Source organism: Flavobacterium sp. NPDC079362 (assembly GCF_050267765.1).
Taxonomy (GTDB): Bacteria; Bacteroidota; Bacteroidia; order Flavobacteriales; family Flavobacteriaceae; genus Flavobacterium; species Flavobacterium azizsancarii.
Genome location: NZ_JBNNFM010000004.1, coordinates 1 through 57,671, shown reverse-complemented (window position 1 = coordinate 57,671; position 57,671 = coordinate 1). Strand labels below are relative to the sequence as shown.

At 35.3% G+C, this 57,671-nt stretch carries 47 protein-coding genes and 1 riboswitch (1 of these 48 running past the window's edge); of the genes, 34 read left to right on the top strand and 13 right to left on the bottom strand.

Going from position 1 to position 57,671, the window contains the following annotated elements; genetic code table 11:
• Both ACQKCJ_RS05765 and ACQKCJ_RS05760 read right to left on the bottom strand, forming a co-directional pair.
• A protein-coding gene (locus ACQKCJ_RS05765; RefSeq protein ID WP_427401576.1) for a TQO small subunit DoxD crosses the window boundary here: on the bottom strand, positions 1 to 630 show its 5' portion. Its footprint begins 375 nt before the window's first position; 630 of the gene's 1,005 nt are visible here — the first part of the coding sequence; its start codon is at positions 628 to 630; its stop codon lies beyond the left edge, outside the window.
• 30 nt (positions 631 to 660) lie between these two features.
• On the bottom strand, positions 661 to 1,077 hold the full coding sequence (locus tag ACQKCJ_RS05760) for a hypothetical protein (protein ID WP_271334240.1): 417 nt from the start codon (positions 1,075 to 1,077) through the stop codon (positions 661 to 663).
• Between the two features lie 384 nt (positions 1,078 to 1,461).
• On the opposite strand from ACQKCJ_RS05760, the gene ACQKCJ_RS05755 reads away from it, so the two are divergent.
• The 9 genes from ACQKCJ_RS05755 to ACQKCJ_RS05715 all read left to right on the top strand — a co-directional run bounded on the left by ACQKCJ_RS05755 (position 1,462) and on the right by ACQKCJ_RS05715 (position 15,374).
• A complete protein-coding gene (locus tag ACQKCJ_RS05755; RefSeq protein WP_427401575.1) occupies positions 1,462 to 2,565 on the top strand; it encodes a lipase family protein in 1,104 nt (367 codons plus the stop codon).
• 756 nt (positions 2,566 to 3,321) lie between these two features.
• Positions 3,322 to 6,393 (top strand): SusC/RagA family TonB-linked outer membrane protein, encoded by a 3,072-nt coding sequence (locus ACQKCJ_RS05750; RefSeq protein ID WP_427401574.1) that lies wholly within the window; start codon positions 3,322 to 3,324, stop codon positions 6,391 to 6,393.
• Positions 6,394 to 6,404: 11 nt separating this feature from the next.
• The gene (locus ACQKCJ_RS05745) at positions 6,405 to 8,327 is read left to right on the top strand and encodes a RagB/SusD family nutrient uptake outer membrane protein (RefSeq protein ID WP_271334243.1); all 1,923 of its coding nucleotides are present in this window, start codon (positions 6,405 to 6,407) and stop codon (positions 8,325 to 8,327) included.
• A gap of 479 nt (positions 8,328 to 8,806) precedes the next feature.
• Positions 8,807 to 9,328, top strand: a complete 522-nt coding sequence (locus ACQKCJ_RS05740) for an RNA polymerase sigma factor (protein ID WP_427401573.1) — start codon at positions 8,807 to 8,809, stop codon at positions 9,326 to 9,328.
• A gap of 46 nt (positions 9,329 to 9,374) precedes the next feature.
• Positions 9,375 to 9,584: a hypothetical protein gene (locus ACQKCJ_RS05735; protein ID WP_271334245.1), complete on the top strand. Its 210-nt coding sequence runs from the start codon at positions 9,375 to 9,377 to the stop codon at positions 9,582 to 9,584.
• Positions 9,585 to 9,596: 12 nt separating this feature from the next.
• Positions 9,597 to 10,436, top strand: a complete 840-nt coding sequence (locus tag ACQKCJ_RS05730; RefSeq protein WP_427401572.1) for a FecR family protein — start codon at positions 9,597 to 9,599, stop codon at positions 10,434 to 10,436.
• 101 nt (positions 10,437 to 10,537) lie between these two features.
• Positions 10,538 to 13,156 (top strand): TonB-dependent receptor, encoded by a 2,619-nt coding sequence (locus ACQKCJ_RS05725; RefSeq protein ID WP_427401571.1) that lies wholly within the window; start codon positions 10,538 to 10,540, stop codon positions 13,154 to 13,156.
• Positions 13,157 to 13,160: 4 nt separating this feature from the next.
• Positions 13,161 to 14,000, top strand: coding sequence for a DUF4249 domain-containing protein (locus ACQKCJ_RS05720; RefSeq protein ID WP_271334248.1), 840 nt, complete (start codon positions 13,161 to 13,163; stop codon positions 13,998 to 14,000).
• 339 nt (positions 14,001 to 14,339) lie between these two features.
• Positions 14,340 to 15,374: a sulfite exporter TauE/SafE family protein gene (locus tag ACQKCJ_RS05715; protein WP_271334249.1), complete on the top strand. Its 1,035-nt coding sequence runs from the start codon at positions 14,340 to 14,342 to the stop codon at positions 15,372 to 15,374.
• Positions 15,375 to 15,413: 39 nt separating this feature from the next.
• Here ACQKCJ_RS05715 and ACQKCJ_RS05710 read toward each other — a convergent pair whose 3' ends face one another.
• Positions 15,414 to 16,373: a CorA family divalent cation transporter gene (locus tag ACQKCJ_RS05710; RefSeq protein ID WP_427401570.1), complete on the bottom strand. Its 960-nt coding sequence runs from the start codon at positions 16,371 to 16,373 to the stop codon at positions 15,414 to 15,416.
• A 275-nt stretch (positions 16,374 to 16,648) separates the two neighbouring features.
• On the opposite strand from ACQKCJ_RS05710, the gene ACQKCJ_RS05705 reads away from it, so the two are divergent.
• The 6 genes from ACQKCJ_RS05705 to ACQKCJ_RS05680 all read left to right on the top strand — a co-directional run bounded on the left by ACQKCJ_RS05705 (position 16,649) and on the right by ACQKCJ_RS05680 (position 22,338).
• Positions 16,649 to 17,212: a helix-turn-helix domain-containing protein gene (locus ACQKCJ_RS05705; protein WP_427401659.1), complete on the top strand. Its 564-nt coding sequence runs from the start codon at positions 16,649 to 16,651 to the stop codon at positions 17,210 to 17,212.
• A gap of 87 nt (positions 17,213 to 17,299) precedes the next feature.
• On the top strand, positions 17,300 to 19,717 hold the full coding sequence (locus ACQKCJ_RS05700) for a heavy metal translocating P-type ATPase (RefSeq protein ID WP_427401569.1): 2,418 nt from the start codon (positions 17,300 to 17,302) through the stop codon (positions 19,715 to 19,717).
• Between the two features lie 36 nt (positions 19,718 to 19,753).
• Positions 19,754 to 20,125: a hypothetical protein gene (locus ACQKCJ_RS05695; protein ID WP_271334252.1), complete on the top strand. Its 372-nt coding sequence runs from the start codon at positions 19,754 to 19,756 to the stop codon at positions 20,123 to 20,125.
• Positions 20,126 to 20,307: 182 nt separating this feature from the next.
• Positions 20,308 to 20,886 carry a helix-turn-helix domain-containing protein gene (locus ACQKCJ_RS05690; protein WP_271334253.1) on the top strand — a complete coding sequence of 193 codons (579 nt, stop codon included), beginning with the start codon at positions 20,308 to 20,310 and terminating at the stop codon, positions 20,884 to 20,886.
• Positions 20,887 to 20,989: 103 nt separating this feature from the next.
• Positions 20,990 to 21,211 (top strand): heavy-metal-associated domain-containing protein, encoded by a 222-nt coding sequence (locus ACQKCJ_RS05685; RefSeq protein ID WP_271334254.1) that lies wholly within the window; start codon positions 20,990 to 20,992, stop codon positions 21,209 to 21,211.
• Positions 21,212 to 21,366: 155 nt separating this feature from the next.
• Positions 21,367 to 22,338 carry a hydrogen peroxide-inducible genes activator gene (locus tag ACQKCJ_RS05680; RefSeq protein WP_271334255.1) on the top strand — a complete coding sequence of 324 codons (972 nt, stop codon included), beginning with the start codon at positions 21,367 to 21,369 and terminating at the stop codon, positions 22,336 to 22,338.
• A 67-nt stretch (positions 22,339 to 22,405) separates the two neighbouring features.
• On the opposite strand, the gene ACQKCJ_RS05675 is transcribed toward ACQKCJ_RS05680, so the two are convergent.
• Positions 22,406 to 22,825 carry an OsmC family protein gene (locus tag ACQKCJ_RS05675; RefSeq protein ID WP_271334256.1) on the bottom strand — a complete coding sequence of 140 codons (420 nt, stop codon included), beginning with the start codon at positions 22,823 to 22,825 and terminating at the stop codon, positions 22,406 to 22,408.
• Between the two features lie 282 nt (positions 22,826 to 23,107).
• Between ACQKCJ_RS05675 and ACQKCJ_RS05670 the strand changes: the two genes are divergently transcribed.
• The 4 genes from ACQKCJ_RS05670 to ACQKCJ_RS05655 all read left to right on the top strand — a co-directional run bounded on the left by ACQKCJ_RS05670 (position 23,108) and on the right by ACQKCJ_RS05655 (position 26,460).
• Positions 23,108 to 23,605, top strand: coding sequence for a hypothetical protein (locus tag ACQKCJ_RS05670; protein ID WP_427401568.1), 498 nt, complete (start codon positions 23,108 to 23,110; stop codon positions 23,603 to 23,605).
• Positions 23,602 to 24,417, top strand: coding sequence for a helix-turn-helix domain-containing protein (locus tag ACQKCJ_RS05665; RefSeq protein WP_271334258.1), 816 nt, complete (start codon positions 23,602 to 23,604; stop codon positions 24,415 to 24,417). Before ACQKCJ_RS05670 ends, ACQKCJ_RS05665 begins: the two co-directional genes overlap by 4 nt.
• A gap of 20 nt (positions 24,418 to 24,437) precedes the next feature.
• On the top strand, positions 24,438 to 24,884 hold the full coding sequence (locus ACQKCJ_RS05660; RefSeq protein WP_427401567.1) for a nuclear transport factor 2 family protein: 447 nt from the start codon (positions 24,438 to 24,440) through the stop codon (positions 24,882 to 24,884).
• Positions 24,885 to 25,044: 160 nt separating this feature from the next.
• The gene (locus tag ACQKCJ_RS05655; RefSeq protein ID WP_427401566.1) at positions 25,045 to 26,460 is read left to right on the top strand and encodes an aldehyde dehydrogenase family protein; all 1,416 of its coding nucleotides are present in this window, start codon (positions 25,045 to 25,047) and stop codon (positions 26,458 to 26,460) included.
• Positions 26,461 to 26,656: 196 nt separating this feature from the next.
• Here ACQKCJ_RS05655 and ACQKCJ_RS05650 read toward each other — a convergent pair whose 3' ends face one another.
• Positions 26,657 to 27,175, bottom strand: coding sequence for a 5' nucleotidase, NT5C type (locus tag ACQKCJ_RS05650; RefSeq protein WP_271334261.1), 519 nt, complete (start codon positions 27,173 to 27,175; stop codon positions 26,657 to 26,659).
• Between the two features lie 147 nt (positions 27,176 to 27,322).
• On the opposite strand from ACQKCJ_RS05650, the gene ACQKCJ_RS05645 reads away from it, so the two are divergent.
• The 3 genes from ACQKCJ_RS05645 to ACQKCJ_RS05635 all read left to right on the top strand — a co-directional run bounded on the left by ACQKCJ_RS05645 (position 27,323) and on the right by ACQKCJ_RS05635 (position 30,084).
• Positions 27,323 to 28,489, top strand: a complete 1,167-nt coding sequence (locus tag ACQKCJ_RS05645; RefSeq protein WP_271334262.1) for an MFS transporter — start codon at positions 27,323 to 27,325, stop codon at positions 28,487 to 28,489.
• A 25-nt stretch (positions 28,490 to 28,514) separates the two neighbouring features.
• A complete protein-coding gene (locus ACQKCJ_RS05640) occupies positions 28,515 to 29,180 on the top strand; it encodes an HAD hydrolase-like protein (RefSeq protein ID WP_271334263.1) in 666 nt (221 codons plus the stop codon).
• Between the two features lie 154 nt (positions 29,181 to 29,334).
• The gene (locus ACQKCJ_RS05635) at positions 29,335 to 30,084 is read left to right on the top strand and encodes a DeoR/GlpR family DNA-binding transcription regulator (RefSeq protein WP_271334264.1); all 750 of its coding nucleotides are present in this window, start codon (positions 29,335 to 29,337) and stop codon (positions 30,082 to 30,084) included.
• Between the two features lie 101 nt (positions 30,085 to 30,185).
• On the opposite strand, the gene ACQKCJ_RS05630 is transcribed toward ACQKCJ_RS05635, so the two are convergent.
• Positions 30,186 to 31,058: a cupin-like domain-containing protein gene (locus ACQKCJ_RS05630; protein WP_427401565.1), complete on the bottom strand. Its 873-nt coding sequence runs from the start codon at positions 31,056 to 31,058 to the stop codon at positions 30,186 to 30,188.
• Between the two features lie 428 nt (positions 31,059 to 31,486).
• Positions 31,487 to 31,687: riboswitch (cobalamin riboswitch) on the top strand.
• Positions 31,688 to 32,196: 509 nt separating this feature from the next.
• Here ACQKCJ_RS05630 and ACQKCJ_RS05625 point away from each other — a divergent pair.
• The 4 genes from ACQKCJ_RS05625 to ACQKCJ_RS05610 are packed head-to-tail and all read left to right on the top strand — an operon-like array spanning position 32,197 to position 37,001.
• Positions 32,197 to 33,486, top strand: coding sequence for a cell surface protein (locus tag ACQKCJ_RS05625; protein WP_427401564.1), 1,290 nt, complete (start codon positions 32,197 to 32,199; stop codon positions 33,484 to 33,486).
• Between the two features lie 44 nt (positions 33,487 to 33,530).
• Positions 33,531 to 34,760, top strand: a complete 1,230-nt coding sequence (locus ACQKCJ_RS05620; protein ID WP_271334267.1) for a hypothetical protein — start codon at positions 33,531 to 33,533, stop codon at positions 34,758 to 34,760.
• Between the two features lie 7 nt (positions 34,761 to 34,767).
• Positions 34,768 to 35,994, top strand: coding sequence for a hypothetical protein (locus ACQKCJ_RS05615; RefSeq protein WP_271334268.1), 1,227 nt, complete (start codon positions 34,768 to 34,770; stop codon positions 35,992 to 35,994).
• Positions 35,995 to 36,053: 59 nt separating this feature from the next.
• Complete coding sequence (locus tag ACQKCJ_RS05610) at positions 36,054 to 37,001, top strand: DUF4465 domain-containing protein (RefSeq protein WP_427401563.1); 948 nt, start codon at positions 36,054 to 36,056, stop codon at positions 36,999 to 37,001.
• Positions 37,002 to 37,071: 70 nt separating this feature from the next.
• On the opposite strand, the gene ACQKCJ_RS05605 is transcribed toward ACQKCJ_RS05610, so the two are convergent.
• Together ACQKCJ_RS05605 and ACQKCJ_RS05600 are read right to left on the bottom strand one after the other, a co-directional pair.
• Positions 37,072 to 38,520: an FAD-dependent oxidoreductase gene (locus ACQKCJ_RS05605; RefSeq protein WP_427401658.1), complete on the bottom strand. Its 1,449-nt coding sequence runs from the start codon at positions 38,518 to 38,520 to the stop codon at positions 37,072 to 37,074.
• An 89-nt stretch (positions 38,521 to 38,609) separates the two neighbouring features.
• Complete coding sequence (locus ACQKCJ_RS05600; RefSeq protein ID WP_427401562.1) at positions 38,610 to 39,632, bottom strand: LacI family DNA-binding transcriptional regulator; 1,023 nt, start codon at positions 39,630 to 39,632, stop codon at positions 38,610 to 38,612.
• A gap of 324 nt (positions 39,633 to 39,956) precedes the next feature.
• Here ACQKCJ_RS05600 and ACQKCJ_RS05595 point away from each other — a divergent pair, with 324 nt between their 5' ends.
• From ACQKCJ_RS05595 to ACQKCJ_RS05580, 4 genes are all read left to right on the top strand, one after another.
• On the top strand, positions 39,957 to 41,393 hold the full coding sequence (locus tag ACQKCJ_RS05595; RefSeq protein ID WP_271334272.1) for a mannitol dehydrogenase family protein: 1,437 nt from the start codon (positions 39,957 to 39,959) through the stop codon (positions 41,391 to 41,393).
• A 25-nt stretch (positions 41,394 to 41,418) separates the two neighbouring features.
• The gene (locus ACQKCJ_RS05590; protein WP_271334273.1) at positions 41,419 to 42,735 is read left to right on the top strand and encodes an MFS transporter; all 1,317 of its coding nucleotides are present in this window, start codon (positions 41,419 to 41,421) and stop codon (positions 42,733 to 42,735) included.
• A 99-nt stretch (positions 42,736 to 42,834) separates the two neighbouring features.
• A complete protein-coding gene (locus tag ACQKCJ_RS05585; protein ID WP_271334274.1) occupies positions 42,835 to 43,788 on the top strand; it encodes a carbohydrate kinase family protein in 954 nt (317 codons plus the stop codon).
• Positions 43,789 to 43,947: 159 nt separating this feature from the next.
• Positions 43,948 to 45,141 carry an MFS transporter gene (locus ACQKCJ_RS05580; RefSeq protein WP_271334275.1) on the top strand — a complete coding sequence of 398 codons (1,194 nt, stop codon included), beginning with the start codon at positions 43,948 to 43,950 and terminating at the stop codon, positions 45,139 to 45,141.
• A gap of 31 nt (positions 45,142 to 45,172) precedes the next feature.
• Here ACQKCJ_RS05580 and ACQKCJ_RS05575 read toward each other — a convergent pair whose 3' ends face one another.
• Positions 45,173 to 45,853 carry a cysteine hydrolase family protein gene (locus ACQKCJ_RS05575; RefSeq protein WP_427401561.1) on the bottom strand — a complete coding sequence of 227 codons (681 nt, stop codon included), beginning with the start codon at positions 45,851 to 45,853 and terminating at the stop codon, positions 45,173 to 45,175.
• Between the two features lie 529 nt (positions 45,854 to 46,382).
• Here ACQKCJ_RS05575 and ACQKCJ_RS05570 point away from each other — a divergent pair.
• The gene (locus ACQKCJ_RS05570; RefSeq protein WP_427401560.1) at positions 46,383 to 46,961 is read left to right on the top strand and encodes a Crp/Fnr family transcriptional regulator; all 579 of its coding nucleotides are present in this window, start codon (positions 46,383 to 46,385) and stop codon (positions 46,959 to 46,961) included.
• A 326-nt stretch (positions 46,962 to 47,287) separates the two neighbouring features.
• Here ACQKCJ_RS05570 and ACQKCJ_RS05565 read toward each other — a convergent pair whose 3' ends face one another.
• Together ACQKCJ_RS05565 and ACQKCJ_RS05560 are read right to left on the bottom strand one after the other, a co-directional pair.
• Entirely contained in the window at positions 47,288 to 47,521 is a 234-nt protein-coding gene (locus ACQKCJ_RS05565) for a hypothetical protein (protein WP_271334278.1), read from the bottom strand.
• Positions 47,522 to 47,649: 128 nt separating this feature from the next.
• A complete protein-coding gene (locus ACQKCJ_RS05560; protein WP_271334279.1) occupies positions 47,650 to 48,285 on the bottom strand; it encodes a LysE family translocator in 636 nt (211 codons plus the stop codon).
• A gap of 918 nt (positions 48,286 to 49,203) precedes the next feature.
• Between ACQKCJ_RS05560 and ACQKCJ_RS05555 the strand changes: the two genes are divergently transcribed.
• Together ACQKCJ_RS05555 and ACQKCJ_RS05550 are read left to right on the top strand one after the other, a co-directional pair.
• Positions 49,204 to 52,389, top strand: a complete 3,186-nt coding sequence (locus ACQKCJ_RS05555; protein ID WP_427401559.1) for a SusC/RagA family TonB-linked outer membrane protein — start codon at positions 49,204 to 49,206, stop codon at positions 52,387 to 52,389.
• A 12-nt stretch (positions 52,390 to 52,401) separates the two neighbouring features.
• A complete protein-coding gene (locus ACQKCJ_RS05550) occupies positions 52,402 to 53,826 on the top strand; it encodes a SusD/RagB family nutrient-binding outer membrane lipoprotein (protein WP_271334281.1) in 1,425 nt (474 codons plus the stop codon).
• A 446-nt stretch (positions 53,827 to 54,272) separates the two neighbouring features.
• Here the strand turns inward: ACQKCJ_RS05550 and ACQKCJ_RS05545 are convergent, their stop codons facing one another.
• Complete coding sequence (locus ACQKCJ_RS05545) at positions 54,273 to 56,447, bottom strand: TonB-dependent receptor (protein ID WP_427401558.1); 2,175 nt, start codon at positions 56,445 to 56,447, stop codon at positions 54,273 to 54,275.
• 314 nt (positions 56,448 to 56,761) lie between these two features.
• On the opposite strand from ACQKCJ_RS05545, the gene ACQKCJ_RS05540 reads away from it, so the two are divergent.
• Positions 56,762 to 56,953 (top strand): cold-shock protein, encoded by a 192-nt coding sequence (locus ACQKCJ_RS05540; RefSeq protein ID WP_072958530.1) that lies wholly within the window; start codon positions 56,762 to 56,764, stop codon positions 56,951 to 56,953.
• A 71-nt stretch (positions 56,954 to 57,024) separates the two neighbouring features.
• On the opposite strand, the gene ACQKCJ_RS05535 is transcribed toward ACQKCJ_RS05540, so the two are convergent.
• Positions 57,025 to 57,671 (bottom strand): transposase (locus tag ACQKCJ_RS05535; RefSeq protein ID WP_427401557.1); only part of this gene is annotated, 647 nt, incomplete at its 5' end.

Here is a 57,671-nt window from a genome sequence, read left to right as displayed (position 1 = left end):
AGTGCCAAAAACACCACCATGAAAATATTGGTTGGTAAATAAAGTAAGCCCTATAATAAAAACAACTACCGCCAGAAGAATTCGTTTATAAGGAAATAAATTCAATTCTCCCGAACCCAATATTTTAAACCATTTTGTTTGTGTAAAACGAAGATTCTTTTGCATAAAATAAGCATCCAGAGAAAGGTAACTGCTGCCCGTTAAGAACAAAGTAAATCCTGAAGCCAGTCCTAAAATCCCAATTTGCCATTCGTCCAGACAGGTAGTTCCGATCCAGCCCGAAGCCAGTAAAATACCAAATGCCAATAAGAAAATTCCAATACTCATAAGTCGGGTAAAAAGCCCCAGAATCATTGCCAGACCAACAATCCCTTCAATAATAGTAAAAGCTACCATATTGATCCATAAAGCATCAGGATGTGTGACTAAATATTCTATGACTGGTTTTATTCCAAGAGCATTAGGTAAAAAATGATTGAATTTTTCTCCAATATAACCAGCTTCGTCCTGAATTAATTTATTTTCGAGAACAAGTCGCCTCCAAAAGGCAGAAAAATAAGTCCAGCCCACAACCAGACGCAAGGCTAAAGCAGCTATAGAAGCGGCATTAAAAGTTTTTTGATGTTGCATTTTATAAAATTTTAAAAAATAATAATTGTTTTAAGCAAGGCATGAAGCAACCGGCGGGGCAATTTTTAGATTTTTAAAGACTATAAAAAGAGCAGGATAATGAATAGAACTCTTTTCGAATTCGAATCCAGGATGAATTTGTAATGAATAGGAAAGTAAGTTTTCCTGTATTTGAAAACGAAATACTTGCAATCCCGGAATTACTGGTGACTGAGGTATCGAAAAGGATTTTTTGTAAACAGTGCTTTTCTGAATTATATGAACGCTACAAGATCCCTGAACAGGCAAGGAGGTAAGACTTTTTTGAGAAATTTCTACAGATTCGATTCCCGCAAGATGCAGGACAGATTTTTTGACATGGCAATGAGAAAAAGCGTAGATCAAACCCACAACCAGCAAAAGCTGCTTGAAATAACCAAGGAAAAGAGTTGGGGTTTTTAATTTCATTTTATAAAAATAGTATTTAAAAAACACTTACGCCACTTTTTTTATAATGTTAACACCATCAAAGTTCCGGTTATGCTTCCGAATTAGAAAGAGAGAAACGGAATCTGCGGATTTACGAAGCAATATAGAAAACTGTTTTTTTAGTAGAATAAAGTCAGTTATCCTTTATTTTGATTCAATATATTTTTTGTCGAATTATAGCGATTATGCCATTAGGAAAATGTACCATTTCAGAAATTACGCGGTTGTACTATAATAATGATTATATTTATTGTAGGATTAATTTACCTATAACCAGTACTAATCCAGGGGATATCTAGTATAAATATCGTTTAAAGTTATATTTTAAGTAGCCAGTAATAATCAATTAACAACTTAGTAGTTATGAAATTTTTTAAATTATTATTAGTAATCGTATGTTTTTTATTTTCTGTGGCCTATAGTAATGCGCAGGATTTAAAACCCGGGTTTGATAAAGAAGAATATAGGGAGTTGATTTATATCGCTACGCAATCGACGGAATCTCCGGAAAAAGCTAAGACAATCCCTCAACCTGAACACTCAAAACTAATATACAGAAGCAAACCAATTGGCTTAGACAATCTATGGGAATTATGGCTCAAAGATGGTAATACAGCTGTGTTATGCACCAGAGGAACTACTGAAAAAAGCGAAAGCTGGCTTGCGAATCTTTATGCGGCAATGACTCCGGCAAAAGGAGAATTGAAAATATCTAATACCGATACTTTTAAATATGAATTGTCAGACAATAAAAATGCGGCCGTTCATACGGGATATCTTTTAAGTACCGCTTTTATTTCTAAAGAAATGGTTCCAAAAATTGATTCCTGTTACAAAGCAGGAATTAAGAATTTCATAATTATGGGACATAGTCAGGGTGGAGGCATAAGTTATTTGCTGACGGCTCATTTTTATAATTTGCAAAGCAAAGGAGTTTTACCGGCTGATATTCGTTTTAAAACCTATTGTAGTGCAGCTCCTAAACCCGGAAATTTATATTTTGCCTATGATTACGAAAACAAGACCCAAAATGGCTGGGCATACAATGTTGTGAGTGCTGTAGATTGGGTTCCTCAAACTCCTTTTTCAGTCGAAATGCCGGACGATTTACCCGTTGTAAGTCCAGTGGCAATACTGGAAGAAACAATAAAAAAACAATCTTTTTTTAAAAGAATGTTCTTAAATATGGTATACGGCAAACTCACTAATCCATCACTTAAAACGGTTAAGACATATCAAAAATTATTAGGGCAGGAAATGGCAAAAAGAGTACAAAAAATTCTACCGGAATTTGTTCCTCCTAAATTTTATAATAGCAATAATTATGTTCGAACAGGTACTACTATTGTACTTTATCCAAATGACAATGACGAGAATTATTATAAAAAATTCCCTAATGACAGTAAAGATTTAATGATACATCATTCTTTTCCTCCATACTTGTATCTTTTAGACCAACTTAAATAGCGATATTAAGCATTGCAAAATTAGAAAACAGAACGATTAAGTATAATTGTTCTGTTTTTTTTGTGCCTTATTGTTTCAGAAATGTGCAATGCCTAATTCTTTTCAATTTATCAGAACAGATTAAATCCTATAGTAATAACTTCAATACTAACAGGTCCTTAAATCCCGTACAACAAGCCTGTTTGCAATAACTATTTCCAAAGTTAGAATTGTGTTTTAACTACATTAAGATACAAAGCTAAAAAGCGAATAAGCCCTGTAAAACGTCTTGTTTTGGACAACCGATTGTTTTTTTTAAGCGTTCTCCTGACTATTGTTTTATTCTTTATAAATGGGGAATAAATTTGTTATATATAATGTTTTTCAAACTCTTATTGTATTTTTAGCACGTTTTTCTTCTCATTTTTAATTTTTTAAGAGCTGTAAATTTAAAATAATTATGAAATGCTTTCTTTTATGTTTTTTTTACTGTTTTTCTAAATTGCCTGTTAAATCAAAAAAATAATTATCTTATTTGTTTAATTTTTAGAATAATACTTATTTTTTTAACTTTAAAAATAAGTATAGTGTATTATTATGGGTCGATTTTTTTGTAATATGTAAAAATAAATAACACAACCGATTGCGTATTATTTAAATTTATTTACTTTTGTTTCATTCGTTAGAATTTTAGTAGGAACTGACTATCGAAAAAAGATGTTCTTATTGTTTAATGAAACTTACTAACCAAAGTATTAACCAACTAAATTAATTTCTATGATTAACTTTTTTATTATTAAAAAAACAAAACTCTTAAATTGTTTTGGGTTTTTATGCCTGATGTTTTTGTTTTCGCAAAACACCTCGGCACAAACCACAGTAACTGGAATCGTTTCTGACAGCAACGGTCCTATACCGGGAGCTAATGTGAGTATTAAAGGCACTAAAACGGGTGTCATTACAGGTTTTGACGGGAATTATTCTATTGCAAATGTGCCTAATAATGCTGTTTTAATTTTTAGTTTTTTAGGTTTAACGAATAAAGAAATTGCTGTTCAGGGCAAAAATAATATCAATGTGGTGCTCGAAGAAAACTTAAGCAATCTTCAGGAAGTGGTTGTGATAGGGTACGGTGCACAGCGCAAAGAAGCTGTAACGGGTTCTGTTGCTTCTATAACCGGAGATGATTTGAGGGAAGTTCCGGGAGCCAATATTACGCAGGCTTTGCAAGGGAGAATTGCGGGGGTCGAAATGACACAAACCTCATCAAAACCGGGTGCTTCAATGCAAATCAGAATTCGTGGTACGCGCTCACTTAATGCGAGCAATGATCCGCTGGTAGTTCTTGACGGTATTCCTTTTGCGGGATCAATTGGTGATATTAATCCAACGGATATTAAAAGCGTTGACATCCTTAAGGATGCTTCGGCAACAGCTATTTACGGATCTCGTGGGGCAAATGGGGTTATATTAGTAACCACCAATAAAGGTAAAAAAGGACAAAAGGCAAGATTTACTTTTGATAATTATTACGGTTTGAAAAGTGTATTTGCCCGCTACCCAATGATGGACGGCGAGAAATTTGTAAAGCTTCGTACAGCCGCAGGAATTTATACCAATGGTTTAGACGAATCTAATACTACAAATACAGACTGGCAGGATTTATTTTACGGAACGGGTATGGTTACAAGTAATGATTTTGGAGTGTCCGGCGGAACAGAAAACGGTTCTTATAATTTTGGTATCGGACATTATAAAGACGAAGCAGTTATTCCGGGTCAGGATTACGAGCGTATTTCGCTGCGTGCTTCTGTAGATCAGGAAATAGGCAGGTCTTTTCGCTTTGGTATTACTACAAATAATAATTATTCGATTACCAACGGAAGTAATTTGTCAATGTATGGTGTACTGAACAGTTCGCCAATAGCGAATCCTTACAATCCGGATGGCTCTTTAAAAAGAGTAATTGAGATGCCGTTGGACCAGCAATGGGTTTATACCAGAGAAAGTGTAGAGAATCTGGGAGATAAATGGATCAACCAGACCAGAGCGTTCGGTTCTTATAATAATATCTATGGCGAGGTGAAGATTCCCGGAGTAGAAGGTTTAAAATACCGTGCCAATGTAGGTCTTAATTTCCGCATGACGGATTCGGGAAGTTACACGGGCGAAGGTGTTTTTAGTGCAACGCCAACTACGCCTTCAACTGCTAATATAGGACATTCACTAACTACTAACTGGGTGCTTGAAAATCTATTGACATATGATCGTACTTTCTCAGAAAAACACAAAATAAATGTGGTTGGATTGTATTCTGCAGAACAAACTTCTTTCAACAGTTCGTCTGTATCGGCAAGAGATATTCCTTCAGATGCTTTTCAATTTTATAACTTAGGACATGCAGCAGGTGAAATCACAATTAACCCCAACGATCAAAATTATTACAAAAGTGGCTTGATGTCCTGGATGGCGCGCGCGATGTATTCGTATGACAACCGCTATATGATAACGGCTACGGTACGTTCTGATGCTTCTTCGAGGTTGGCAGACGGGCATAAATGGAATACTTATCCGGCAGTATCGGTGGGATGGAATGTTAAAAACGAATCGTTCTTAAAGGATGTTGGATTTCTGGACGCCTTAAAACTTCGTGTGGGTTATGGAGAAACGTCAAACCAATCGATTAATCCTTATGCAACACTTGGACGTTTGAGCACTAGACCATACAATTTTGGTACTGATTACGCTGTTGGATATTATGTGTCTGAATTGCCTAACCCGAATTTAGGTTGGGAATATTCTTCGACATGGAACTACGGACTGGATTTTTCTATCTTAAAAAATCGTTTGTCAGCGACTGTAGAGTATTATGTAACAGATACAAAAGATATTTTGCTGGGTGTTAATCTTCCAAGTACATCCGGGGTAACAAGTTATACAGGAAATATAGGACAGTCTCAGAATAAAGGTATCGAATTTTCATTAAACGGTGTCATATTAGACAATGCCGGTGGCTGGACTTGGGAAGCGGGAGTTAATTTCTATTCTAATAAAAACAAATTAGTAGCATTGGCTTCAGGACAAGACAGGGACGAAAGCAACTGGTGGTTTGTGGGCAAGCCAATCAATGTAATTTATGATTATGAAAAAATTGGACTTTGGCAGCAAGGAGATGCTAACTTAACAAAATACGAACCGGGAGGAAATGCGGGAATGATTAAAGTAAAATATACGGGAGATTTTAATGCAGATGGAAGTCCAACAAGACAAATAGGACCAGAGGACAGACAGGTAATGAAAGTTGATCCTGATTTTCAGGGCGGTTTTAATACTCGTGTAGCGTACAAAGGATTCGATTTAACAGCAGTTGGAGCTTTCCAGAGCGGAGGTATTTTAATCAGTACACTTTATTCTTCGTCTGGTTATCTTAATATGTTGAGTGGGCGCAGAGGAAATGTTGATGTAGATTACTGGACACCGGAAAATACAGATGCCAAATATCCAAAACCGGGTGGTATTGCAAGCGGTGATAATCCGAAATACGGTTCTACTTTAGGATATTTTGATGCGTCGTATTTAAAAATTCGTACCATTTCGTTGGGTTATAATTTCAAACAGAAATTTATTGAAGATGCAGGATTGCAAAAATTCCGTATTTACTGTACCATACAAAATCCATTTGTTATGTTTTCGCCTTACCACAAAGAGTCAGGAATGGATCCTGAAACAAACTCATACGGTGATGAGAATGCTGCGGTAACCACTGAGTATAAAAAACGTTTACTGACTTTAGGAACGAATACTCCGGCAACACGTAACTTCTTGATTGGTTTTAATTTAACATTTTAAAAAAGAAAAAAATGAAACGTATACAAATAAGAACTTTTATAGCAACAACGATTATGATGTTGTTTTTAGGGTCGTGCAACGAAATTTTAGATGAACAGCCAAGAAGCATTTACGAGCCCGGATTTTTTAAGACGGAAAAAGGGGTTTACGGAGGATTAACTTCCATGTATGCTCACTTGCGTTATATTTACGGACCAGCTTATTATTACAATACATTGGTAACAGGTACAGACGAAGCAACCTACGGACAAAGTGCTGACAATAACTTTAAGGATATGGATTTGTCCGGAGTAGGTTCTGTCACATCAACAAGCAGTCGTACAGATGGTTTATGGACTTCTACATTTCCTAATATTAATACGGCAAGTGGTATTATAGAAAATGCGGCAGCCGTAGGAACGATATCTGAGGGTTTGATTGCGGAAGCAAGGTTTTTTCGCGCTTTCGATTATTTTCTTTTAGTGCAGACTTTTGGCGGTGTGCCTTTAGATTTGGGTGCAGGAGAGTTAAAATTCAATACAAACCCTGTGAGGACTTCAACTCGTAATACGGTTCCTGAGGTGTATACCAAAGGGATATTTCCTGATTTATTAACGGCAATAAATGATTTGCCTGCACTGGGTAGAGTAAAGGGGGGAGTGACTAAAACAGTTGCAAGATTGTATTTGTCTAAAGCATATTTAACTTATGCATGGTGGCTTCAAAATCCTAATAATATCCCAACTTATCCTGCTGCTGACAGAACAGATCCTGATGGACATGATGCGCAGTGGTATTTTCAAAAAGCATATGATATAGCAACAGAAGGTATTGACAATCCCGGACCTTTTAATTTACAAAATACATATTATGATGTTAATGTAGGCGTAAATGATCGTAATAGCGAAATACTATTATATGCAGATCATACAGAAACAAGTGAATTTTATAACGCGAGCAGTCTTACGTATTCTAATGGTGCCGCACCCGAGAATTTTTCAGGATGGATGATGACTTGGAATTACACAAATATCAGAAGTGCAGGTGTCAGTTCTATTCAGCGTGAAGCCTCACAACCATTAGGGCGTCCCTGGGTACGTATGTGTCCAACAATTGGTGTAATAACAAACACTTTTGCTGACAAAACAAATGACTCACGCTACGATGGTACTTTTACGACGGTATATCGTGGTAACTGGAATAAAGCAGGAAATACTGCTGCAACACTTATCAATGCAAATGGTTTACCGGTTAGTCCTGGTGGTGCAATTCTAACTTTCCTGAACACGGATAATCCGGGTGTTGTATATGCAACAGCTACAGCAAACATTGGCGCAGGATTATTGGCAGGAAGATCAGATTTTGTTATTAACCCAAGTGGAATTAGCAGAATTGTATATCCGGGTCTATGGAAATTAGGCGTTTATCGCACGGATAACGGAACGGGATTAGGACAGCCCAATGCAGCAAGTACACGCCCTTTTAATATCGCCAAGTTCTCTGAGTTGTATTTTGTTGCAGCTGAAGCAGCTGTAAAAGGAGCATCACCAAAAGGAGGAAAAAGTGCCAGAGAATTAATTAATGTGATTCGTGCACGTGCCGGAAAATGGAGATGGGATAATAACGGAAATACTGCAAAAGTAGCAGACAACAGTACTGCTCTAACAGCGGCTACTCCAGCAATTATTGATCTTAATTATATTTTGGCAGAGCGTTCACGAGAATATTATGCTGAAGGATACCGTTGGTTTGATTTAGTGCGTACCCAAAAATGGGAAGAATTAGCAGGCTCTTATCAAATTTGCGGAAGTAATTACGGCGATCACACTCCTGTAACTGTAACGAGAACAATAGACAAACATCATTATTTGCGCCCTATTCCGCAGGCTCAACTCGACGGAATGGTCATGACGCCTTCAGAGAAAGCAGCGTATCAGAATCCGGGTTATGAATAAAGATTGTTATTTCGATTCCGAAACTTAGGGAGAGAAATCGTACTGAAAATTCAGCAAAGATTGGTGTTTTTAGGAATGAAGTTACGATTGCGATTTCTCATTCTTCGAAATGACAAGATTGCGATGATTTATCGAGAAGGAAATTTTAAATAAAGCATTATTACGGCATTTTATATAAGTGGTTATCGTTAGTTTTTGTAAAAAGCCGGGAGTTTATTCTTCCGGCTTTTGTTTTTTATTTGAGGTTTATAATCTGATATATTTTGAACAATCAAAAACGACCAGGTTTTCTTAATGAAAAGTTAAGTTTACGTTTTTTGATACTATATTTTTTTTGTCAGAAAATTTTAGAATAAATTTTCTGTTCTTTGTAGATTAAATTTTACTAAAAAAGTAACAAAGTATAAGTCTTAGCGACCAATTTAAAGTACAATATTATTAGGTAATTTAAGTTAAGACTAATCATCGTATTTGCGTTTATGGACAACAAGAAGTTTATATTAAGTTTAAAAAAAGGTAATGAGGCTTCCTTCAAAGAAGCTTACCTTAATTACTATGATAAACTGATAAGTATTGCCAGACGTTTTGATTTTACCGTTCTGACCCCACAGGATTTTGTTCAGGAAACTTTCTTACGATTATACAATAAAAGAGAATTGCTTAATGAAGAGGTTTTATTCGACAAACAATTGTTTACGATCTGCAAGAATATCATTCTCAATCACGTTAATAGAGAAAATAAGATAATTCAGCTTGATCCGGAGTTCGAAAAAATGGAACCCGAAGATACAGAAACAATAATTTTTGAAGAAAGAAGAGAAAAACTGTATAATTTTATTAATCTTCTTCCGGAGCAGCAACAAAAAATATTTACTTTACACAAACTGGAAAACCTTAGCTATAAGGAGATTGCAGCAATGACAGATCTTTCTGAAAAGACAATTGCCAATCATATTTATCTTGCCAGTAAATTTATTCGAAAAAAAATCGAAGAGCATTAGGAACTTTTGTGTTCTCGTTTGTTATATCTATAAACGGAAACATAAAATGTATATTGAATCTTATAAAACGGATGTAAAAACAAAGGAAGACGCAAAATTTATTGTCGTGCTTCTGCAGTTTATTATTTCTGATTGCATAATGAATTTTGACAAAGAGAATCACGATCTTATTCTAAGAATCGAAACCAACAGGGATATAAAAGAAATGGTTTATGGTGTTTTTAATAAACAGGGATTTTACTGTCAAAAAATATAAAGCTTCAAAGACATGGATGAAAAAAAAATAGAAGAAGAATTGAAAAAAGTGTGGGACGAAACTCCTGTTTCACATTCTGATAATGAAAAAGAGATTTCCTGGGAACAGTTTCAGGCAAAGGCATTTGCTTCAGAAAAGAAGAAATCTAAGGCTTGGTTTTATTATGCAGCGGCAGCAGCAGTTTTAATTTTTGTTGGTACCGGAATTTACTTTAATAGTAATCCTGCAGAAAAGGCAATTCAATTTGCTTCGAATGTAATTGAAAACCGGACTTCAAAAGTAAAAACTATTTTCTTGCCGGATAGTTCGAAAGTAGAATTAAGCCCAAATTCTAAAATTGCTTATGCCAATAATTTTGAGATCAATAGAAAAATTGAAATGGAGGGTGAGGCTTATTTTAAAGTAAAAAAAGATAAAAAGCATCCTTTTCAGGTTTTTTGCAATGAAACTACAACTACGGTTTTAGGAACTTCTTTTACTGTATTAGGGCAAGATGGAAAAGGTGTAGTAGTGCAACTTTTTGAAGGAAGTGTGCAGATGAGTGTAAAAGATCAGGATAAAAAATGGATACTGAAACCGGGTGATAAGTTTACTTATGCAAACTCAATTGTATCGGTCGTAGAATTTAACAGGTTTACGGATTTTGAGAATGAAAAACTGATGGTTGTGAGTGCCTATATTGAAGCGCATTACGGTTATAAAGTAATTATACCACAAGAATATTACAACCAGCGAATTACAGTAAGAATAAATAAAAAAGAAGATTTAAAAACAATTGTCGAATTAATATCAGAAATGTATAACCTAAACTTTGAAATAAATGAAGATTTAAAACAGATTACTTTTCAATAGAAAAGAAAAGGATGCACTAGCCGCGAAACTAAACATCCTTCCTTATAGTCAGGGTAGTATAAAACTATCCCATTTAATAATATTCAAAAATACAAAATTTCATGAAGCATATAATTTCAGCATGCTTTTTTTTATTCAGTTTGTCTGTGTTCTCCCAGAACATTACCGTTACGGTAGATCAAACGGTTACATTAAAAGAATTTTTTAAGGAAATTGAGAATCAAACCGACTTTAAATTTGCTTTTACAGATCAGATTAATACAGAACAAAAATACTTTACAAAAAAGCACAGCTATAAAAATATCAAAATAGAAAATCTTTTAAACGACTTGAATACAAGTGCATCTATTCAGTTTTCGATAGTAGGGAATAATATTTTTGTGAAGAAAAAAACGTCTAAATCAACTACAGCTAAAAAAAAAAACAAGCTGACAGGACAGGTTCTTAATGATGGTAACGAACCTATTATTGGTGCGAATGTCTATGTCAAAGAAGTAGAAACCGGTGTGATAACGGACAAAAACGGAATGTTTTCTATAGAGCTTGATAACGGAACTTATACTGTTGCGGTTAGTTATATAGGGCTAACCAATAAGGAAAGAAAGGTTGAAATAACTGATGATGCAAGAATGAAATTTATAATGGATTCTGACAGTCAGCAATTAGAGCAGGTGATTATCACGACAAGCAAGGCCGTTGACGTAAAGAATACTCAAATGAGTGTAAACAAGCTTTCGATGGCTGAGATTAAAAGACTGCCGACTGCTATGGGGGAACCGGATCCCTTAAAATCATTACTAACTTTGCCTGGGGTTACAAGTGCCGGAGAAGCTTCGTCAGGTTTTAATGTACGTGGGGGTGCTGCTGACCAGAATTTGATTCTTTTAGATGGTGCTCCGGTATACGGGGATTCTCATATGTTTGGTTTATTTTCTATTTTTAATGCAGATATTGTTAGCGGATTAGATTTATACAAAGGAGGGATTCCGTCTAAATTTGGAGGACGCGTTTCTTCAGTTCTTGACGTAAGTCAGCAAACTGGAGATCTTAATGAATATAAAGTAAACGGAGGTATCGGTCTTATATCAAGCCGACTTTTGGTACAGGGTCCTATAAAGAAAGATGTTGGGTCATTTATTATTGCAGGACGTGCTTCTTACGCGCATTTATTTTTAAAACTTACTGATATCAAGAGTTCGCTCATGTTTTATGATATTAATGCTAAGTTTAATTATCGTTTGGGAGCCAATAATACAATAGCTTTTTCCGGTTATACGGGAAATGATTTATTTAATATCAACAATTTTTTCAACACTACTTATGGTAATACTATGGGAACGTTTAGCTGGAAACATAAATTTTCAGACAATTTAAATACGAATCTTTCTGTTTTTTACAGTGATTATAAGTTTAATCTGGAAATACCATTTCAAAAATTTGAATGGGATAGTAAAATTACCAACTACGGGCTTAAATACAATTGGAATCACACCATATCAGACAATTTTAAACTGAACTATGGTATTGATGGTTTGTATTATGATTTTAATCCTGGAACTATACAGCCTCAAGGTATTGGTTCACAGTTTAATTACAATCAGTTAGATAAAAAATATGCTTTAGAAACGTCTGCTTATCTTGATGTTGAAAATCAGGTGACAGAAAAACTGAACCTTCGTTATGGTCTTCGTTATAGTACATTTTTACGTTTAGGTGATGAAAATATAAGTACCTATGAAAATGGACAAGCAGTAGTTTACAATCCGTTATATCATATTTATGAAGAAGGAACGCCAACTGGAAGTACTTATTACGGAAAAGGAAAAACCATCAGCAAGTTTGATAATCTTGAACCGCGATTGGCATTATCATATGCTTTTAATGATGAAACTTCGGTAAAGGCGAGTTATAACAGAATGGCGCAATACATTCATATGTTGTCGAATACCCGTGCACCGTTGCCTATGACGATCTGGACACCAAGCGGACCTTTTACAAAACCGCAAATGCTGGACCAATATGCAGTAGGATATTTTAAAAATTTGAAAGAACGTGAATATTCATTTGAAGGAGAATTGTTTTATAAAAAAATTAAAAACCGTATCGATTACATCGATGGTGCAAATCTATTAGGGAACAATAATATCGAACAAGATATCCTGAACGGGGAAGCAAGATCATATGGTATGGAGTTATTGTTCAGAAAAAACACAGGGCGTTTTACAGGATGGGTTGCTTATACTTTGTCCAGGGCAGAACAAAGAACACCCGGAAGAACACCAAGCGAACCGGGTATCGCCAACGGAGATTGGTATTTGTCCGGATACGATAAACTGCATAATTTGAATGTTACTGCAAATTACGAATTCAATCGTAAATGGTCGTTTAATGCTAATTTTAGTTTACAATCAGGTCAGCCGGTAACATATCCAAACGGTTATTATGAATTTGGCGGTATAAATGTAGCCAACTATACATTGAGAAATGCCAACAGACTTCCTGCCTATCATCACTTGGATATTGGTGCGACCTACACTCCTAAACCGGATAAAAAGAAAGGATGGCAAAGCTATTGGGTATTTAGTATCTACAATCTTTACAACAGGCAAAATGCTGCATCGATGACTTTTTCACAAAATGATAATACAGGAACGAATGAGTCCAGACAGTTATCTATTTACGGATTAATACCTGGTGTTACATATAATTTTAAATTTTAATAGCATGCTAAGATTAAAAAAATACAATTTAAAAAGTAAAGCATTTACTTTATTTAGCCTTCTTTTTGTTTTACTTTTTTTGTCCTGTGACAAAGTGGTTGAACTTGATCTGGAAACAGGAGATCCCAAAATAGTGATCGACGCCGAAATAATTTGGGAGAAAGGAACCAGCGGAAGTGAACAGACCATAAAAATAAGCAGAATGGCACCTTATTACAGTCCAACGACACCAAAAGTTTCAGGAGCACAGGTAAGAGTTGAAAATAGTGATGGAGTTATTTTTACGTTTAATGAATCTGAACCTGGCTTATATAAGTGTACTAATTTTGTGCCTGCAATTGATATGGAATATAAATTATTTGTACAAGTAGACGGACAGACTTTAACGGCTACAGAAAAATTAGTTGCTGTGCCGCCAATAGAAAGAGTAGATCAGGAGTTTATGGCAGATATAACTGGTCCTGATCTTATTGTAGTATCATTTTATTATAAAGACCCGGCTGATCAGGTCAATTATTATCTAACGGATTATAAAACTGATTTTCTTGCTTATCCGGATTATTCACCATCAAGTGATGAATTTGTTAATGGGAATGAAATAGTTGAAAAATATGCAGATACGGATCTAAAACCGGGAAAAGTTCTTGATATCACACATCGTGGTATTTCTAAAAACTTTTTTAATTACATGAATTTAATTTTACAGGCTTCAAGTTCGAATCCTTTTGGTTCGGTACCGGCTAATATCAGAGGAAATATAATCAATACAACTGATACTAATAATTTTGCACTAGGCTATTTCAGACTTTGTGAAGCAAACCATATTATTTATACAGTAAAATAAGAATTTAATTGGAGGTTGATTTGTAAATACATCTGGCATTAAAACAACAAGTGTCAGATGTATAACCTTATTACCTTGTTGGGTTTTAATCATCGCTTAGTTTCAATCAAAAATGCAGACCTATTTCATAACGGAATAGGTTTTTTTGTGTCTTTTTTATAATAGTTTACTAAAAAATAAGATTTTAGGAGTTCTATTTTTCAAGCGATCAGAGCGTATTTTAAGGATATCTTAATTTAATTGGTTACGCTCAAAAAATTAAATAGAATTATTTTTGCACTTACTTTCAATTGGTTCATAATAAGCACCATCAACTATAACAATAATTAGAAAACGGCAATGATTACAACACTTTTAATAATTTTTATTTGCAGTTTTCTTGCCTTTTCAATAAGTGCTATTTGTGGTGGCGGAGCAGGATTATTATTAATTCCGGTTTTAGGCAGGCTTTTGCCAATAAGCCAGGTTCCCGCAGCATTATCTATAGGAACTTTTACGAGTTCTGCCTCACGGTTAATCGTTTTCAGGAAACATATTTGCTGGCATATCGTAAAATATTTTGTGCCGGCAGCATTACCCGCAGTTTGGTTAGGAGCATGGTTACTGAAATTTGTAAATCCCGTTTACTTAGAAATCGCAATGGGATTATTCTTAGTAGGAAACATTCCGTTTTTGTTCAAAAAATCAAAACAGATCAATACAGTAGATAAACCAAGTAATCTGGCATTGGGAGCAATTGGTTTTACGGCAGGTTTTTTATCCGGACTTACAGGCGCCGTGGGATTACTTTTTAATAAGTTTTATTTGCGTTACGGGTTAACAAAAGAAGGCATTATAGCCACACGAGCTGCCAATGAAATAATCCTGCATTTAGTAAAAATTGTTCTCTACACGCTTTTTGGGCTAATTTCCCTAAAGGTTATTTATGTTGGTATTGTAGTCGCTGTTGCCGCCGTATTGTCGACCTGGTCTATGAAGTTTTTATTGCCAAGGATCAGCGAACTTGTGTTTAAGAAAATAGGTTACTTTGCTATGGTTATTTCAGGTCTTATGATGTTGACACAATCAGGTTCAGAGTTGCTGACAACTCAAAATATTGGTTTTACCATTAATGAAAAAACCAAAGGATTAGAGACTAAAATGAGATGGGAAAACGCCAGATACGCCCTTGAATTTAGTTATGATGAAGGATTTGAATTTGAACAAATGATCCCAATTACAGATCTAACAACAGAGCAGCAAAAGTTAGTAATGGATAAAAAAGAAAACGCTGACGAAATAATCATTGAAGCTGTTTACGGAATCCGTTCAAAATCTTATGAAGCCTATTATTTTAAAAACGATGAATTAATCAACAAAATTGACTTTAAGTAGCCGGGTTGATTGGGATTAAATTAAAAAAAAGCAAATCAATTACAGCCATTTTTTTCGTTTGAACCACAATAATGGGACAACAAAACAAAGCAGTAATAGTATTGCAGCATACACATAGCCGTATTTCCATTCGAGTTCAGGCATGTATTTAAAATTCATACCATAAATTCCGGCAATAAGCATAGGCAATGAAATACAAGTGGTGATAATCGTTAATGTTTTAAAGATTCGGTTTTGTTCCAGGTCTATTTTATTGCTTACATAATCTTTAAGATCTTCGAGTCGTTCAAAATTGTTCACTACATATTCGTTGATAACCGTTAGATCCTCAAGTTCAAAAATAATTGCTTCCTTTATTTCAGGACTTAATTTGTTGCTCTTTTTCAAAAGCAGTAAAATTCTTCTAAATTCATTCAGCGATTCCCTAATAAGATAATTATCGAATTTCAGGGCCGTTAATTCATCCAGTTCTTTTTCTGAAAAAGCTTTTCGCTTCTGGGAATTGTAATAAGTGTTTTTAATGTTTTTTGAAATTACTTCAGTTAAATCTGCAAAATAATCCGGAACGATCCCAATCAGCTTTCGAAGAAATGAATCTAAAGTGAGCGGGAAATTTTTCATGTTTTCAAAATATTCATGTTTTTTAGTTTCGGAGATAAATTGCTCAAAATTTACTGCCATAAACGAAAACATTATATTTTCCTTTAATATAAAAGACACAATCATCTCTTCGATCTTATTCTGATCAGAATAGTAAGGAAATGAAAAATTAAAAGCCAGCTGGTTTTCATTTTCCGCATAGTGAGAACTTATTTCAATATCGTCACTGTTGCTCAATATCGAAGTATCGATATCAAAAAGCTTTTCAATTTCTATAACATCATCTTTCGAATAATCAATAAGCTGTAAACTGGATATAGAACTCAAGTCTTTCGGCATTTCACCAATGCTTTTTATCGTGATAATATGGTTATGTTTATCTAAATATTCAATAATCATTATTACTTTTTATTTATTAATATATAAGATTAAAAGACAGCTGTATTCTAACAAATGTAGGGAAATATTCAGGAGTAATTTAAATTTTAATAAGTGCCTTATTTAAAGATCATAACAATTAAATCTTGTTTTAAAACCCCAATAAAAACAACGATTGTTTATAATGCGTTTAAGAATACAGATCAGAGAGAGTCATTTTAAAAATAATCTATAATAGAATTTTAATAGTAAGTTTGCCTATTATATAAAATATAAAAATGGGATTGAATAAGGATATGAGCATACTATTTATTAAAAATATGGTCTGCAACCGTTGTATAATGGTAGTTGAGAATGAGCTTGAAAAACTTGATTTAGACTTTACAAATATCACGTTAGGCGAAGTCACCCTGGCAAAAGAACTCAATCCTGAAAAGCGTAATGCACTCGAAGCAGCATTGATTCCCTTAGGTTTTGAAGTGATAGATGATAAAAAAAGCAGAATCATCGAGAAAATAAAAAATAGCATCATCGATCTTGTACACCATCAGGATAATGATACAAAAAGCAATTTATCTGACCTGCTGAGTGAAAAGCTCAACCACGATTATAATTATCTTTCTAATCTTTTTTCTGATGTGGAAGGCACCACGATAGAAAAATATTTTATCGCCCAAAAGGTCGAAAAAGTAAAAGAACTTTTGGTTTATGATGAGTTATCGTTAAGCGAGATTGCGCTGCGCCTTAATTATTCAAGTGTTGCTTACCTCAGCAATCAGTTCAAAAAAGTAACGGGATTAACGCCAAGTCATTTCAAACAAATTCGAGAAGAAAAAAGAAAACCACTGGATAAGGTTTAAGTAAATGTTACAAATCAAATCCATAATTGCGCAATAGAATTCATGTGTATAGTTGCCAACTTTGCATGTAAATACAACAAGCGAATTATGGCGACAAATACAATAAAGGAAACAATTTATATCCCTCTTGAAGACGTAGAGAGCGAGCACTGTGCATTAATCGTAGAAAAAGGATTAGCACAGGTTGCAGGTGTTGAAACCCACAAAGTAGAAATAAACAACCGCAGAGCGGCCATTACTGTCAAAGGAAATGAGACCGTTGCTAATGCCGTAAAGGCAATTAAGGATCTTGGTTATGGTGTGCCAACAGTCAGAAATACCTTTCCGGTTCTGGGCATGACTTGTGCTTCATGTGCGGGAAGTGCAGAAAGCATCGTAACGTATGAGTTAGGAGTAGTGGGAGCTTCGGTAAACTTTGCAACCGGAAATCTAACGGTAGAATATCTTCCTAATCTAACAGATGCTGTTAAACTACAAAAAGCAGTTCAGGCTGTTGGTTACGACTTGCTTATTGTTGACGAAACAAAACAGCAGGAATCTCTTGAAGCGATTCATGAAGAAAAATTTAAAAAATTAAAAGCCAAAACCATTTGGGCCGTTATTTTGTCGTTGCCGGTAGTAACTATTGGTATGTTCTTTATGGATATGCCTTATGGTAACGAAATCATGTGGTTCTTTTCGACACCGGTAGTGCTTTGGCTCGGTAAAGATTTCTTTATCAATGCATGGAAACAGACGAAACACCGTTCTGCCAATATGGATACTCTGGTAGCTTTAAGTACGGGAATTGCTTATTTGTTCAGTGTTTTCAATATGCTTTTCATGGATTTCTGGCACCAACGCGGATTACACGCCCATGTTTATTTTGAAGCAGCAGCTGTAGTTATCGCATTTATACTTCTTGGTAAATTATTAGAAGAAAAAGCAAAAGGCAATACCTCATCAGCTATTAAAAAGTTAATGGGATTACAGCCAAAAACCGTAATAGTCATTCAACCTGACGGAACAGAAAAACAAGTAGCTATTGAAGACGTAAGTGTTGATGCGATTATTCTTGTAAAACCCGGTGAGAAAATTGCAGTTGACGGCATGGTTACTTCCGGTCATTCCTATGTAGATGAAAGCATGCTGAGCGGTGAACCTGTGCCTGTATTAAAAACAGAAAACGAAAAGGTATTTGCCGGAACTATAAATCAAAAAGGAAGTTTCAGGTTCAAAGCTGTCAAGGTAGGAAAGGAAACCATGCTTGCCCAAATTATAAAAATGGTGCAGGATGCTCAGGGAAGCAAAGCCCCCGTGCAAAAATTGGTAGATAAAATTGCGGGTATTTTTGTCCCAATTGTTATTGGTATCGCTATTATTACATTCCTTCTTTGGTTCTTTCTGGGAGGAGAAAATGCAGTTGCACAAGCATTGCTGGCAGCAGTTACCGTATTGGTTATTGCTTGTCCGTGTGCTTTAGGACTTGCTACACCTACGGCAATTATGGTAGGAGTGGGTAAAGGTGCTGAAAATGGAATCTTAATCAAAGATGCCGAAAGCCTGGAACTGGCAAGAAAAGTTACGGCTATCGTCCTGGATAAAACTGGAACGATTACAGAAGGAAGACCAGAAGTTACCGGTATAAAATGGTTAGATAATCAAGACGCGACAAAAGACATCTTAATCAGTATCGAAAAGCAATCGGAACATCCTTTGGCGGAAGCCGTAGTAAAAAATTTGAAAGGCGCACAAAGTGTGGTTTTATCCAATTTTGATAGTATCACAGGTAAAGGCGCAAAAGCAGATTATCAGGCTGAAACTTATTTTGTAGGGAACAGGAAATTATTGACAGAGAATAACATTGTTATTGCCGATTCATTATTGAAACAAGCAGAAGAATGGGGCAGAGAATCAAAAACCGTAATTTGGTTTGCCAATAGTAAGCAGGCACTTTCTGTTATTGCTATTTCTGATAAGATAAAAGAAACATCTGTAGAAGCCATTAGACAAATGCAGGAAATGGGCATTGAATTGTATATGCTTACCGGAGATAATGAAGCTACTGCAAAAGCCATTGCCGGACAAACAGGAATCAAACATTACAAAGCAGAAGTAATGCCACAGCACAAAGCAGATTTTGTAAAAGAATTACAAAAACAAGGCAAAGTTGTTGCCATGGTAGGCGATGGTATTAATGACAGTACTGCTTTGGCAACCGCTGATGTAAGTATCGCCATGGGTAAAGGAAGCGACATTGCAATGGATGTAGCGAAGATGACTATTATTTCATCAGATCTTACCAAGATTCCTCAGGCCATCCGCTTGTCGAAGCAAACCGTCGCCACTATCAAACAAAACTTATTCTGGGCATTTATATACAATCTTATCGGTATTCCGCTTGCGGCGGGTATATTATATCCAATAAACGGATTCTTGCTCAACCCAATGATAGCTGGAGCCGCAATGGCTTTGAGCAGTGTTAGTGTGGTAAGCAACAGCCTGCGTTTGAAATGGAAAAAATAAACTCAGATTCTCAAAGAACAATAAATAGTGATCAAGATGAAACTAAATAAATTTGTGATAATAATATTGGCTTCAATAACAGTATTTGCTTCGTCGTGCGGAAGTGATACTAAGAAAATAAACGATACTGATAATACCGATAATCTCCACAATAATGCTGAAGATGCAGAAAAAAAAGACACGGTAGAAAAAACAAACAAGTACGAAAATGAATTGGGTCAGGCACTTGATAAAAACGGAAAATTTATAACAGGTTGCCCGTCACACAAAGAAATGATAGGCTCAAAAGGAGACAAATGCCCTAAGTGCAATTACATGACAATGATGCCTATAACCTGGTCTTTACAAGGAATAGACACCGTAAGAGTAACAAGTTTATCAGACTATAATCCTCCTGTCATCAAATAAAGCAATCTATTGGGTCTAACAGAAGTTTTATATGTTAAACCCAATAGATTAAAGAAATAATTTTAGTTGTAGAAAACTCCTTGATGCGTTTGCCAAACGGCGGTTTCATATTTTTTGGCCGCCGTTTTTTATTTTCTTTCATTTTCAAAGAGTCTTACAGCTAAGATTTCAAAAGCAATTTTATGATATTATTAATTAAAGGGATGGTGTGTAACAGATGCATTTATGTACTTGAACAGGAATTTTTAAAATTAAGGTTCGAAATCATTGATATTGAATTAGGGCGCATCGTACTAAAAGATACAGAAGATCTTACCATGCATTTGAGCACAATTAAATCCATGTTGGAAAAGTATGGATTTGAATTGCTTTTTAGTAAAACCCAGGAAACTGTAGAAAAGATCAAAGAGCTCGTAGAAACCGGGATTACGATGCAATTAGATTCCGGAATACCAGTTAGGTTCTCTTTATTAATAAGCAATAAACTGAATAAGAGTTACGATGCGCTCAGTGCTTTGTTTTCTTCTATAGAAGGAGAAACACTTGAAAAATATATCATTTTAAGAAAAATTGAAAAAATAAAAGAACTTCTGGTTTATACTAATCAGTCAATGTCTCAAATCACACATACTTTAGGCTATAGCAGTCCCGCACATTTATCGAATCAATTAAAGAAATATACCGGATTTACTTCTTCCTACTATAAACAAATAAGACGCGATAAGTTGGCTATTATTGAGGAACAATCAGATAAAATATAAATCAGTAAATGTCACAAATCAAATAAGGAATAGTGCAAAGAAATTGAAGCATAAATGGCGGAAATTTGCTTTATAAAAATAACAATAATAAGCATTAAATAATATGGAAAAGAAAGATCTTCAATTCAAAACAACCCTTAATTGCGGTGGATGTGTAGCCAAAGTAAAATCTGATTTAGATAGTGCCGAAGGTATCGGCGATTGGAGTGTAGACACCAACAATAATGATAAAATCCTTACCGTTGCATCAGAAGGAGCTACAGAGGACGAAATAATTGCCATCATCAAAAGCAAAGGTTTTAAGGCTGAGCCTTTAACTGTTTAATATCAGAAACACTTCTTTAATTTTAAAACTCCAAAATTTTATGATTTTGGAGTTTTTTTATGATGAGACAATATAAAACAGTAGTAATTTTTATTCTGATTTTGTTATATCAAAAATTGTATTATTTTTTATCTTTATAAAATAAATTTATAATCATGACCATACAGCAATTAAAGTATATTGTAGCATTAGATGATGAACGTCATTTTGCAAGAGCAGCAGAGGCGTGTATGGTTTCACAACCCGGACTTACAATTCAGTTAAAAAATCTTGAGGAAGAAATAGGCATTAAAATCTTTGATCGCAATAAAGTTCCACTGACACCTACAACACTGGGAAAGGAAATTATAAACAGGGCAAGAAAGATCCTGAAAGAAGCAGATGAGATTCGCGATTTTGTAGTAAACGAAAAAAACGTGTTAGAAGGCGAAATCCGATTAGGAATAATTTCAACCTTGTCTCCATATCTCATTCCATTGTTTATTAAGGCAATGAAAGAAGCTACTCCCAAAGTACATTTTATTATAAAAGAAGCCAATACAGGACAGTTAATGAAGGATCTTGAATCAGGCGCGCTGGATGTGGTAATTATGGCTACACCAACAGGAAATTCAAATTTAATAGAACATCCAATCTTCAAAGAACCTTTTGTAGCCTATTTAAATGAGCTTCACCCAATGGCAAATGACGAATTTTATGAGATTCAGCCGGGAGATAAAACAGAATTATTACTGCTTCATAGTGAGTTTTGTTACAATGCACAATTGCTTGATATCTGCGGTATCAAAACACCCGGAAAAATAAAAGAGCAGTTTACTTATGATATCAGTTCTATCGAAACTTTAAAGAATTTAGTTCGTGCGCAATTAGGATTCGCAATTATACCGGAACTTTCTGTTCTTAACGAAAAGGATATGAAACTTTTTAAACCCTTTAAAGAACCTAAGCCGGTACGAGAAATCAGCTTAGTAGTTTCTGATTCTTTTTCGAAAAAACTACTGCTTGAAAAAATGAATGAAGCGATCTGGAATTGTCTTCCGGAATCACTTCAAAAAGACTTTGTTTATCGCAAAATACGATGGAACGATTCTCCTTATTTTGTAAAATCAGTAAGTAAATTCATGTAATAATAAGAAAGCCTGACGAAGAGACGTCAGGCTTTGTGATATATCAATTATAAAAAGCTGTTTTGCATTATGCAATTAGTGTCGCTGACAAAGTAATTTCAGTATTCAATAATTTTGAAATAGGGCAAATCTCTTTTGCTTTTTGCGCTGCCTTCTGGAAATCATCTTCAGAAATTCCGGGAACTTTCCCATTCAGGATTAATTGAATCAATGTAATGGTGCCATCTTCAAAAGTAACTTTGGCTTCAGTATTCAAATCTTCCGGAGTAAAACCGGCTTCAGTAAGTAAAAAGCTTAATTGCATGGTAAAACAACCGGAATGGGCTGCTGCAATTAATTCTTCAGGATTAGTACCTACACCTTCTTCAAAACGGGTTTTAAAAGATAATTGTGCCTCATTCAAGGTTGTACTTTGTGTAGTAATAGTTCCTTTTCCTTCCATTCCTGTACCTTTCCAGTTTGCGTTTGCTCTTCTTGTAAATTTCATGATCTTAAATTTTAATAGTTATTTTTTGTTACTACAAATCATTTGTTCTGATTTGACAGGACAAATTTAGGACAGGTCTTGTTATTAATCAAATTAATAATTTTTTGCAGTTATAAATATTATTTATAATCATGTTCAGGAGTGTATAATCTTCCATAAGATGAAAAACATCTCTGCCATAATAAAATAAAAATGAGCCATATACCAAATAATAATTGAACCATATAGAAAATACTTCATTCAATAAAACGCTGTAAATTTGTAATATAAAATTATAACAAGATGGATATTTTAAAAGTAAGTACAGATTGGGCTAAAGCGGAGGTTTTTTCTTCTAAAATAACTTTGCTATTTGGTTTATTGTTTTTTATAATAGCCTTTGGATTTTGGCAGCTTGGTAAAACGCCTATGGCAAAAGCATTTGTGTGGCCTATATTAGTATCAGGCGTTTTGATCCTCGTAATTTCGGCAGGTTTGTATTTTACCAATAAACCCAGAATTGCACAATTCGAAACTGCTTATAGAACAGATGCAAAAGCCTTTATTACTATAGAAACAGCACGTACTGCAAAATCGCAAAGTGAACTTGCAATGGTTTTCAAGGTACTTCCGCTGATTATTATTGCAGCAGCATTGTTGATTGTGTTTCTCAATACGCCTTTATGGCGGGCCATTGGTATTACCACTATAGCATTGATGACCTTGCTGATGTTTATCGACAGCAATACTGATGCAAGAAATACAGTATATAATCAATACCTCTTATCTCAGCAACAATGAACGAAGAAGTACAACCCAAAACCAAAGTTTTAGAAGACAGCTTTGTGTATTCGTGTTTGTTTAAGGACGAACGTGGTTATGATCAATTTGTACCGCATCATGTATTGGCATTTCAGTTTTCCGGAGAAACACGTGTTCAGTATCAAAGTGAAAAATTGGTTCTAAAAAAGAACCAAATGCTGTTGGTGCAGAAAAATCAATTGGCAAAATCGATGAAGTTTCCTGTTGGAGATGAGGTTTATAAAAGCATTTCTATAATTATTACAGATGATGTCCTGCGTGAATACGCAATAAACAATGGCATTTATGAAAGTAAACCATATAGGGGAGACAAAGTGATGTTACTGAAACCGGATGCGTTGATGAAAGGCTATTTTCAATCCTTATTGGCTTATATAGAACAGTCAGAAGATGTAAGCAAAAAATTAGCCATGATCAAAACAAATGAAGCCCTGGCATTATTGTTACATCTAAATCCCTCTTTGAAGTCCTTTTTATTTGATTTTTCAGAACCTTATAAAATTGATCTCGAAAAATTTATGCTTCAAAACTATCATTATAATGTATCAGTTGAGCAATTTGCTAAACTTACAGGAAGAAGTCTGGCCTCTTTTAAAAGAGATTTTAGTCAAATTTTCAAAACCTCGCCACGCAAATGGTTACAGGAAAAACGATTGACAGTAGCCTATCAGCTTATTCAGGAAAAAAAGCAAAAGCCTATTGAGATTTATTTAGAATTAGGTTTCGAAAACCTCTCTCATTTTTACACCGCTTTCAAGCAGAAGTTTGGCGTGACACCTGCCAGTATTTAATAACATAAAATTAAAAAACAATGAATACCGAAGAACAATTACAGCAAACTGCAGATCGATTGGCCATTAGCGAATTAATAGACAAATATGCATTTTGCGCTGATACCCGTGATGCAAAAGGGCAAATGGCGTTATTTACAGAAGATACTAATTTTGTGGTATTTATGGATGCAAAGGCTCCTGAACCAACAATGGTTATCAGCAAGCGAAATGACCTTTTTCCTGTGTTTGATAATCTAAATTCTTATAATGCCACAATGCACTTTAACGGGCAAAAAAGTATACAATTAGATGGAGATTCCGCAACTGGCCTTGCGTATTGCATCGCGCATCATCAGACGATCGAAGATGGAGTTCAGAAATTAATGATCGCTTATATTAAATACCATGACAAATTTGTGAAACAAAATAATCAATGGTTTTTTGCTGAACGTAAATTGATGGTAGACTGGATCGAAAACAGATAAGAAATTGAATTATCATAAAAAGTAACCACCTGAGCTTTCAGGTGGTTTTTTTATACAAAATCAGTACAAATGAGCCCTATAGCAAATTATCTTTGAGCTTTAGAGAAAGTCTTTTCGCAGTATGATTACTGACCTTTACAGTAACAAAAAAAGACTTATTATGACGACAATTGATAAAGTTTATATCAACGGAGAATTTGTAACACCACATGGTACACAAAGATTTGACCTTATTAGCCCTGTTACAAATCAAAAAACAGGTGAGGCAGTTTTAGGAGATGAGGTCGATACCCAAAATGCTATTGCTGCAGCAAAAGATGCTTATAAAACATTCTCGAAAACCACCAAAGAAGAGCGTATTAGCTATCTTGAAAAGTTGCGTGCTATCGTAAGCAGACGTGAAAAAGACCTGACGAATGTAATGGTAGAAGAATATGGTGGAACATTTCAGTTTTGCTCGATGGTTTCGCAAAATATGGTAAGTGATTTTAGCGCGATCATTGATGTATTGAAGAATTTCGATTTCGAACAAACTGTAGGGAATTCAAAAGTTTATTTACAGCCGGTAGGAGTTGTAGGGATTATTATCCCCTGGAATATGAGTAACGGATTCATTGTTACCAAACTTTCTACTGCTATTGCCGCAGGTTGTACAGTTGTTGTAAAACCAAGTGAAATGAGTACACAGCAAACACAAATTATTGCTGAATGTTTTCATGAGGCTGGTTTACCAAAAGGCGTTATAAATTTTGTAAATGGTCTGGGTGATGTAGTTGGTGCAGAACTTACCGGTAATATAAATGTTTCGAAAATTGCTTTTACAGGTTCAACAGCAGTAGGGAAAATAATTGCAAAAGGCGCCGTTGATTCAATGAAAAGAGTTACCCTCGAACTGGGAGGAAAATCTCCTAATGTTATCTTAGACGATGCTAATTTACAGGAAGCGATTCCAACTGCAATTTTTGCGGCATACTTAAATAGCGGTCAGGCTTGTGCAGCGGCGACCCGTTTACTCGTTCCTGAAAGCAAACTAGAAGAAGTAAATGCAATAGCAAAAGCTGTGATTCAAAATATAAAAGTGGGTAATCCTAAAGATGTCGATACTGTTGTGGGACCAATGGTAAATAAAAAACAATACGAACGTGTGCAGGACTATATCAGGATTGGTCAGCAGGAAGGAGCAACATTATTAGTTGGCGGCGAAGGAAAACCAGAAGGATTAGAAGACGGAAACTATGTAAAAGCAACCATTTTTACTAATGTAAAAAATGATATGCGTATTGCTCAGGAAGAAATTTTTGGTCCGGTATTATCAATTATCCCGTACAAAGACGAAGAAGATGCTATTGCAATAGCAAATGACACCAGTTACGGATTAGCTGCTTATGTAAGTTCTGCCAGTAAAGAGAGAGCTTATCACGTAGCTTCTCAAATTGATGCAGGCAGAATTTGTATCAATGGTATTTCGCACGATTCAAAAGCTCCTTTTGGCGGATTTAAACAATCAGGAATTGGCAGGGAATACGGCATTTTTGGTTTAGAAGAATACTTAGAGCCAAAAGCTATTTTAGAATAATCTAAGTATACGCAACAGCAATAATTGATATGCTGATCAAATTAATATTGTTTAAAGTATAGCTTTTAGTAAGTGAATCGTAATAGATAAATTTCAATACTTTATTAGATATAAAAAACTCCTCATTTTAATTATTGAGGAGTTTTCTATTTCAGCCTGATTTGCAATTTTTTTAGATCGGGCTGAATTCCAAAATCTATAAAAGCAATTGGCTAATTTCGTCCCAGTTGGCAACCCTGTTATGACCATTTTCGACACGGTTAAGATTGTGAGGCTGGCTAAACAATATTGTCTGACCATAGAATTTATCCAGATTTTTAAAATGATCATCAATCATTATATCACCTTTCACAATCTCTTTTGTTCCGCAAAATACAATCTGCTGCCATGTTATAAACGGAAAGTTTTCCAGAAGCCATTCCTGTTTTTCTGCCATACTATTAGGGAATTTTGTAGCAGCAGAAACAATAAACAAATCATGAGTCTTATTTAATTTTTTTAATGCCTCGACGCTGCCTGGAATAACAGAAGCATTTCTAAAAAATCCCTTGGTCGCCATATAGATTTCCCCATTCACAAAAGCCTCTTCTTCCAGTTTTCCGGTAATTTCAGAGTAATCCTGATTAGTACCAAAATCCTCCAATTCAAATTTTCTAAACTGTCCGTAAATGTCAGCAATGACACCATCGATATCTACAATTAGTCTTTTTTTCATTTTAATTATTTTTAATAGTTCATTTTTTGAGAGAATTTTCGATAAGAAGATCTCATTATTTTGACTTCTAAATTTTAATTCTATAATATTATTTGCAAATTAATGCAAATTTGCATTAATTTGCAAATAATATTTAAATGATGAAATATGATTAATAAAGTGGTTAAGGCTAAAACTGCAACAAAAACAATGTTTTTAGTATGCGGATTAGGAATAGCAAGTTGGGCGCCAATGGTTCCTTATGCAAAACAACGATTGAACCTTGATGACGCCAATTTGGGTTTGTTACTATTAATGTTGGGTTGTGGCGCAATCACCATGATGCCTGTTAGCGGTTATCTGGGACATAAATATGGTAACAGGATTGTTATTCTTTGCGCTACATTATTGATGGCGTTCACGTTGCCGTTGCTTTTAATTTTGAACACTGCAGTAGCAATGGGTATTGCATTATTTGTCTTTGGCGCAGCAGTAGGAACGGTAGATGTCGCCATGAATTCTCACGGTGTTCAGGTTCAGAATTTATTTGGTAAACCTATAATGTCATCCCTTCACGGTCTTTTTAGCGTAGGCGGACTTTTTGGTTCTCTGGGCTTGGGCTTTTTAATGAAATTTGGCTTAGAACCTATAACAGCAGCAGTAAGTATAGCAATATTGCTTATTTTAATTGTAACCTCCCAATACCGTTTTCTATTTGATGCAGGCACAGAAAAAGCTGCAATAGAGAGTTTTTCTCCAGATAAGGAAGTTGGACAAAAATCTTTCTCCTGGCTTAAGAGAAGCGTGATTTTCCTCGGAATTATGTGTTTTATAGTATTTCTTTCTGAAGGAGCAATGTTAGATTGGAGCGCATTATTCCTGCACGAAAACCGAGGTGTCAATGAAGCGTTTACCGGAATAGGATATGCCATGTTTTCAATTGCTATGGCTACAATGCGACTTGTTGGCGATAAAATAGTGTCACGTTTTAATAGTAAAAAAGTTGTTGTAGCAGGAAGTCTTATCGCTGCTTCAGGATTGTTTCTGGCAGTATTGACTCCGTGGACCATAACAGCATTGATTGGGTTTATTCTTTTAGGATTAGGCGCTGCTAATATTGTTCCTGTTTTTTTAAGCGAAGCCGGACGACTAAAGAACATATCAGCATCAATTGCTATTCCGGCAGTTACCACAATGGGATATGCGGGACAATTGGCAGGACCTGCTTTACTTGGATTGCTTGCACAAGCATTCTCTTTGCCAATAGCCTTAGGCAGCTGTGGGATTTTGTTGGTAGTAGTAGCAACAGTTTATAAGGTAAGAAAACAGGAATAAAATATTTTACAGATTAACAAAAGGAATGAAACAAGAAAAGGCCGCTCCCGTAATTGCATGTATTATATTTAATAGTGATACAATTTTACTCAATGCAGAAACAATAATAATTTCGATCCTGTTAGATAAAGCCGAGGAGTACGGATTAAACATAGAGCTTGATGATGCCTTGAGTCTTTTTAGCGAAAAAGGAATCGAAGAGAATATAAAACAACTTAAAGATCTTATAGTGATCAATGTTGCAAATGATTTTGAAGAAGAAGTAAGAAAAAAAATCTATGAAGAATTAAGGAGTGGACTTGATGTTAAAGAAGGAGTAAGAAGAATACTGGAAATACCTGAAATGCCATTTTTCGTATTGTCCAATGTTCCCCAGGAAGAAATTGAATTCAATCTAAAGTTGACTAATCTACTTAATCTTTTTACGCCAGAGAAAATATTGACCACTTCTGAAATAGAGAAGCAAAATCCAGACACTGCGTTATATTCGAATGTTGCAACAACTATAGGATATCAACCAGAGGAATGCTTTGTGATTGCCGACAGCATTGTTGGACTGAAAAATGCGGTAGAGGAAGGTTTTAATGTGTATGGACTTTCTAATGGATTCAATGAAAACGAAATGAGAGAGACAGGCGCAATTGTTTTCGAAGAAATTAAAGAATTATCAAACTTTTTAAAAATTCTTTAAGCTATAATATTTAATATTTTGTATTGGGTAATGCATAAAATACAGTTTTCTGCAGGATTGATTTCTGCATTATTTATTAAATGAAATGACTTTTCGAAAGGGAAACAGTATGTTTTATAACTAATTATACCCAAAGGATTAATAATAAAATTTGATGATAAAAGAAGAACGTTTTGACCATATACTTAGATTATTAAAACAAAAAGACAAAGTAACCTATGATATGCTGGCAGTTGATCTTGAAGTTTCTGAAGATACAATTAGACGGGATATCGAACTTCTTCACAATAACGGATTATTATCTAAAGTCAGGGGAGGCGCAATCCCGATATCAAAGAATCCTTTGAATTTTCAGGATCGCGCGTCTTATCTTTCAGATGGTAAAAAGACAATTGCGTTAAAAGCCCGGCAATTTATTAAAAACGGACAAACAGTTTTTATGGATGGCGGTACGACTGTATGCGCAATTGCAGCTCATCTTCCGCTTAATTCAAGTTTAAGGATTGTAACTAATAATGTGGCCTTAGTACCAATTCTTTCAAAATTTAAAAACATTGAAATTATTGTTTTAGGAGGTGTTTACAACAGACATACAGAAACGAATTTAGGAGCAAAAAGCCGTGAGGAGATCAGAAATTATATTGCTGATGTTTATTTTATGGGTGCATGTGCCATACAGAGTAAATTTGGGATAACGTCAACTTTTAATGATGAAGCAGAAATAAAACGCATTATGCTAGCCAATGCTAAACAAATAATTGTTTTAGGAAATATCGAAAAAATAAATAATACAGAATCCTTTAAGGTTTGTGATCTTAAAGATATAAACGCACTTATTACAGATTTATCAAGCGATGACAGTAAACTTGATGCTTACAGAAGTTTAGGAATTAAATTGATTTGACGTGATTTTTTAGCCAATTGATTTTAAGTCTCATAGAATTAAAAAAGCCCCAAAGTCAATTGATTTTGGAGCTTTTTTTATGTTTTAACTCATTTATTGTATTATTTGGCAGCTTCTAAAGTAGCATTAGTCCTGCGTATAGATTCTGCATCCTTATAATCCAGCCATTCCTGACCCTTTCTTTTGCGCATCCAGTTATCATAATAACGAATGATTGCAACGTTAGCAAAACCCTTCCATAAGTTAGATGGGCGTCCGGCAAGAGAACGCAGGCTAAGCGAGAATCCCGGTGAAAGGTATTTCATATAATGCCACCAGCCTTCCGGCATATAAAGCATTTCTCCGTGGTTCAGCTCCGTAATATAAGGCCTTACTTTTCTAAGTGCCGGAAATCGTTCATAATCAGGATTATCAAAATCAATATCCTCATTACACAACCACGAATAGGGTAGGCGGTACATATATTTTGTTTCTTTGGGATCAACCAGGACACATTGTTTTTTACCTTCAAAATGAACATGAAAAATATTGGGAAAATCAATATCATAATGCATGAAAACCTTCGCATCCTGACCGCCAAAGAAAACAAGAGGCAGGTTTTTAAGCAGGCGGATTCCCAGACGCGGCCAATGCATATCAGCCTTCATTACAGGAACCTCTTTCATAAGATTGTACAAGAATATCCGAAGATCTGTTGGACCCTTTTCAAGAATATCGATATACTCAGACATAGTCATTGTAAAATCCGGCTCATTCACTTTTTTGGTATAATCGGTTTTACGGCTGTCATATAAAGGAACCATTTTCTCACCGGCAACTTCCCTTATAAAATTAAAATCCCATTTGCTAAACGCAGGCCAGTCTTCTATTTGATTGGTAATTACAACAGGTTTCTGAGGTTTGTAATAATTTTCTATAAACTCTTTTTTTGTAAGCTTTTCAACCCTTTCTATCGGTATATAATCAAATGACATATGTAATAGTTTTTTTAAGTTATATAAATTCAGTGCACATTTGCTAGTTGCATAAAAGCCCAATAGCTCAACCAGTTTTATTAAAGTAATATTTGACAGTTGCCAAGAATGTGATTAAGAACAAAATTTGTAATTTTTACTGCCTGTATTACTACATCGCCCAGTATGCTAAAAAAAGTATTGTAAGCTTTTTTATAGTAAAGATACACATTCTTCATTAAAATAAAGTTGCTGATTTATTGATACAGACCACATTGGTTTATATTAAAATCTTTAAAAGCATTCATTAAAAAATCAAAAAAGCTTTTTCTTAAGGAAATGATATTTTATTCAAATATTTAGAAGTTTAACCATTACATTTTTTATATAAATTGTGATAAATTTAATTTAATGATAAAAAGTAGTGGATTTTTATAAAGATAATTATATATTTACCCTCAGATTTTGGTCTGTTTTTTCTTAAGAAAAAACAGTTAAAAGGGAATCAGGTGCAAATCCTGAACAGACCCGCTACTGTAAGTTCTATATAAGTCTTTAAACGTTACTAATGCCATTGTCCCGCTTTGCGGATGAGAAGGCTGTTTAAAGATGGAACAAGTCAGGAGACCTGCCACAATCACATAGTGTAAAACTTTCGTGGAATAAAGTTGGACAACAAGAATTGACCTGTTATTGTATAACGGGATTCTCTCTTATTGCTTTTCATTCATACATTCCGGAGTTTATTTAATTAAATGAGTGATGTACAATACCGGAAAAAAACTTTTATTTCATTTTATAATTTCTGCTTCCCTGGTTTATTTCAAGGAGCCTGAAACTCGTTTTTGTTTTTTAAATCCCGAGATATTAAAGTCTAAACTTCATCTGTATTTAGTTCCCAAAAAAAACCTTTCCAAAAAAATATTACAAATTCTCAAGAAGCATAATACCTATTATGTTTCAAACCCAAATTTAGAAAAATTCTTATTTACCTCTTTTGTTAAATTTCAAAATCAAAGGATTCTGCATGACCTCACACCAAATTTTCATTAGTCATTTTAGCTCTTGTATTTTATATATAAACAAATCAATAAGTACAGTTAATTAAATAAAAACTTTAATAAATATCACTTTTAATCAGAATCAAAAAATAATAGATATGTATAAAAAATCCTTGTCCTATTTCAGATCAGTACTTCTTTTGGCTGCAGCACTTTTGCTGACCAATTGTTCAGATAATGGCGGAACGAACGATGAAAATATTCCTCCCATAGCCGGTCAGGATATCCCTTATAATGTACCAAGATTTACCATACTTGCCATAAGTCCCAATATTGTTGTGAGCGCAGATGCAACCTACAGCTGGACGGTCACGAATGCTCCAACACAGAATTATTCGTTGGTCAATACAACGACAAAAGAAGCCCTGTTTGCAGCAACAGAAGTTGGCACTTATAACCTGACAGTGACTATAAACGATAAGGGCGCCATTCAGAACCAGAAAATTGTGATAACGGTTAGTAAAGAAACAAAAGAGTTTAAAACTTTTATAGCTAAAGTTTTTGAATTCAAACCTGCCCCGGGACAATTCATAAACGATTTGCCGGCAGCCAATGATGGCGATACAACAGAAAGAATTTTGACGAGAACCAATACTTACCTCGCCAAGAAAAACGGGGACTTGATTTCTCTTGGCGCTTTTGGAGGTTATGTTGTTTTTGGTTTTGACCACACTATTGTAAATATCAAAGGCAAACGTGATTTCAGGGTATTGGGTAATGCATTTTGGGCAGAAGCCAATCCTAACCCTAACAGCACTATGCGTGGCGGTAGCAGTGAAGCAGGAGTAATAATGGTGTCTTATGATAAAAATAAAAACGGACTTCCGGATGATGAATGGTATGAAATTGAAGGTGCCGGACATAAAATGGAAAAAACGATTCATAATTATGAGATAACGTATTACAGACCTGATCCTAATAAAAAACCCGTTCCCGGTGGCGGCACAGGAACAGTAAATTTTACAGATACGGAATATATCTATTGGAAAGACAATCAGGGCAAAGACGGTTATCTGGTACAAAACAATGCCTATAATCATTCTCTTGAATACTGGCCAAAATGGCTAAAAGACCAGCCAAGTATCACTTTTAAAGGAACAAGATTACCGGATAATGCAGTCGATGAAAGCGGAACGGGAAGTTATTTTGTACAGTATGCCTTTTTATACGGATACGCAGATAATGCACCTAATAATGACGATGATTCTGCGATTGATATTGATTGGGCAATTGACAAAAGCGGAAATAAAATTAAGCTTCCCGGAATCGATTTTGTCAAAGTCTACAATGGTCTTAATCAGCAGGCAGGATGGCTGGGTGAAACTTCGACGGAGGTTATGGGAGCAACAGATTTGCATCTTTTAGGAGAAAATATCCCAACCCGATAATCAATTGAATAACGTATTAAATTAAAATTATTATATCAAAAACTATGAAAAAAAACTTTACCCATTTATTATTAATTGCCTTTGCAGCCGTCTTTACAGGATGCAGCAGTAATGATGATAACCCTGAACAAAAATTGATCGCAATTACACTTCAGGAAAAATATGAAGCTCCAACATTTAGCATTTTAAACATAACGTCTTCTGCCGAAATAACCAGTCCTGTTTATGAATGGATTTTGACAAAAAATCCTGTGAACCAAACGACTGATTCTATCGTAGGAAATACAAAAGACCTACGTTTTGCAGCCATTTACGCAGGTAGTTACGAACTTACTTTAAATGTTACTTCAGGAGACAAAAAGGGAAGTAAAAAAACAATAGTGAATGTAACGAATGAAGCCAAAAATTTCAGTCCGTACATCACAAGTATCTTTGATTTTGATCCGGCACCGGGAATGTTTGCCAACGATTTATATAAAGACGGATTTAAAAAAGAAGACATGGCACGAACTGCATTGGGCAGAATCAATGAAACCAGTGTAGGATATGAACTTGACTTAGGAGGTTTTGGAGGTTCTATTATTGTGGGTTTTGATCATACTGTTGTGAATGTTCCGGGACAAAGTGATTTTAAAATATATGGAGGAGATTTGAGCGATAAGGCTAATCCGCCGGCACCGGGATTGATCTATGTTGCTTATGATAAAAACGGAAACGGAAAACCGGACGAAGACGAATGGTATGAAATCATAGGAAGTCAGCATGCGAAAGCAAATACTATAAAGAATTTTAAAATTACTTATCATAAAAAAGCAGCAGGAGCGCCTGTAGTTGTAGGAGGACCTAATGATATGTTTACAGATCGTGAGCACATCTTTTGCGAAAACAACTCGGCAGAGTCTTATTATATGCCAAGATCTAAGACTAAAAAAGAATATTATCCTTTGTGGTCTTCTCAGACTGCAGTTACTTATCAAGGTACAAGACTGAATGTAGATTTTATTACGGCACGTCCCGGACAAACTACCTTATGGAATTTTACTCCTCCGCAATGGGGATATGCAAATGCTGTAAACCCTGATATTGATATCGACTGGGCAGTAGATAAAAACGGAAATAAAGCCAATCTACCGGGAATCAATTTTATAAAAGTAGTGAACTGTGTGAGCGAACCAATGGGACTTTGCCATCAACAGTCTTCAATGGCTACCCGATTTGCAGGTGCAGCCGATCTTCAACTATTAAAAAAATACAATTTAAAAAAAGTAAAATAATCAGAATATGAAAAAGTATTTAAAACATAGTTTGTTTCTTGTCGCTATTGGCACTTTTTATTGCTGTAGCAATGACGATTCAAAAGAACAAGATCCTCAAATACAACCTGTAAAAGAAGCTTCAATTTCATTAAAATTAGTTTCAGAATTTACAGTAAGCAGGTACAATACAGTTAGCGTTGATCCGGAAGTGCTTATTGAAAATGGCGATCCCGCTCTTGCAAAATACAAATGGACAGTAAAAGTAACCGGTACCAGTGGAGCTGTAAAAGATTCTGTTATTGCAGACACAAAGACATTACAGTTCATAGCGCCCAAAGCTGCCAGTTATGCAGTAGATTTAACCGTAACGTTAGGCAAAATGACAAAACAAGCGTCTACAAAAGTTGCTGTTTCAGAAACAGGTAAAACCTATACTTCAAAAGCATTATTGCTTATCGATTATTTACTTGCACCCAGCTATAATAGTGATAATACTCCATTTACTGCCAAAGCTGATGTTATGGAACAAATTCAGTCAGATCTTATAGAAGGAAATGATATTGCATTAGGAACTTTTGGAGGATCGATCGTTACAAAATTTGATCATACTGTAATAAATACGTATGGCAAACGCGACTTTACGGTTTTAATGACCCAGAACAGCGGTAGTTTAAAATTTTCGCCTGTAAGTATATATGTTGCCTACGATGCAAATAAAAATGGTATTGCAGACGAAAACGAATGGTATGAAATTGCGGGCAGCGAACATAATAAATCGACGACTGTTAAAAATTATGAAATTACATACAACAAACCTAATCCGGCTAAAGCAGCTGTAACAGGCACAAAAGACTGGCAATTTGATAAAGAATATCTTAAATGGACAGATAATAAAAATGCTTCCGGTTTTATTACAAAAACAAAAAAATGGAGACGATATAATTATTATCCACAATGGATGGGAGAATCTTATACAGTAAAAGGAACAAAAATATATCTGCCCATAAAAGATGTAAGTGATGGAGAGGGAACAGTCTATAATGTAGGAACTTTTGAGTGGGGTTACGGAGGTATCAAAGATCCGTCAATAGATATTAGTTGGGCTGTAGACAATAACGGAAAGAAAGTTCATTTGCCGGGAATTGATTTTGTCAAAGTATTCGTGTCAACATTTGCAGAGGCAGGTGGTACAGATTTGGTAACCAGCCACTTTGTACAAGCCGAAGATTTGAATTTTTCTAAAAGCAAGTAAGCAGGAATACTTTTTCTAAAGTAATTAAAGACGAATAATAACCCTAAATTTTATAAATTATGAAAAAAGTACTTTATTTTTTGACAGTCGGTCTTTTCTTAGGTCTTTCATCCTGTAATAATGACGACGCTCCTTTAAGTAACGAAAGCGCCAGTGCAACAGCAAAAAGCACAAGTAGCAAAACAAAAAAAACGGTAACAGATCCTGCAATTGGAACCCTGTCAACGCTTAATCTAACGAGTGCATTATTAGCAAGCGGAACGACTACAGCAGGAGGTAAATACTGGGAAAACACCTATGTTTCAGGTACCAATCTTAATGTTGACATTTTTACATTTTCGCATACAGCAACTTCTGCCGGTTATAATTACTGGGATGGTTTTACGGTATCAAATGTAAATGATGTTAAAGATTACGGTTCTGGTGCTGCACCTGGCGGATCTGATGGCTGGGTGGCTCATCAATGGGGAACTATGGCGGGAAGTGGTTTTGGAACTTCTTCTTCAGTAGCTCCGGGAACACCCGGGACACCTGGAGATCCTTATATTGTTGCGTATTGGTCAAGTTATTTAGATCCTAAAAATCCACAAGGAACTACTTTTAGCGAAAGCGGTTTTTCTAACTGGATTAAAATAGGAAACTCTGGATTATACAAAGTCGAAGGATTAAAAATCAACATGCATCCATGGCCTTATTACGGTTGTTTGTACGGAGATGGATTCGCAAGAGCGTTTACCTCGGGTGATTCTTTCAAATTGTTGATTTACGGAGTAACCGAAGACGGAACTATTACGAACCCTATTAGTCATACATTAGCAAATCATACAGGATCTTCGTTAGTTATGCCTACAGGCTGGGTGAATGTAAGCACAAGTGGTCTTCAGAGTTTAGGAGAAGTAAAATACCTTGTTTTTCAAATGTCTTCAACAGACTTCGATTTAGTGTACGGAATAAATACCGCAGCTTATTTCTGTTTGGATAAATTATCAGTAAGAAGAATAGAATAAAATTATTTGAAAATATCAGATACAATAAGAGCCATCGAAAGAATGGCTCTTATTTATTGAAACATGTTTGTTATCTGTCTTTTTTCTTTAAACGGCGTCCTCTTGGTTCGTCTCCTTCATGAAGTACAATTTCAGAATGCAGGAACTCCGCGGCGTCTGCAGAATCTTTTACCTTGACAGCACTGCGTTCCAGCATTTCTTTTTCAAACTCATTCAGGACACTTACTCTTAGACCCACTTTTTTCCAGTGAGATAAAGATTTACATCCTTTAAATATCATTCGGGCGAGCGTGAGCGCATCTAACAGCGCCTGGTTTGCACCTTGTCCCTTAAACGGGCTCATTGGGTGAGCTGCATCTCCGATCAGCGTTATTTGTCCGCCTTTATTCAACAATTCAGATTCGAGTAATTCCCGATCATAGACCGGATAACCGGAAATCTGCGCTTCTGGTGTTGCTTCTAAAATTTCAGGAACAGGACTGTGCCACTGCGTTCTGCGACACGCTTCTTCTTTAAGAGCTTTAAGTCCCTGAGCACTTAATGCTTTTGCCTCTTCTTCCGGCATTGGGAAACTAAGCTGCCACATAACCGAATCTGATTTATAAGGCATGATGTAAATTCGCTCATTGCCATTGGCAGTTTGAAAAACAGTAGCCGAGTCTAATAAGGAACTATTAAGACCTTCAAGAGATTTTAGAGGGCAAATCCCCAATATCACAATACAACCCAGATAACGTAAAGGTGTAATATCTTCGCCAATCAGCATTTTCCGAACTGAACTGCGAATACCATCAGCACCAACCACAAGGTCTGCCTTGCAATTTTTTATTGCTCCGTTTACCTGAAAGCTCAGCGTAAAACTTTCATCTTCGCATTTCTTAAAATCCATTAATTGGTGATCCCAATTTACTTTGTCTTGTCCGCCAAGCTGCTCCAGCAGCGCCAGTCGCAAAGATTGTCGTGCAATATGTATATTGGAGCGTTTCTGAAATGTTTTTGCCTCAGATGACACCCATTTTCTCACGCCCCATTCCCCAATTACTTTTCCTTCTGTAGTGTGAACCAAATGCCGTGTTGAAACCACGCCATCGTCTAAGGAGAAAATACCCAATCCCTCGATTGCTTTACTGGCTTGTTGCAACGTCAGCCCGTAGCCCTGAGAACGCGAATCGAAATTGTTGTCGCGTTCATAAAGAGTAAAAGGAATCCCGCGGTGCAAACAAGCAACCGCCAGAGCGACTCCGCCTATGCCCGCACCAATAATAGCGACATGCGGATAATTTTCTTTATCTGGCAAAACAGGGTTTAAGGAAGTAATCAATCCGGATCCGGAACAGTTCAGGCAGGAGTTGAGGTGGGCTTTAGGACGTACCGGAGCTATTCCTTCATTATTTGCTTTTTCGAATTGATCTAACGCAGTCTGGTATTGGAGTCTCACTTTCTTACTGAGCCGCTGACTTTTTTTGCCTCGTCCCTGACACTCCGGACAAATAATCCAGTTTGTCTTTTCATTTTCCATTTTTCCCACTCCTTTATTTTTTTTTACTTTAATCAGGCTGAACCCAATTGTCTTTATGTAATTTCCTGATAATGCCGTGCTAATTTTTTTTATAAAGCTTTCCCTAATGTAGAGGCTCGGTATACCAGTTTAGCATCCAGAATTATCGTTCGGCTTGGTGATGAATCATCTTTTATCTTTTCGATTAAAAGTGTCGCTGCACTTTCTCCCATTTTTGTCAAAGGCTGTTCTACACTCGTTAATTGCGGGAACACATTGACAGAGAATTCTGTTCCTGAAAAACTTGCAATGGCAATTTCTTCGGGAACCTTTATACCTTGTTCCTGTAAATAGTTCATCGCACCAATAGCCAGTGTATCAGTAAAAGCAAAGATACTGTCAAATTGTACTTTGTTGTCCAGTAATTTTTTAGCAGCAATTCTTCCATCGTCAAATCCCACTCCATTTGTTTTGACCATCAATTGAGCATCATAAAGATTGTGTTTGGTTAAAATACGCTGGTAACCTCCGGCGCGTTCTACAGAATTACGAACAGTCGAAGGTCCCATTAGATGCACTATTTTGGTTCGGCCACAACTGATTAGATGTTCGATCATCAAAGAAGCTTTAATGTGATCATCGACCAGAACTTTTGAGACATCGAGTGTATTTTGAGGTATCCTGTCGAAGAATACAAGCGGAGTTCCTCTTTGTATTATTTCCTGATAGATTTCCTGATTGTGTGTTTCATGGCAGAGATTGATTATAATTCCGTCAACATTGAAACTTTCGAGCAAAAGCAGATTCTCCCTTTCGCGCAAAGGATCTTCATCTGATTGTAGAATTATAACTTTATATCCCAAAGGATAAAGAATATTGTGAACACCTTGCAGCACTTTTGATGAAAAAGGTGTTGTCATTTCCGGAACAACAAATCCTATACTTTTTGTTTTACCGTATTTTAAGTTCAAAGCCGTTACATTGGGTTTATAACCCAATTTTTGTGCAGCTTCTATTACCCTGTTTTTTGTATCGGCATGTATGTTTTTATCATTAAGCAACGCTCTCGAAATGGTAGAAGTGGATAAGGACAGATACTGTGCAAGATCTTTTATGGTAGTTCGTTTCATCATGCTTAATTTATTCAAAAATAATAATAATCTAACACATAAAAACATAGATTATACATTGAGAAAGAAACCTATTTATTTTGCAGCAATATTTTTTTGTAATTTTAAGAAGTTAAACGCTTTATTATTAGGTGAAAAGCCTGCATGTCTATGGGTTAATTTTAATAACAGGAGAGGTCAAAGAATACAATTTGATACTCTGGGAACGTTCCCAAGATATTGGGAACGTTCCCATAATGGTTTTTTTACGAAAACGATGTAAATAGTAAGTGAATGTTATAAGTTTGATAAAAATATCGACAAATTATTACCAAATAAATTTAAAAAATGAAAACTATAGAGTATCAATATAATGCCAAAGATATTAGTCAGGGTATAGTACATATTGGGGTTGGCAACTTTCACAGAGCACATGAGGCATTTTATACAAATGAATTATTGGCCCATAAGGACCAAAGCGAATGGGGAATATGCGGTGTGAGCTTATTGATTGCTGATAAGAAAAATGTAGAAAACTTAAAGTCACAGGATTTTGACTATACTGTAACTGTATGTGGCCGAAATGGGCAAGACGAAGTTTATAAAATTGGTGCAATTCAGGAAATTATTGCAGGTTATGAAAATCCAAAAGCTGTAATTGATAAGATTGCCGAAAGTAACATAAAGATTATCTCACTGACAATTACTGAAGGCGGATATAATTTGGATAAGGAAACAGGGAATTTCAGGCTTGAGGATGAAAAAATCAAACATGATATTCAGAATCCAAAATCACCTGCTACAGTTTTTGGGTTTATAGCCGAAGGTTTACGTGCCCGCAAGCAAATGGGAAATGGCGGTATCACTATTCTTTCGTGCGACAACCTGCAACATAACGGAGATACGGCAAGAAAAGCATTTACAGCATTTATAGAAGCACAAGATGCCGAACTGGCTATTTGGGTAGCAGAACATGTTACGTTTCCTAATAGTATGGTAGATCGAATTACGCCCGCTACAACACCGGACGATATAATACGCCTGAACAAGAATAGCGGGATCGATGACAAAGCGCCTGTGTATTGCGAAGACTTTATTCAGTGGGTTATTGAGGATAATTTTATTGCAGGAAGACCAGCATGGGAAAGAGTAGGAGTTGAGTTTGTAAAAGATGTTGCTGTTTTCGAAAACATGAAGCTAAGTCTTCTAAATGCATCGCACACACTTTTGTCTTATCCTGCATTTTTAGCCGGTTACCGTAAAGTTGATGTTGCGATGCACGATCCGCTTTTTGTTAATCTGCTAAAAGATTTTATGAATATCGATATTACACCTTATGTTCCTGCACCAAAAGGGATAGATCTCGAACGATATAAAAAGACACTTCTGGAGCGTTTTGCCAATCATGCAGTAAGCGATCAGCTGAGCAGATTGTGTTATGATGGTATTTCGAAATTTCCCGTTTACATTATGCCTAATCTTGGCAAGATGATAAAAGACGATAAGGATCTCTCAAGAATGGCTTTTCTTATCGCTTCTTACAGGCACTATTTAAAATACAAAACAGATAGTAACGGATTACAATATGATATAGCGGAACCTTGGCTGGATACAGTCGACAGTGAACTTATAGAAAGCAATGATCCTCTGGGTTTTCTAAAGTTAGCCCCTTTTAAAAGTTGTGATCTTAGCAGTTCAGAGCAATTCACAACAGCTTATATTCATTTTGTTACCGCTATAAAACAAGACGGAATAGTGGCCGTGTTAACAACAATAGTAGCGTAACGGTCATTCTGTTAATACAACAAATATGAAACTAAAATCTCAAAATCGAATATTGCCGTATGTGGTAGTTACTTTTATTTACTTTATTGTGGGATTTCTTACCACTGTAAACGAGCAGCTTCAGGCACCTCTTAAATTTACATTTTTATCTGAGGCTGGAGCTTATAAAAATACGCTGACCACCTTGATTTCTTTTTTCTTTTTTCTGGGATATCTTATAAATGGTACATTAGGAAGTAAGTGGGTCAACAGGTTTGGATACAAGAAAACCATAATTCGCGGTATTTTCTTTATCATATCCGGATTGGTAATGTATTTGTTTGCCGTAGAGATAGGGTATAAGTTCCCTGATTTTCATTTTGCGGCAGGCGGAGCAATTATTCCGTACGGATATATTATTTTCTTATTGGGTTCTTACCTAATGGGAACCTCTGCTGCGATAATACAAGTTGTAGTAAATCCGTATGTGGCTTCTTATGATTTACCCGGTACACAGCCCGTTCAGCGTTTGAGTATTACAACAGGTATTAATTCTATAGGAACTACCTCAGCACCGTTTTTTGTGACGCTCGTAATGTTCAGGGGAATTTCTATTGATAATATCGAAATCAAACAGCTAATCACACCGCTTTTACTGCTGATACTCTGTATTGCTGCAGTCGCACTTTTGGTACGAAAACTTGATATTCCTGATATCGCACATACCCGTGCCAAAGTAGGAGAAAAACTCGAAAAGAGTATTTGGTCTTTTAGGCATTTTGCATTGGGAGTATTGGCCATTTTCTTTTATGTAGGTACAGAAGTAGCTATTGGTGCCAATATTAATTTGTATGCATTCGAATTGGAAGAACTCGGAAATCCCGTTTCTTTTTTCGGAAAGACAGACATTATTATTGGCGGGATGGATCTTGGAATACACGCTTTGCTTTCTACGCTTTATTGGGGTGGTTTTCTGGTTGGGCGCGTGATATCCAGTTTTCTTAGCAAGGTTTCAGCACGTCAGCAATTAATTACTACCACCATTATAGCGGCGATTTTTGCTGTAATTGCCATGGTTTTTCAAAATATCTGGTTTTTGGTTGCGATAGGTTTACTGCATTCATCTATGTGGAGCTGTATTTATTCGCTTTCTATAAAAGGTTTAAAACAATATACCTCGAAGGCTTCGGGAGTTTTTATCTCAGCAGTATTTGGTGGGGCAGTTTTTACCCTGCTTCAAGGTGCAATGGCAGACCTTTTTGGTTCATGGCGCTGGACATGGTGTCTTACCCTGGTGTGCGAATTACTGATATTGTTATACGCTTTAGTTGGATCACAGCCCAGAGAAAAAGATATTATATAAACAATTAAAACCGTCGCATGTACTTAATTTTAAGTTCCGGCGGGACGCGATATAATAATGCATTGCAATGTGTTATTCTAAAGTATAAAGAATACAAAAATGACAAATTCAAATAAAATCAAAGTAGCCTGTTTTGGCGAAGTGTTATGGGACCTTTTTCCGGGGAAAGAGAAAAGTGCCGGAGGAGCACCTTTTAACGTTGCTTACAATCTTTTTAAAATGGGGATTGATTCCCGAATGATCAGTAGTGTAGGAGATGATGATCCGGGGAGGGAAATTATAAAAAAAATAGACAGTTGGAACATGCCGGTTAAGAGCATACAACTGAACAAGAATTATTCAACCAGTACTGTCGTTGCCACATTTGATGAGCACAAGGAAGCACATTATGATATTGTGACCAATGTAGCCTGGGATTTTATTGAAGCAACACCTCAGGATATAGAGCTGATTAGAAATGAAGATGCTCTTGTTTTTGGCTCACTTGCAACAAGAAGTCCGCAATCTAAAAACACACTTTTTACCTTGCTTGAAAACAGTACGTTTAATGTTTTTGACATAAACCTAAGGAAGCCACATTATGATTTAAGTGTCATTAAAGACCTTTTGCATAAATCTCACCTTGCCAAATTCAATAAAGCGGAATTATTGCTGCTAAGAGAATTTTTAGGAAAGAAATACGATTCAGAAGAAGATATTGTCAGCTATTTGCAAGATACTTTCAAATTGCCCGAAGTTATAGTATCAAAAGGAAGTAAAGGCGCACTTTATGCCAGCGATGGTAATTTTTACCTGTATCCGGCTGTAGATATCGTAGTGGCCGATACCGTAGGAAGCGGAGATGCCTTTTTAGCAGGTTTCTTATCTAAAAGACTTGAAAAAGCAGCCTCAATAGACGATATAATGAAACAGGCAGTAAGCTTAGGCGCCTATATAACATCAAAAGAAGGAGCATGTCCTGAATATGAAATATCAGATTTTAAACTTTTCACAAAGACACAAAATAGTCATTCACGAGAAGAGGAACTTAATGACGCTATTGTAAATCATTAAATTATTGAGATAAAGTAAAGGCAGCTGATGTATTAATTGGCTGCTTTTACTGCATTTAGCCAACACAATTATTTTGGCAAAAAAACGACTGGCTAATTTAGGCAGGTTATTAGTTTTAAACTGGAGTTTTCAGTATTTTTGCACTTCTAAAAAATCCTCATGAATTCCCCTGTAAAAGCCATCAATCCTATTTATAATCTGCAATTTGGATTAGTCTGTTTAAGTTCCTTACTTTTTTCTGCCAGTTTTAATATGCTGATTCCTGAACTTCCGGAATACCTGAGCAATATGGGCGGAGCAGAATACAAAGGATTAATCATTGCACTTTTTACATTAACAGCAGGAATCTCAAGACCTTTTAGCGGCAGGCTGACTGATACATTGGGTAGAGTACCTGTTATGGCAGTTGGTTCTATTGTTTGTTTTGTCTGCGGTATTTTATATCCCGTTTTAGGAACAGTTTCCGGGTTTTTATTTCTAAGGTTAATTCACGGATTTTCTACCGGATTCAAACCTACGGCAACTGCAGCTTATGTTGCAGATATTGTTCCAAGAGAGCGCTGGGGCGAAGCTTTAGGTTTACACGGATTGTGTTTTTCGATAGGTATGGCTCTTGGACCCGCTATTGGGAGTTCGATTAAATTGTATTCTTCTATGAACATGCTTTTTTATGCCTCTTCTGTTTTTGCACTTCTTTCTATTGTTATTTTAATGAACATGAAAGAAACCCTGAAACACAAGCAGCGTTTTAGCCTTCGTATTTTAAAAATTTCAAGAAAAGATATTATTGCCCTCGAAGTACTTCCGGCAGCTATCGTGACTTTTCTTTCTTATATGGCTTATGGTGTGATCCTAACGTTAATTCCTGACTGGAGCCAGCATTTAGGGATTGCCAACAAAGGCTTATTTTTTATGGTCTTCACGATCACTTCAGTTATGATTCGTTTTGGCGCCGGAAAAGCTTCTGATAAGTACGGTCGTCTTAATTTGATAGGTATTGGACTTTTCTTATTGATTATATCACTGGTAATTGTTGGATTTTCGACATCAATTACCGGATTTTTGGCAGGAGCCGCACTCTATGGCGTTTCTACCGGAATTGTCTCTCCGGCTTTAAATGCCTGGACTGTCGATATGAGTTTTGCTGAACACCGTGGCAAAGCCATGGCCACAATGTATATTGCCCTGGAAGCAGGGATAGGCCTTGGGGCACTTTTTGCCGGATGGGTGTATCAGGATGTGATTGCAAAAATTCCAATGCTGATGTATGGCAGTGCAGCAATGGTTTTCTTAGCCCTGGGATATGTTTGGTTTCAGTTTAAACAAAACAGCAAAACCTCTAAAGTCATTTGATTTTAGAGGTTTTGTTTTAGAGATTCTCTTTTTATTTTTTTGCCAAAAGAAACTCATTACTTGATTCAACTTTAGCATATAAGCCGTCAAGAGCATTTAATCCGGCTAAGTAAGCAGTGTTTATTTGTTTTGCAGAAACTGTTTCGCCATTTAATTCACGATCTCTCGTAGCAACGGCATCACTAATTAAGATGTTCTTAAAACCATTATCCATAGAGGCTCTCACTGTAGCATCGATACAAACATCTGTCATCATACCTGCAAAAACTAAATTGGTAATTTTATTTTCCTGCAGATACTCTAATAATTTAGTATCTCTAAAACTATTAGGATAGTTTTTTGTAATTACCTTTTCATCGGCAAGCGGGGAAACTATTTTATTAATTTCGGCACCCTTTGTGTCCGGTAGAAAAAAGGTAGCGCCTTCTTGTAGCGCGATGTGCTGTATGTGTATTACAGGCATTTTGTTTGCTCTGAAATATGATAATAACTCTTTTGCTTTAAGTGCCGCTTTTTCAGCATCTACAAGTTCCATAGTTCCACCAGGGAAATAATCATTTTGGATATCAATGATAATTAATGCCGTTTTTTCTGTTTTTGTGTTTTCCATTTCTTTTGTGTTTTGCGTATTATTTTGTTGAGGTAAATCGTTTTTTTTATTGCAGGCTATTGTAGTAGCGATTAGCAATAGTATTGCAGCTGTTTTTTTCATTTTGTTATTTGTTTTTAAGTTTTAAAATTTGATTAAGGGTGCGTATCTATGGTATTTATAAGATTAAATTCTTCCAACTTGTGAACAAGTATAAGACAAGTATGAATTTGCTTCGTCTTTCATTATTAGGTTATTAATTGTATTAATTTGTTAGTGTAATTAATTTCGCAAACTAAATAGACACATTGAAATTGGTGCAAATTGGTGTAATTCGTGTTCGAAATTGAGTTATTATATTGGCATCAAAACGTGGTTGTAATTTTTATCATTTTTTATTATTTGTCATCTCTCATTTTTTTTTCAAAGGTATTGTGAAGCAAAAAATATCGACGTTGAACTAGTTCACCAAATGCTTTGAAGAGGAGATTTTAGAATAATTTATTAAAAAGTATCATTTTTTATAATAGAGTCCGGCGTAATAACCCGTATTTTTTTCTAAATTAGATTACTGAGAAGAAAACGATTGTTTACTATATTATACGATATATAAAATGAGAAACTATAGAAGTAAATTTAGTTCAGTTATCAAATGACAGAGCATAATCTATTTTACGAAAATATAAAGAAGCATGTAGCTTTTTCTGAAAGTGAGTTTGCAAAACTTAGCTCGTTTTATCATATTGAAGAAATACAAAAGAACCAAATGATACTTTCTGAAGGAGAAATTTGTAATTTTGAAGGATATATATTAGAGGGTTGTTTTAAGATTTTTTATCAGGAAGACAATATAAAAGAGCATATCTTATATTTTGCGGTCGAAGATTGGTGGGTTTTGGATATTGGCAGTTTTGTGTCAGGAACACCTTCAAAACTAAATATTCAGGCTTTAGAAGATTCAAAGGTTATCATGATTATTAAAGAGCAAAAAGAAAGATTATATCAGGAAATACCAAAAACCGAAAGACTTTTTCGACTCATGAATCAAAAAGCCCTCGAGTCAATTCAATTGCGTATGATTAGTATGCTCAATAAAACTGCCGATAAACGTTATGTAGAATTTAAAAATAAATATCCAACACTTGAACAAAGAATTCCTCAGCATCAAATTGCAGCTTATCTGGGTATTTCGCATGAATTTTTAAGCAAGATCAGAAGAAAGTTACTGTAAAAAAATCTGTGGAGAGTAAAAAAATTACCGCAGAGAACGTAAAGTCTTTTTTTAGTTTGAGCTTTTTTAAAACAATTATGGTTGAAAAAATTCGGCAAAGTCGCAAAGAAAATGGATGTAAACTTGGCGGCTTTGCGCGAAATCCATTCGGCAAAAGAATTATATATTTTTCTTTAACTTAATGATATTAGCTGAAGCTTCGGGATTGCGAACTTTTTTATACTTTTATAACCCTTCTTAGACAAAAATCTTTGGGAGCTTTGCGGTAAAAAATAATTAGGCTATTTTTATTTAGCGTTAATCCCTATAAATCCCTCTGCAGCAAGTCATTTATAGAAACCCCAATCATTCATTTTGTCTTTATGGTATTGGAGAAGCCATTTTTCCATTTTTTGAAGCAGCTGAACTTCTTTTGGTTTACCCATAGGATCTTCCAGCCCATTTATTGTCCTGCTGATATTAAATTTTTTGTCTTCGAAAACGCAGGTAAATTTGGGAAATTCATTATGCGAAACAATCCAGCTGTCGCGTAGCGTTTTTTTAATTTGAAATTTTTTCATTTTAGAAAATAGGAATCATTATCGCTTTTTATCCATGCTATAAACTGCAATTATACAGCTTTATTATATTCAATTCTTATTTTAAAGTAAAGATAACGCGAAATAATCTTTGAATATACCTGCTGAAACTATTGCACAATACGTTTGCTAAGGGCTATTTTAATTCCAAGTGCGATATATACCAATCCGGAAACGCGACTCATCCAAAGACTTATTTTTGGATTTTGTAATACCTTTTTTGTAAAGAAAGAGGCGCTAAATGTAATAAGAACACACCACACAAGATCAATAAGTATGTAAATAATGCCCAATGAAAGAAAAGGGTTAATAATCCCCTTATAATTTGGATCTATGAATTGTGGAAAAAAAGCTAAGAAGAATAAGGCAACTTTAGGATTAAAAACATTGGTAACGACGCCAGAAACATAAATTTTGAGCATCGAGTCCTTTTTATCTGCTTCTAGTTTTGTAACGCCTCCTTTTTTAGATAATAAACTCATGATTCCAAGATAAATTAAATAGGCTGCACCCAAATATTTTACAATAGAGAATGCAAGTGCTGATTCTGCCAAAATGATAGACAGTCCTAAAACAGCGAGCGTAATATGAAATAATACACCAGACAATATTCCTAAAGAAGAATAAATGCCAGCTTTCCATCCCTGAGATATAGTTCTGTTCAGAATATAGATTGTGTCTACTCCCGGTGTAAGTGCAAATATGATAACGGCCAGTATAAATGTTTCCAAGTGAATAATTCCCATAATATTGTATTATTAGTGTGTCATTTTTATTAAAACTTTCCTTTTTAAAGCTTGATGCTTAGAAAATTTTGTGCGATACGAAGTTATAAAAGGAAAAGTAAAACCAAACATAATATTTCACTATTTAAATTGAAGAATATCTTTTTAAATGGGAATCTTAAAACCATTTAACCCAAACAAATGTATAAACAGATAATCGATATAAAATATTGATTATATATCTTTTAAGGTAATTTTTTAGACTTTTAAACTCGAATAATTTCTATAAAACGCCCACAAATTTTCCTGATTTTAACAATATTTTAGAAAATAGATCTTTAAATATATTTGATGTCTGTTACAGTATTATAAGAGATTTTGTGAAGTAATTAATATGGTTTTAGAAAAATTCTTACACAACAAATCAAAAAAGACAAAAAGTTAACTTTCTTATTATTAATTAATTAAAATTAATGAATCGATTTCGTTAACATTTTTTTTATAAAAAAAACAATTAAAATTTTGGCACTAAGATTTTTAATTTACCTTTGTTCTACCAAATTAGTAGAATTTAAAAATAAGTTAAATACCAAAGATTAAAGATTATCAAATAAAAAATGTTGTTTTTGAGCAAGGAACCATTTAGTCATTCGCGATAGGTTGCCTACAGTCAAAATTCTTAAATCCCTAATTTATGCAAATTTTTAATAAAAAGGAACTCTGGTTTTTAGGGTTAAATTTTCTATTGGTCAATGTAACGAATAGTAATCTAAAATAAATTAAAAATGAAAAAACGAATGCATAGCTGATAAAAAAAATACCATTTCTGTTGCAGCAGAAATGGTGAAGCTTAAAGAAATTGTTCATCTCTATAAGGAAAACGAAAGTGGAGTAAATCTTTTTTCGGGTCGCCTTATTTATTAAACCAAAACGAAAGTAATGAAAAGAAAATTAAACAGACATATATGGTTATGTATTTTATTGATTTCCATAGGAGTTAAAGCTCAGGAGACCAAGCCATTAATTCAGTCCAGACTTGAAGGAACAGTAATCGACGCTGTTACAAAAGAACCAATTATTGGTGCTTCGATAAACATTAAAGGGACTACACACGGGGCTGTAACAGATTTTGACGGGAAGTTTTACTTTCAAACCGGGCAAAAACTTCCTTATACATTAATAGTAAGTTACCTGGGATATAAAAAAGCTGAAATTGTAGCCAATTCAAATCCCGTTACCGTTTCTCTTACTGAGGAACAAAATGCTTTGTCTGAAGTTGTAGTTACTGCACTTGGTATTACAAAAGAAAAGAAATCTTTAGGATATACTACTCAGGCGCTTAAAGGAAAAGAGTTGTCAGAAACAAAAGAAACGAATTTTTTAAATGGTCTTAGCGGTAAATTAGCCGGAGTACGTATTACTAATTCGCAAGGAGATATGGGATCTTCACGTATCATTATTCGTGGAGAAACTTCTATATCCGGAAACAACCAGCCGTTATTTGTGGTAGATGGAGTTCCGGTAGACAACTCACAATTGAGCTCTGTTGGTGGAGCTGCTGCTTCTCGTGATTTTAGAAATGCAATTGCCGATTTGAATCCTCAGGATATCGAAACATTAACAGTATTAAAAGGACCTAATGCGGCTGCTCTTTACGGTTCGCGTGCAGCGCACGGTGTTGTTCTTATTACTACAAAATCAGGAAGAGGTCAACAAGGATTAGGCATAAGCTTTAGTTCAGGTATTACCGTTTCTCAAGTTGCTACTTTACCAAGATTTCAAAATTCTTTTGGACAGGGATCAAACGGAAAGTTTAGTTACGTAGATGGTAAAGGTGGAGGAATTAATGATGGTGTTGATGAAAGCTGGGGACCTAAAATGGACGGACGCCTTATTCCTCAGTTCAATTCTAACGGGGTAGCAGTTCCTTTTGTGGCGCATCCTGATAATGTGAAAAACTTTTTTAATACTGGTCTTACTTATGACAACAGTATTTCGATAGCAAAATCAGATGAAAAATCAGATTTCCGTTTAGGAGTAAACAATCAAAAACAATTAGGAACAGTACCTAATAGTGAAATAAACAAAACAAACTTTACGGTTAACACGAATTACCAAATATCCAAAAGTATAAAGGTAGGGGTAACAGCGAACTATATTGTTACAACTGCTCCAACTTTACCGGGTGGACCAACAGGTAACCGTGCTGCAGGTGTAATGTTACAGTTTCTTTGGTTCGGACGTCAGGTAGATACAGATGCACTTAGAGACAATAGAGATGTTAACTGGAACAATAGCTATTATAGCAATCCGTATTGGAATGCTTATTACAATACTACAAGCCAACAACGTAATCGTTTTATAGGAGATATCCATTTAGAAGCAAAACTTGCAGACGGACTTCTTTTTAAATTCCGTACCGGAGTTGACTATTATAACGATCGTAGAAAATACGAGATTAAATATGGTACAAACGGAACTCCTTTTGGATCTTATGCTGAAGATGCTTACACAGTAGACGAAAGAAATACAGAGGGTATTTTTACGTATACGAAAAAAGTAAATGACGATTTTACTATAGATGCCCTTGCCGGATTCAACGAACGTAACCACAGTGATGCCAACAATTATCAAAAGGCGCCACGTCTTGCTGTACCTGATTTGTACACATTAACCAATTCACGTGATCCGTTGACTTCATCAAATTATTTCTCAGAATTAAAAGTATATAGTGTATATGCTTCTGCCCAGGTAGGTTATAAAAACTATGCATTTTTGAATGTAACCGGACGTAATGACTGGTCATCGACATTGCCAAGTAACAACCGTTCTTATTTTTATCCTTCTGTTAGTGGTAGTTTAGTATTGTCTGATGCATTGAATTTAAAAAGCAATACACTTGACTTCTTAAAACTGCGTGGTGGCTGGTCTGAAGTAGGTAACGATGCAGATCCGTATCAATTGGCTACAGTTTACGATTTTCAAACTGCATTTGACGGAAATCCAATTCAAACTTCTTCTAAAAAGAAACTTAATGAGAACCTGAAACCAGAGACAACACGTTCTACTGAGGTAGGTCTTGAATCTTCTTTCTGGAAAAACAGATTGCATCTTGATGTTGCTTATTATAACACAAATAGTTTCGACCAGATTCTGGAGATAAAAACAACTAATGCGAGTGGTTATAATTCACAATTAATCAATGCCGGTAAAATAAACAACCATGGTATAGAAATTCAATTGGACGGAAGCCCTATTCAAACGCGTGATTTTAAATGGAATGTGGGTGTAAATTATTCAAGAAATATTAGTAAAGTAGATGTTCTTGACTATGAAAAACAGATTCAAAATTACACAATTGCTTCCTCAGGTGGTGTTGATGTATTGGCATCTGTAGGACAAGCTTACGGTGCACTTTATGGTACAGCTTATTTGCGCGACACAAATGGAAATATAGTAGTAGGGGCAAACGGTTTACCGCAAGCTGATCCAACAAAGAAAGTATTAGGACATTATACTCCGGACTTTTTAGGTGGTATTACAAATACATTGACATACAAGAATCTTGAACTTTCATTTCTTGTGGATGCCCGTGTAGGTGGAGAACTTTTTTCAGGAACGAACAGAACAGGTACTTATACTGGTGTATTAGATCAAACGATGCCAGGTCGTGATGCTGCAAATGGAGGATTAAATTATTATGTAACAGGTACTACGAAAACTTTATTGAATGGTGGTACTGCTCCAAACGGAGCTGTAGTATATGATGATGGTATGATCTTTAATGGTGTACACGCTGACGGAACGCCAAACAATCAGGTAATTAGCGCACAGGAATATTACAAAGCGTCATACAATATTAGTGAAGCTTATATCTACAGTTCAACTTTTGTAAAACTAAGAGAAGTAAAACTAGCGTATAATTTCAATAAAACATTTGCTAAGAGACTAGGTTTTCAGGCAGCTAGTATCACTGCTGTAGGTCGTAACTTGTTTTTTATCTACAAAGACGTACCAAATATAGATCCTGAATCAGCTTTTAATACAGGAAACGGGCAAGGATTGGAAAGTTTGGCATTGCCAAGTACAAGAAGTTTTAGCCTTAATGTTAATCTTAAATTTTAAAAACACGAAATCATGCTAAAAAAACTAGCTTATATAACGCTGTTTGCAGTATCACTGGTCTCTTGCAGCGACAGTCTGGATGAAATTAATAAAAATCCAAATGCAACCGAAACGCCTTTAGCACCTTATTTGTTAACAGGATCATTAAAACAAGGAGCTGATATCTATTGGGGATCAGATAATAACTTTAATTCATCTTTGTTATTTGTTCAGCACTGGGCTAAAATTCAATATACTGAACCGGACAGATATGATGTATCTAATACTTCATTCACTACTTTATGGAATACAGGATATGCAACTTTAATCACGGATTTGAACACGATTTTGAAATTTTCAGATCAGCAGGCAAATTCAAATTATAAAGGGATTGCATTAACTCTTCGTTCATGGACTTTCTTATTATTAACAGATGCTTACGGAAGCATTCCTTATAAAGAAGCAGGTCTAAAAGTAACGCCGGCATATAATACTCAAAAAGAAGTATATATCGGATTATTGGAAGATTTAAAACAAGCTCAGTCTTTGTTGAGTGCAACAAATGGTACCGTTACAGGTGATTTAGCTTATAAAGGCGACATCTCAAAATGGAAAAAACTTGTAAACTCGCTTCGTTTGCGTATTGCTTTGAGAATTTCTGATAAAGAACCTGCTTTAGCAAAACAAGCTGCAATTGATGCAACAACTGATGCTGCAGGAGTATTGAGCAGCAACAGCGATACCTTTAAGTTTACTTACATCAGTTCGCCTCAGCAAAATCCAGCTTCGGCCTGGTTTGAAACTCGTGATGATTTCCGTATTTCAAAAACTTTGGTTGATAAGCTAAACGAGTTAGCTGATCCGCGTTTGCCAGTTTATGCTCAATTACCAACGGATGCAACGGTAGGTAAATATCTAGGTGGTGCTAATGGATTATCAAACAGTGATGCCAACAGTCAGGGTTTTGCTAAAACATCAAAACCGGGAACATACTTTTTGACTTCCACATCGCCAGCTGTAATTGTTTCTTATTCAGAAACGTTATTCAATCTTTCTGAAGCAGTAGCTCGTGGTTTTATTGCCGGAGATGCTGAGCAGCTTTACAAAAGTGCAATTACGGCATCATTCAATCAATTTGGGATTACAGATGCGACAGCTATTACGAAATATCTTAATCAGACATCTGTGAAGTATGATGCAACCAATTATGCCAAATCTATAGGTACACAAAAATGGATCGCATTTTTTGGACAAGGTCTGGATGCTTTTGTAGAGTGGAGAAGACTTGATTATCCTGTATTGACTGCCGGTCCGTCTACTGTCTTGAATGGACAGATTCCTTCTCGTTTCTTTTACCCGGGTACAGAACAATCGTTGAACGGAACTAGTTACCGTGCCGCAGTATCTGAACAAGGAAAAGACTTGCTTACGACAAAACTATGGTTTGATGTAAAATAAATCAGACTCCTAAAAGGATACTTATCTTTATAAAACAAAAAAGCTAAATCGAAAGATTTAGCTTTTTTTATTTCTATAAGTGTAGGTTTGTTTTGATCAATTCAAGCTGCCGGGTTAATCATATGTGGTTCCTCGGAGAATGTTATGAAGTGTATAAAAACGAATGCTATGACGAATAAATCTCCAGGAATGGCTCAAAAAAACATATAAGTTTTTCATTTTCAGAAGGGGAGAAATCGCGCTAGCTATTGCACATAGAAAATAACCAATCTTTGCCGAGCCTCTAGTACGCTTTCTATCCCGAAGCTTCGGGACTTTGCCGAATGATCTGGAAAAAGGTGCAAAGCCGCCACGTTTACATTCATTTTCTTTGCGACTCTACGACTTCGCGCGAAATCTTTTAGCTATAATTGTCCTTAAAAAAAGCTTAACTTAATTCGAAAAGGCTAAAATGCCTGCACAAAGCTGATTGTTAAACGGGTCCCATTTTCTTTTACATAATTCATATTATTAGATTGCCATTGAGAAATAACGCTATAATAATCCTTGTTAAATAAATTCTCTATACCAAAACGAACAGTACTTTTTTCTCTAAATGTATAGCTGGAAGAAAGGTTGAAAGCCGTGAAAGATTTGATAGGTCCTGTACCATAAGTATAAGCACCATTGATAGATTCAAATCGATCTCTACCAGAAGTATTGATCATTTGCAAAAATATTGACCAAGCCTCAAGAGGTCTAAAAACGGTATAAGCTACTATTTTAGGCGGATTGATACGATCACCTCCTAAGTATACTTTTTTATCAGCAACTTCACGTTTTCCTTCTGTAAAAGAATAATTAGCTCCAATATCAATTTTTGGATGAAGACGATATTTTGCCGACACTTCAAAGCCATAAATTTTTTCGGGAGATCTTGAAATTTGTGGATTACCATCAACATATACATAAGAAGCGCCTAATTTTGAAGTGCTGTAATAAACGGCACCTTCATAAGAAAGTTTATCGAAAGATCCTGAAAAACCAAATTCATAATTATTTGCCGTAACCGCTTTTATCGAAGTATTACTTACTGTGTTTTCTTTTGCAGCACGCAGAACCAAACCTAAATCAGCAACACTGAAACTCTGTGAAAAACTGACAAAAGGTTTAAATAAATTCCATTTTGTATAACGTAATCCGGCATTAAACATTAGTGCATTAAAATCTAATGCTCCGCCATTAACAGCAATTCCGCCACCCACATAAGTTCCGTTTACATAATTGCGAATACCAATAGTGGTATAATCAGGCACATCGATGTTGACATTTTCAAGCCTTAAACCCGTTTTTAAAACTAAATTTGGACCAAACATATTTTTAAGCTGAAAATACGGTGCCAAATTGTTCATTTTCATTTCAGGAATTACTGATCTTCCATCAGTAAGATGCGTATCTGTTATATCAGAAAGAATATCCAATCCGTAAATCAGATCGCCGGATAACAAAGGACTGAATTCGTAAGGAGTACTAAAATTCAAACGAAAACCCAGCTTTTTGCTTTGTGTAGCAGGCTGCCCATTATTTTCAAAAAAGTCACTATAATTAATTAAAGTAAGATAATCTTGAAAATACAGCGTAGCATTCACATCCGTATTTCCAATGAAATTCTTTCCTATATAACTTAAACTTGCGTTATGATTATAAGGAGTTCCTTCCGGCTCTCCTGGGCGCTGTCCTCTTATACCGATAGTTGGCGAATCAAAATTGCCATAAACTCCAGCCTTAGCAATGTAATCCGTATGTTGCGTGCTTTCGAAATAATTATACATTAATTCTAACCGATTATTTTGATTTATGTCATAGCCAATTTTAGCAAAAGCATTCCAGTTTCGAAGATCATTCATTCCGTATTCCGGAGAAAGTACACGGCCTTTTGCATCACGATAAAGTCCCGTCTCTTCATAACGTCCACTCACAACATAATCGATCTTGTTTATTTTACCGCTCAATAATTGAGATACAAAAAAACCAGCCGTTCCTTTAGGTTTAATGAGAGAAAATGCTGTCCCGGCTTCTGTTGATCCGCTAATTGCCTTGTCCTGATTTGCTCGTTTAGTGATGTAATTGATAAGACCACCATCGGCACCATTTCCGTAAATAGCAGTTGCACCCTTGATAACCTCTACACGATCTAAGACAGTAGGATCAAGAGAGCGCATGTCTTTAGCCCCATCTCTCAAAGGCGTAGATTGCGGGATACCATCAATCATAACTAATACACGGCGACCGCGTAAAGTCTGACCCAAATTTTGAGTTCTGTTCGTGCTAAAACCCAAACCAGGAACTGATGCACCTAAGATATCACTAAGGTTAGAGCTAATACTTAATTGTTGCTGTAGTTGTTTTTTTGATACTATAGTGACAGAAGAAGGAACTTCATTTAAGCTTTCTGCCTGCCTTGATGCAGAGACCACAATTTCCTGCAATTCATTATCTGCTGATGATTTATCAGGCAAGATACTGTCCTGAATTTTAGTGTTTTTGTTTTTTTCTTTATTCGTATTTGTTTTGGTAATTTGTTGTGCAGAAAGTGAACTTATTGAGAAGAACACCAATAGTAGGATAGAAAATTTTAACATCGCTTATTTAGACTTAATTAAGATAAATACAAATATATTAAATGTAATAAAAATAACAAGGGTAATATTGCAGTGTTTTTTATTATCGGAGATTTTATTGACACGAAATATATTGATATTCAATACAACTAAAGAATATGAAGCATAATATGAGCAGGTTAAAATTACGGATATCTATAAGGTCAAATACAAATTAGAAACAGGGAAAGTTGTCTGATTTAGAAGTTCTTATATAAATTTTCGATATAAGTACTTATTTTTCAGAGTTGTACTGTTAATTTTACTATATTTACCACCAATAAATAATTATTAAGATGCAAGAAGGTACAGTAAAATTCTTCAATGAAGAAAAAGGTTTTGGATTTATAACACCAAAGAATGGTGGAAGTGAAATTTTCGTTCATGTTTCAGGTTTATCAGAAAATATTCGTGAGAATGACGAAGTACGTTATGACATCGCAGAAGGTAAAAAAGGACCAAATGCAGTAAACGTTGTAGTAGCTTAATCTACTAAGAAAAAGCACAAAAGAGAGGTTGTCTGAAAAGACGACCTCTTTCTTTTATTATACTAGTAGATTTACAGAGTGTTTCTTGAAAAATGTAAATTTGGGCTAAAATGGTCTTCTATAAACTTTTCTAAAGCTTCTACGAGATCAAAAATGAGGTTAAAATTGCCCAAACGGATTTTAGCGATCCATTTAGAAAAGTTGTGAGCAATAGCAATCAGGCCAAATTCAGTATTTACTTTGGCTGTTTTGGTAAGTGTAAATCTTTTAAATCCTTTGTTTTGCTTGATGTTACCAAAAACCGGCTCTGGTTCAATACATCTTTTACTATAAATTTCCCTGCCCAATTCACTTTCTAAATTCTCTCTTGCCTTGAATTTCAGTCTTTGAAGATTGTGATTAATTTCTATCCGTCTGTTCCCCTTAGCTTTAAAGCATTGCCCCCGCAGAGGACATCCTGCGCAATTTAAAGCCTCATATACCGAATGATACTGTTCAAAACCAGTTGTAGTTTTTGATTTCTTAGTAAAGATACGAGGCATTTGCTGCCCCATTGGACAAACCAAAAAGTCTTGCTCATTATTATGAAACAGGTTTTGTGCGTGGAATAAATTGTTTTTATGCTTACGGGTCTCTTCGATACGGTACATGTTGTAGGGAACAAAAAAATCAATTTCTTTGTCTTCAAGGAGTTGATAATTTTCCTCACTTCCATAGC

Excerpts from the sequence above, each read along its gene's own strand:
- ACQKCJ_RS05760 (WP_271334240.1), bottom strand. The coding sequence starts at position 1,077 with ATGAAATTAAAAACCCCAACTCTTTTCCTTGGTTATTTCAAGCAGCTT.
- ACQKCJ_RS05755 (WP_427401575.1), top strand. The coding sequence starts at position 1,462 with ATGAAATTTTTTAAATTATTATTAGTAATCGTATGTTTTTTATTTTCT.
- ACQKCJ_RS05750 (WP_427401574.1), top strand. The coding sequence starts at position 3,322 with ATGATTAACTTTTTTATTATTAAAAAAACAAAACTCTTAAATTGTTTT.
- ACQKCJ_RS05745 (WP_271334243.1), top strand. The coding sequence starts at position 6,405 with ATGAAACGTATACAAATAAGAACTTTTATAGCAACAACGATTATGATG.
- ACQKCJ_RS05740 (WP_427401573.1), top strand. The coding sequence starts at position 8,807 with ATGGACAACAAGAAGTTTATATTAAGTTTAAAAAAAGGTAATGAGGCT.
- ACQKCJ_RS05735 (WP_271334245.1), top strand. The coding sequence starts at position 9,375 with ATGTATATTGAATCTTATAAAACGGATGTAAAAACAAAGGAAGACGCA.
- ACQKCJ_RS05730 (WP_427401572.1), top strand. The coding sequence starts at position 9,597 with ATGGATGAAAAAAAAATAGAAGAAGAATTGAAAAAAGTGTGGGACGAA.
- ACQKCJ_RS05725 (WP_427401571.1), top strand. The coding sequence starts at position 10,538 with ATGAAGCATATAATTTCAGCATGCTTTTTTTTATTCAGTTTGTCTGTG.
- ACQKCJ_RS05720 (WP_271334248.1), top strand. The coding sequence starts at position 13,161 with ATGCTAAGATTAAAAAAATACAATTTAAAAAGTAAAGCATTTACTTTA.
- ACQKCJ_RS05715 (WP_271334249.1), top strand. The coding sequence starts at position 14,340 with ATGATTACAACACTTTTAATAATTTTTATTTGCAGTTTTCTTGCCTTT.
- ACQKCJ_RS05710 (WP_427401570.1), bottom strand. The coding sequence starts at position 16,373 with ATGATTATTGAATATTTAGATAAACATAACCATATTATCACGATAAAA.
- ACQKCJ_RS05705 (WP_427401659.1), top strand. The coding sequence starts at position 16,649 with ATGAGCATACTATTTATTAAAAATATGGTCTGCAACCGTTGTATAATG.
- ACQKCJ_RS05700 (WP_427401569.1), top strand. The coding sequence starts at position 17,300 with ATGGCGACAAATACAATAAAGGAAACAATTTATATCCCTCTTGAAGAC.
- ACQKCJ_RS05695 (WP_271334252.1), top strand. The coding sequence starts at position 19,754 with ATGAAACTAAATAAATTTGTGATAATAATATTGGCTTCAATAACAGTA.
- ACQKCJ_RS05690 (WP_271334253.1), top strand. The coding sequence starts at position 20,308 with ATGATATTATTAATTAAAGGGATGGTGTGTAACAGATGCATTTATGTA.
- ACQKCJ_RS05685 (WP_271334254.1), top strand. The coding sequence starts at position 20,990 with ATGGAAAAGAAAGATCTTCAATTCAAAACAACCCTTAATTGCGGTGGA.
- ACQKCJ_RS05680 (WP_271334255.1), top strand. The coding sequence starts at position 21,367 with ATGACCATACAGCAATTAAAGTATATTGTAGCATTAGATGATGAACGT.
- ACQKCJ_RS05675 (WP_271334256.1), bottom strand. The coding sequence starts at position 22,825 with ATGAAATTTACAAGAAGAGCAAACGCAAACTGGAAAGGTACAGGAATG.
- ACQKCJ_RS05670 (WP_427401568.1), top strand. The coding sequence starts at position 23,108 with ATGGATATTTTAAAAGTAAGTACAGATTGGGCTAAAGCGGAGGTTTTT.
- ACQKCJ_RS05665 (WP_271334258.1), top strand. The coding sequence starts at position 23,602 with ATGAACGAAGAAGTACAACCCAAAACCAAAGTTTTAGAAGACAGCTTT.
- ACQKCJ_RS05660 (WP_427401567.1), top strand. The coding sequence starts at position 24,438 with ATGAATACCGAAGAACAATTACAGCAAACTGCAGATCGATTGGCCATT.
- ACQKCJ_RS05655 (WP_427401566.1), top strand. The coding sequence starts at position 25,045 with ATGACGACAATTGATAAAGTTTATATCAACGGAGAATTTGTAACACCA.
- ACQKCJ_RS05650 (WP_271334261.1), bottom strand. The coding sequence starts at position 27,175 with ATGAAAAAAAGACTAATTGTAGATATCGATGGTGTCATTGCTGACATT.
- ACQKCJ_RS05645 (WP_271334262.1), top strand. The coding sequence starts at position 27,323 with ATGATTAATAAAGTGGTTAAGGCTAAAACTGCAACAAAAACAATGTTT.
- ACQKCJ_RS05640 (WP_271334263.1), top strand. The coding sequence starts at position 28,515 with ATGAAACAAGAAAAGGCCGCTCCCGTAATTGCATGTATTATATTTAAT.
- ACQKCJ_RS05635 (WP_271334264.1), top strand. The coding sequence starts at position 29,335 with ATGATAAAAGAAGAACGTTTTGACCATATACTTAGATTATTAAAACAA.
- ACQKCJ_RS05630 (WP_427401565.1), bottom strand. The coding sequence starts at position 31,058 with ATGTCATTTGATTATATACCGATAGAAAGGGTTGAAAAGCTTACAAAA.
- ACQKCJ_RS05625 (WP_427401564.1), top strand. The coding sequence starts at position 32,197 with ATGTATAAAAAATCCTTGTCCTATTTCAGATCAGTACTTCTTTTGGCT.
- ACQKCJ_RS05620 (WP_271334267.1), top strand. The coding sequence starts at position 33,531 with ATGAAAAAAAACTTTACCCATTTATTATTAATTGCCTTTGCAGCCGTC.
- ACQKCJ_RS05615 (WP_271334268.1), top strand. The coding sequence starts at position 34,768 with ATGAAAAAGTATTTAAAACATAGTTTGTTTCTTGTCGCTATTGGCACT.
- ACQKCJ_RS05610 (WP_427401563.1), top strand. The coding sequence starts at position 36,054 with ATGAAAAAAGTACTTTATTTTTTGACAGTCGGTCTTTTCTTAGGTCTT.
- ACQKCJ_RS05605 (WP_427401658.1), bottom strand. The coding sequence starts at position 38,520 with ATGGAAAATGAAAAGACAAACTGGATTATTTGTCCGGAGTGTCAGGGA.
- ACQKCJ_RS05600 (WP_427401562.1), bottom strand. The coding sequence starts at position 39,632 with ATGATGAAACGAACTACCATAAAAGATCTTGCACAGTATCTGTCCTTA.
- ACQKCJ_RS05595 (WP_271334272.1), top strand. The coding sequence starts at position 39,957 with ATGAAAACTATAGAGTATCAATATAATGCCAAAGATATTAGTCAGGGT.
- ACQKCJ_RS05590 (WP_271334273.1), top strand. The coding sequence starts at position 41,419 with ATGAAACTAAAATCTCAAAATCGAATATTGCCGTATGTGGTAGTTACT.
- ACQKCJ_RS05585 (WP_271334274.1), top strand. The coding sequence starts at position 42,835 with ATGACAAATTCAAATAAAATCAAAGTAGCCTGTTTTGGCGAAGTGTTA.
- ACQKCJ_RS05580 (WP_271334275.1), top strand. The coding sequence starts at position 43,948 with ATGAATTCCCCTGTAAAAGCCATCAATCCTATTTATAATCTGCAATTT.
- ACQKCJ_RS05575 (WP_427401561.1), bottom strand. The coding sequence starts at position 45,853 with ATGAAAAAAACAGCTGCAATACTATTGCTAATCGCTACTACAATAGCC.
- ACQKCJ_RS05570 (WP_427401560.1), top strand. The coding sequence starts at position 46,383 with ATGACAGAGCATAATCTATTTTACGAAAATATAAAGAAGCATGTAGCT.
- ACQKCJ_RS05565 (WP_271334278.1), bottom strand. The coding sequence starts at position 47,521 with ATGAAAAAATTTCAAATTAAAAAAACGCTACGCGACAGCTGGATTGTT.
- ACQKCJ_RS05560 (WP_271334279.1), bottom strand. The coding sequence starts at position 48,285 with ATGGGAATTATTCACTTGGAAACATTTATACTGGCCGTTATCATATTT.
- ACQKCJ_RS05555 (WP_427401559.1), top strand. The coding sequence starts at position 49,204 with ATGAAAAGAAAATTAAACAGACATATATGGTTATGTATTTTATTGATT.
- ACQKCJ_RS05550 (WP_271334281.1), top strand. The coding sequence starts at position 52,402 with ATGCTAAAAAAACTAGCTTATATAACGCTGTTTGCAGTATCACTGGTC.
- ACQKCJ_RS05545 (WP_427401558.1), bottom strand. The coding sequence starts at position 56,447 with ATGTTAAAATTTTCTATCCTACTATTGGTGTTCTTCTCAATAAGTTCA.
- ACQKCJ_RS05540 (WP_072958530.1), top strand. The coding sequence starts at position 56,762 with ATGCAAGAAGGTACAGTAAAATTCTTCAATGAAGAAAAAGGTTTTGGA.